We start from the raw sequence: 57,671 nt of genomic DNA, 5'->3' as shown, positions 1-57,671 counted from the left end.
GCTGAAGTCGCCGGGCGTGGGAGCCGCGGATTATCGAGCTCGCGCGGTCGGCCCCCACGCCCGACGACGGATTCACAGGATGTAGAGCATCTCTTGGTAGGTAGGCAGCGGCCACAAGTCGTCGGCGACAACGCCTTCCAGCGTGTCGGCGGCGGTGCGCACCGCTTCCATCGCCGGCAGCAGCGCTTCTTGGGCGTGCGTGGCCTCGTCGAGGGCCGACTGCGCCGAGTGGTCCGACAGGGCTGCCTTCAACGTCGTCAGCGCCGCGGACAGATCGGCCAGCGGGGCCGAGACCGCTTCCAACGCCGCCGTGCTGGGCTGCACACCGGCTTTCTTCATCGTCGCGACGTTCTGCGCGAGTTCGGTCTGGTACCGAATTGCGGCGGGCAGGATGACGGTCGTCCCGATCTCCAGCGCCAACTTCGCCTCGACCCCGATCGTCAACGCGTACTGCTCCAGGCGGACCTCGTAGCGGCTGTGCAGCTCGCGTTCGTTGAACACCCCGTACTTCGCGAACAGTTCGACCGCATCGGGTTTGATCAGCTCCGGGATGGCGTCCAGGGTGGTCTTCAGGTTCGGCAGGCCCCGCTCGGCCGCCTCGATCTGCCAGTTCTCCGAGTAACCGTCCCCGTTGAACACCACCGCCCCGTGCTCGGTGATGATCTCCGTGAGCAGCTTCTGCACCGACTGATCGAAGTCTTCGCCGTCCGCGACAGCCTGCTCCAGGATCGTGGCGATGTAGTCGAAGGAGTCGGCCATGATCGTGTTGAGCACGATCATCGGAACCGCCACCGTCTGACCGGAACCGGGTGCGCGGAACTCGAACCGGTTGCCGGTGAAGGCGAACGGGCTGGTCCGGTTGCGGTCACCGGCGTCAGTCGGCAAGTGGGGCAACGTGTCCACACCAATGATCATGGTGCCCTTGCCCTTTGACGACGTTGCCGCGCCCTTGGCGATCTGCTCGAACACGTCGGCGAGCTGTTCGCCCAGGAAGATCGAGATGATCGCGGGCGGCGCCTCGTTGGCGCCCAGCCGGTGGTCGTTGGTGGCCGACGCGACCGAGACCCGCAGCAGCCCGGCGAACTTGTGCACGGCGCGGATCACCGCCGCGCAGAACACCAGGAATTGGGCGTTCTCGTGCGGGGTGTCGCCCGGGACCAGCAACGACCCGAGCTCGGCGTTACCCACCGAGAAGTTCACGTGCTTGCCGGACCCGTTGACGCCGGCGAACGGCTTCTCGTGGAACAAGCATTCCATGCCGTGCTTCTTGGCGATCGTCTTGAAAATCGTCATCAGCAGCTGCTGGTGATCGGAGGCGATGTTGGCCCGCTCGAACATCGGCGCCACCTCGAATTGCCCGGGCGCGACCTCGTTGTGGCGGGTCTTGGCCGGGATACCGAGCTTGAACAGCTCCCGCTCGGTGTCCATCATGAAGCCCAGCACACGCTCGGGCACCGCGCCGAAGTAGTGGTCGTCGAACTCCTGGCCCTTCGGCGGCTTGGCGCCGAACACCGTGCGACCGGCGTTGATCAGGTCCGGGCGGGCCAAGAAGAAGTGCCGGTCGACCAGGAAGTACTCCTGCTCCGGGCCGCAGAAGGACACCACCTTGTTCAGGTCCTTGTGTCCGAACAAGGTCAGGATCCGCTCGGCGTGGATGCCCATGGCCTGCTGGCTGCGCAGCAGCGGCGTCTTGTAGTCCAGCGCCTCGCCGGTCATCGAAACGAAAACCGTTGGGATGCACAGCGTATTGCCGTTGGGGTTCTCCAGGACGTAGGCCGGGCTGGTCACGTCCCAGCCGGTGTAGCCGCGCGCCTCGAAGGTGCTGCGCAACCCGCCGGAGGGAAAGCTCGAGGCATCGGGCTCGCCCTGGATCAGGGTCTTACCCGCGAACTCGGCGAGTGTCTGCCCGTCGGAGACGGGTTCGAGGAAGCTGTCGTGCTTCTCGGCGGTCAGACCGGTCATCGGGTAGAAGACGTGCGCGTAGTGGGTGGCGCCCTTTTCCAGCGCCCAATCCTTCATGGCCACCGCGACCGTGTCGGCGACCGCCGGGTCGAGTTTGGCGCCCTTCTCGATGGTCGCCACCACGGACTTGTACACCGACTTGGGCAGCCGCGCCTGCATCTCGGCCTTGGTGAAGACGTTGGAGCCGAAGACCTCGCCGGGGGTCTCACCGGCTACGAAACTGACGGCCGGGGGGACGTATGCCTCGACGCTGTTGATCGCCTGCAGGCGCACCGCGTTTCCGCTCAATGGAGTTCCTATCGCTGAGGGGGTCCACGTTCTTCGTCTGCGGAAGGTGGACCGCCCCACCTTAGAAACCTTCGATGCCGAACTTGTTACGCACGCGTCAACGGTGCGCTTCCTCGGTTTCAAACAGGAGTCGGCCGCCTTGGATGATCGTCGCGATCGGCAGCACGAATAGCCGTAGGTGAGATCGCCACGGCTATGGTTGGCGGGCACGCGCCCATCGAGGCACCAGCCATAATGCCGACCATTGCACGATTTCCGGTGCGCCCAAAGACAATCAGAGTTTTAAGTCCGCCGCGCAGGCCGGCGAAACACCGACGGGTTGGATGACACCAGGGCAGCAATGCGGTCTCAGGGCAGCAACTTTTCGGCGCGTTCGTCCACGAATCTCGCCGGCTTACCGTTTAATGCTCCCGAGAGGGCGACCAGTAACCCTTTTCTCAATACCGTTGCGCGCCGCCACCGCGGCTCGAGAAAAGGACGACGATGGCCCGCACCCTGACGACGAACGTCGCCGCGGCCGCCCTGTTATGGGCGACCGGCGCAACATCGGCGTTCACCGGGGCAGCCGCGGCCCACGCCGCCCCGGGCCCTCCGGCGCCGGACGCCGACCACGAGGTGGGCATGTACGGCGACCCGGCTGCCGCCGCGCCCTATTGGCGCCGCCAGCACTCGTCGGACTGCGGAGAGATCGCGGTCGCCGACGTCGTCGGCGAGCTCACCGGCCGCCAGCCCACCGAACGACAGATCACCGCCGTCGCCGAAAACATGCCGGGAGCAACGGGTTCCAAACCGATCTGGACTCCACCCGGCAACACCGACATCAGAGATCTGCCGCTGCTGCTGTGGCACTACTGGGTCAGGGCCGACAACATCCAGACCGATCTCGGTGCCCTACAACAGAATCTGGCCGACAAGCGCAAGGTGATCGCCCTCGTCAACGCCGAGACCATCTGGAACCGCCCCGGCAACCGGGACGCCGGTAACCACTTTGTGGTCGTCACCGGCATCGATACCAAGACCGGTGTGGTGCATCTCAACGACAGCGGCATCGACACCGGCCGTGATGAGCAGATACCCATCGCGGATTTCGAACGGGCGTGGGCGCCCAACCGCAACTCCGCGGTCGTGACGCGGTCGTGACGAGGGGAAGCCAAACCCGTTTCAGGACAGGCTTTTGATCGCGTCGGACGCGACGACCGCAGATCCGCGCCGACGGTTGGCAAGGCTGCACGACTCGGCCAATTCGGGCCCATAGGTGGCCGCGCCGCACTCGCATTCCCAGCAGATATGACGGCCGCAGGAACACGGAATGGTGGCCACGATCATGTGTCCCGGCAAAAGCCAGTGACCACGTGCACACCGTTGTGGTGGTCTGTCCATCCATTGCGTGCGCGCGCCGTGCGCCAGCTCATTGACACGAACACTCACGGGCACCACCCTCCCATCGGCTTTTGCGCCAAGCCAGGGCGGTGTGTGAATCGTTATCGTCTCGTTGACCGTGTCGTTGCTCCCGAATCCGCGCGGACGATCACTTCTCGAGGGTGACCTGGTTGACATCGATTTGACCGGTGCGGAAGGCGTTGGCCCGGCCCGTCAGGTAATGCAGGTATCGCTCGTAGACCTCTTCGGACTGCATCTGGATGGCTTCGTCCCGGCGCGACTCGAGCGCCGCGGCCCACAGATCGAGGGTCCTGACGTAATGCGGCTGCAGCGGCTCGCGCAGCGTCAGGGTGAAACCGGCACCCGCCGCGTGCTGCTCCACCGGATCGATCGACGGCGGACCGGTGATCGTGTGCAAGAACATGACGCCGTCGTCGGGCAGGACGGCATAGGCCATTTGGAAAAGGTCGTCGTAGCGATCGAATCGGCCGTGCTCGAACGCCCCGATGGACACGATCCGGTCGACCGGCTCGGTGAACTCGTCCCAGCCGCCCAGCAACACCCACTTGCTGCGCTCGGTGTCCATCTCGTCGAACATTTTCTGCACGTGGGCGGCTTGACCGCTGGACGTGGTCAGGCCGACGACGTTGACGTCGTACTTCTCGATCGCGCGGCGCATCGTGGTGCCCCAGCCGCAGGCGATGTCGAGCAGTGTCATGCCGGGCCGCAGATCCAGCGCGGCCAGCGCCAAATCGATCTTGGCGATTTGGGCCTCTTCCAGTGTCATGTCGTCGCGCTCGAAGTACGCGCAGCTGTAGGTCTGGGTCCGATCAAGGAACAGGCGGAAAAAATCGTCGGACAAGTCGTAACGCACGTGCGCGTCGTCGACGGTCGGGATCAATCCCTGAGTCATGTTTGCGTCGCCTTTCCGGACCCAGGGTCCCCCCGCGTGACATCTAAAGTTTGCACATAGGTACCCCGGCGCGCGCGTCGCAAACCACATTCATAGCTAGTTCTCAGCTGTGAGCAGCGCTTTTACCAATCCTGGCGCTCGCCGATGAATTCCGGGCGGACCGCCAGTCAGACCTTTGAGTCGGAAAATTCCAGAACAAAGGTATGGATCTAATGTCACCGAACAACACGGCCCTGCCGCCCGTCGTCGATGCCCGAACCTGGCGCGCCGAGCTCGACGAACTACGCAAGCGCGAGAAGGCGGCCACCCGGGAACTGGATGCGATCGCCGCGCAACGGCGCCGCCTGCCGATGGTCGAATTACCCGACTACACACTGATCGGCGCCGAGGGGGCGGTCCGGCTGGTCGACGTGTTCGGTGGCCGGTCGCAGCTCATCACCTACCACCACATGTGGTCGGACGGCGCCGAGTGGCAGTGCGGCGGCTGCACGGGTTTCACCTCGCAGTTCACCCGACTCGAATTCCTCGACAACTACGACGCCCGTTTCGTCATCGTCACCAACGGCCCGATCGAGGAGGCACTCGCTTACCGGGAAAAGGTCGGCAATCGGATGCAGTGGTACTCGTCGTCGCAGAGCCCGTTCGGTGCGGACGTGGACGCGCCCCCGGGCGGCGGCTTCGCGGTCAACGTGTTTCTTCGCGACGGCGACACCGTGTATCGCACCTGGCACACCAACGGGCGCGGCACCGAACAACTCAGCCACTCGTTCGCGCTGATCGACCTGTTGCCGTGGGGCCGTCAGGAGGAATGGCTCGATTCGCCGGAAGGCTGGCCGTCGCGGCCCACCTACTCCGGTTGGCTGGACTCCCCCGACATCGCCCGCGCTTACGGAAGCGCGGGCTGACCGCGAGACTGTAACTGCCGACGCCACCTCGGAAAACGGGTCGCTAGTTGCAGTTTCGCGAGACGCGCGGCTAACGTCCGCCGTCGACGACCTTCACCTGCTTGTGCGGATAGCGGCGTTCCGCGTACTCCTTGGCCTTGGAATTCGGCAACACGTAAAGGGTTTCCTTCTTGTCCTGCAACGGCTTTAGCACCAGATCCATAAAGCTCTTGCGGTTGTCCAGGTAGGGCTCGATCACGTCCTCGCCGGCCGGGCACACCGCCAGGCAATAGGCGGCCTTGTAGTTGGGCTTGAACGACAGGCTCTGCCACATCGACGCGTTCTCCGAATCGGTTACCCGCGAACGGAAATCGGTCGCGTCCGTACTGTCGGCAACGGTCTGCACCCAATCCGTGAAGCCGCCCATGAACTCTCGGTAGTTGTGCGTAGAACACGCCAGCCAATCGAAGCTGCCATCCTTGCCGATCGCGCCGACCGGGCAAGCCGCCACGCACAGCTTGCATTCCAGGCACGGGCTGTAGTCCAGCGGCTCGCCGTAGCTGCTGATCGGGGTGTCCACCAAGATCGTGCCCAGCAGGATGAAGTTGCCGAACTTGGGGTGAATCACGTTGCGGTGGATGCCCATGACGCCGAGGCCCGCCGCGACGGCGACGGGTTTGTGCGCCACAACCCAGATCCGGCCGGGGTAGTTGTCCATCTCCATCGGAAAGGTCGCCGAGGGGTTGAGCACCCGGTGACCGGCGTCCTGCAGCCGGCGCACGATGCGGTAGGCCGCTTCGTTGAGTAGCTCGCCGCTGCGGTGAAACTCCTGGTTGGCGACGCTGCGCGCGGTCGAGCGGATGTTGTCGCGGTTCATCTTGACCACCAGCGAGATGTAGCTCCTGGTGCCGGGCAGCGCGGCCTCGACATGCTCGACCTCCGAAGCCAGATCGGGATTGTCGACGCTGGCGAACGCCACGTCATCGACGCCGGCGTCCAGGCACAGCTCGCGCAGCCAATCCGCGTCGAGCACTTCGGCTTTACGCGCCCGGCGCGACCGCACCTTTCGCACGGTGGGGTGTTCCGCCAGCCGAGCCGGAAGTTTCTCGCTCATGCTAGGTATAGTACACAATACCTAGCTGGTGGTGGTGTCGAGCCTGCAGGCACAGGACGCGGTGATCGGAACGTCGGCGTGGGCGCGCGCCAGCGTCAGCTGCTGGGAGATAATCGTCGCCTCCGCGGTGCGGCCCAGCCGCCGCAAACACTCGTGGTAGCCGTGCAGGCTCCACACATTGCCCGGATGCTGGCAGCACCGGCGGACCGACGGGTCCAAACCGAGATCGGCCGCGTACACGTTCGCCGCTTCTTCGACATGGCCCTGCTCGAGCAGCAGCGCGCCATAGGCGTGGCGGGTAGGCTGCATCCAGCCCCATGGTTCGTCGTAGGGCAGGGCGTCGTCGAGTTCTACCGCGCGGCGAAGGTGCGCGAACGCCGTGTCGAATTGCCCTTGGCGGTAAGCGATCTCACCGTCGAGCATGGCGGCGGCAACCGCGAGGATGTCACGACTGGTGTTGTTGAACAGATACCGTGACGCGGGAATGCGGGCATAGGCCGCGGTGAACGCTTCCCGCGCGGCTTCTGCTTGCGACAGCTGTCCGGTTGCCGCGTGGGCGACGCCGCGACCGTAGTGCACCGTCGCCGCCGTGGTGCAGTACAAATCCTGGTCGGCGGGCAGCGGCTCGGCGATGAGTTCGTCCCAGCGGCCGAAGCGGATCAGCACGTGCACCCGAAGCGGCACGAAAGCCTCCAGCCAGTCGGCCATCGGCGGTGACTGGATCGAGAGCACCTCCGTGGTGAGCTGCTGGGCGACCTCGTCGGCGGCCTGCAGCGCGACCGCCGACTGCCCGGAGAACATCGCCGCGTACACGACGAAGTGGAGGTCGTGCGCGCGGTAGGCCGAGTAAAAGTTCAGTGCGCCTTCGCGTTCGAGGAATTTGCGATCCGCACGCACGGCCGCCAAGTTCGACACCACCGCGTTGCGGTAGTCGCCGCACAGCACATCGATGTGGGTGGGCATGTGTTCGAGATGACCGGCGTCGGGTGCCAGCCCACGCAGCAGATCGGCTGCGGGCAGCGCCTCCTCGGGATGGGCGGACAGCTCCATCGTGTGCAGATACAGGTGCAGGATGCCCGGATGGGCACGACCGGCGGAGGTCGTCAGCGCGGTCTGAAGGATCTGTTTGGCCTCCAGCACCCGCGACCCCGGCGCCGGCTCGCCGGTGCGGGTGTCCCACAGTGCCCAGGCCGTCACATTGACCAGCGCATCCGCCGCCAAGGCCGCGACGTCCATGTCGTGCGGGTAGGCCGACGCCAACCTCGACATCGCCTCCGCGTACGCCGCGTTTCCGTCGGCCAGCGCCGCGGTGTCGGCGATGTCGAGGGTGGGAAAGCGGGCGGCCAGGGCGTCGATCAGGCCGCGTTCGGTGGCCGTGGCACGGCCGCCGGCAGCCAGCTGGAGCTCCTCGCGAGCCCGGGCCAGCGACGCCGCCAGATCGACGGGATCGAATGCGTCCCAGGCCTTGTTGTAGTTCGGCCCGACCGAGTACGCGATGCCCCATCGCGCGATTGCAAGGTCGGGGTCTCGGACGAGCGCGCGCTCGAAGCACCGCACCGCCTCTTCATGGTTGAACGCATAAGCCCACACCATGCCGCGGTTGAACCACATTTGGGCCTGAGCCGACGCCGTATCGACGGACCGATGGTAGGAGCCGAGGTCGTAGTAGGGCTCGACTTCTACTTCCGGGTCGCGCGGGACCTGCACGTCGCCGACGATAGCCCGGGGGCGGCCGGTCCGCTGCTATTCGTTCGTCGCGTCGGCCACGGTCAGCGGCAGCGCCAGGTCCTCGAGGGCGCGTTGCTCCGCCGCGATGCCCAGCCACAGCTCGACCAGGCCCGCGACGGCCATCACGATCGCCCCGATCAGGAACGACCACAGCACCTGACCGCGATCGCCCGAATTGATCAGCTCGCCGAACAACACGGGGCCGGTGATGCCGCCGATCGCGGTGCCCACCGCATAGAAGAACGCGATCGCCAACGCCCGGGTCTCCATCGGGAAGATCTCGCTGACCGTCAAGTAGGCCGCGCTCGCACCGGCCGAGGCGAGGAAAAACGCCGCCGCGAGCACGACGATGAAGGTCCAGACACCGCCGGTCTGATCCAGGAACAGCACGCCGAGCACGACCGCGATCACAGCCGAAAACCGAAGGTAAGGTTGCAGGTGAATCATCGGTTTTTGCGGCCGAAACGGTGTTCGAAAACAAAGCCGCCCCGAAGAAAATCAAAACGGGCCCAAGGAAAAAATTTGCTCAATTCGCCAACAAAGAATTGAAAAGAAAAGAATTCGGCAACCTTTTTTCCGGAACGGGAAAATGCCGTAAAAAAAAAAAGCCGCTCAAGCAAGCGTGCCCAGGTTTGAAACGTTCAACGCCGTTGTACAGGAAATGCCTGACCGATGAAAACAAAACGCGAAGCCCGAGGACCGCGCGTTTGGGGTACAGCATGAAACGCCACCCGGGCGATCTCGACAAACGAAATCGCTTGGCGCTGACGAATTCTCAGCGGCTCGCCCTGCGGCTCGGGCAGCGGTTGTCCGGTTTCTCGCTGCACGTCTTGCTCGATCTCGCCGACGATCTGCTCGGCTTCCTCGTCGCGCCCGTGAATGAACAGCCAGCGTGGGCTTTCCGGAACGTTGCGCCGGACCACCAGGACGAAGATCCCGAAAACGGCCCCGATGCCGAAGGCGAGTCGCCAACCGATGTTCGCCGGGAAGTTCGAGGTGTCCAGCAGGACCAGTGCCCCGGCGGCGCCGACGGCCGAACCCAGCCAGTAGGTGCCGTTGATGATCAAATCCACCCGGCCGCGCACTCGCGCCGGAATCAACTCGTCGATCGCCGAATTGATGGCCGCGTATTCGCCGCCTATGCCGGCGCCGGTGAAAAAGCGAGTGATGAAGAAATACCAAGGCGCGAAGGCGAATGCGGTCGCAACGGTGGCGACGAGGTAGACCGCCAGGGTCAGGATGAACAGGTTGCGGCGTCCGAACCGGTCGGTCAGGTGACCGAAGAACAACGCGCCCAGGCATGCCCCGGTGATGTAGATCGCCGCCGCGTAGCCGATCTGCGCGGGGTTGAGCTCGATCCCGCTGCCCTTCTCGGTGAGCCGGGCCGAGACGTTGCCGACCATCGTGACCTCGAGTCCGTCGAGGATCCACACCCCGCCGAGCCCCACCACGACGCGCCAGTGAAACCGCGACCACGGCAGCCGGTCCAACCGCGCCGGAACCTGCGTCGTGATCGTTTTCGTCTGCGCGCCTGAGCTCATGCGGTCTCCGTTCTGAGTGGATACAGAACTACCCCCCGCCAGCACGTCGCATGCCGCGGAAAAGCAAGTTTTGCGGGCCGGTCGCGTGCGAAATGCCGATCGTCGGACCCTCGAGGTTTGCCTGGCATCCTGGCGGACCCTACCAGCCGGTTCAGTTCACACCGATCGCTCCGGCTCGGCGTATGCGCCCCTGGCGCGGGGCGGTCCGGCTCTCAGGCCGACGGGTGAGCGTGGGCGACCACCGGAGGAAATTCGGGCCGCAGCGAGGTGTTCGGATCGTCATGCTCGATGCGTGCCCACTGGTGGGACGAGAAGTACCACGTCCACTTGCCCGTGGAAGGACCGATCTTGAGCACCGCGCCGTCGGTGTCGAAATGAAGTTCGTCCCCGTACGTGATTTCGGTGCCATCTGCCCAGGTCACTGTGAAAGCCATGCGGGCACGCTACCCGGCAGACCTATCCAGTATCTGTACAAAGGCCGACAATTTATTTCTTCCCGCAGCGGCCGCGCGCGTGGTTGCGGATTTGGCTGCAGCATCGCGATTGACGGCGTCTAAATCGGGCCCCGGCAGCCGCCCCCAAAGCGATAGGGTTCGCGCGGCGGCGTGACATTGGGCGACGGGCGGTGAACTTTCCTTGGCCGCCAGCCGGATTGGGTTTGTTAGCCCGCGCCTTTACCGTTGTCGACCCGATATACGGCGCCATGGATGGCCGCCGCGGCGTCGCTGGCCAGGAACGCGACCATATTCGCGACGTCCAGCGGCTGCATCATGCCTCGCGGTGAGGCTGACCGCAGGATCAGGTCGTAGTTGGGATCCTCTGGCGCGGTGAACTGTTCGATCTGCGGGGTGAGCATGCCGCCGGGACACACCGCGTTGACGCGCAGCCGATCCGCGGTGTACTCCACCGCCAACGCCCGGGTCAGCCCGATGAGCCCATGCTTGGCAGCGCAGTACCCGGCCGAGTAGGCCTGCCCCTCGACACCGGCGATCGAGGCGACGTTGACGATATTTCCGCCGCGCTGCAGCAGCTGCGGCAGGGCGGCGCGGCACAGGTAGAACGGACCGTTCAGGTTCACGGCCAGATCTTGTGTCCAGTCATCGTCGGTCATCGACTCGGTTCGGCGCATCTGGTGCTTCCCGGCGATGTTGACCAGCACGTCGATGCCGCCGAACTGCCGGACGCACTGCTCGACCGCGTCTTTGCAGGCCTGCGGCGAGCCGACGTCCACCGATGCGTAGGAACCATGCTCTACGTCGCCGAACACCTCGGCCAGGCGCGCGGTGTCCCGGGCAATGCCGAAAACCGTTGCGCCCTGGCGGGAAAACAGCTTGGCGGTTTCAGCGCCCAGGCCCGACGAGGCACCGGTCACCAACGCGACCTTGTCTTGCAGTGCTGTCATACCAGTCCTCTCAAACCGCGATCGCACACGCGCCGCGCTGCGCGGGGCGTGCGACTAGCAAATCAACTCTCACGCCAGCACATCCACCAGGGGCCGCGGCCGACGTCACACCAGGCTGGTGCGTCTCAAGACGGCGGCAATGCCGCTACGCAGGAAATCAAGCGGCTCAACGGATCTCAGGCCGGACGCGCAAATCGTAGCGCGGGTCAGGCGGCGCGCCAGGACGGTTCGCCGGATCCGTCGCACCGCCAATACCGTGACGAAGCTCATCGCGAGCCGGCCTATCGCGACGCGACTGGTGCGCATTCTCCAGGGCGACGGCGTCGAGCCCGCGCGCCGGCCGACGTAATAACCGACACAAGTCGCCGTCGCGAGCGCGCAGACCAGCACCAGAACTGTCATGTGACGAGCGTCCATTGCCGCCGTCGCGCAGAGGTCACGCGCGAGCTACACCTCGGTCAACAACCGGGAGCCATGGGTTGCGGCGTGCGTCAATCTTGCGCTGCGGGCGGCGCGGCTTCGACGGTGGCCAGTTCGGCCAGACCGCTGACGGTGAGGCTGCGCATCAGCAGCGGGTGGGCAATGACGTGTATTTGGTCGGCACGCGCGAAGAGGGCGTTGATGGCGGCGCTGTCGAGATATTCCACCTGGCTGAGGTCGACGATGAGCGCCGCGCCGCTGCCCGCAACCTCGGCCGTGGCCGTGGCGAGGGCCTGGTCGAATACGTCGATGTTGCTCAGGTCGATTTCACCCGTTGCGATCAGCGCGAGTTTGCCATCACCGGAGCGCACGGTCTCGACGGTGAGCGACGTGGCCATCAGGTGATCCTTACCGATAGCTGGACTGTTGTTCCGCCGATGTCAGGATTGATCGTGACGTCGTGCATGAGGCCTCGCATCAGGGCGATGCCGCGACCACGATGTGGATTGGCCTCCGGTTGCGGAGGTTTCCAGGAGCCGGTGTCGGTGATGGTCAACTGCACCTCGTCGACGAGTGCGGTCGCGTCCAGAACGATCGTGCCCCCACGCCGGTGGGGGTGACCGTGCTCGATGGCGTTGGCGACCGCCTCGCCGGCGGCAATGAGCAGGCTCATGCTCTGCTCCGGATCCACTCGCGCTCTGGTCAACCAGTTACGCAGAGCCGTGCGGGCCGGGCCGAGGTGGCTGGCGTCGGCGGGAAACTCCAGCTCCAGCGGAGCGGGATGGCGGTACAGCAAAAGCGCGACGTCGTCCTGATAGCCGCCGGTTGGCGCGAGGCGGGACATCACCTGGTCCGCCAAGTCCTCCAGCGACGAACCAACCCCGTCCGCAACGAGGGCCGCGGCCCGGGCTATGCCCTCATCCAATGGCCTGCGTCGGCGTTCGACCAAACCATCGGTGTAGAGCAGCAGAGTCGAGCGCGCCGGGATGGTGACGCGGGCTTCGGGGCGATCGCGATGGGGGCGCACTCCTAAGACAATGGTGTGGCCATCCTCGAGCAGCTCGATCGTGCCGTCGGCGTGGACGACGATGGGCGGCGGGTGTCCGGCACTGGAATAAACCAGCTCGCCGGTGTCGGGGTTGAGCACGGCGCAGACCGCGGTGGTGCACAGGGCCCCGGGCAACCGTGCGGCGAAGCGGTCCAGCCCCTTGAGGGCGGCCGCCGGGCTGGGATTGTCGAACAATAATGCCCGGCAGGCGCTGCGCACCTGCCCCATCACGGTGGCGGCGGCAAGGCCGTGACCGACACAGTCGCCGACCAGCAACGCGATGCGCCCGTCATCCAGGTCGGCGACGTCGTACCAGTCACCGCCAACTTGCAGCGGACGGGCGGCCGCCTGATAGCGCACCGCGAAACCATGCGGCAGGTCAGACGGGCCGAGGATGGCGTGTTGCAGGGCTAATGCCGTCTCCCGCTGCTGGTCGACCTGATGCACCCGTTGCAGGCCCTGGCCGAGCCGGCCCGCCAACACGGTGAGCAGGGTTTGGTCCTCGAGGGTGAAGGGCCGTTGTTCGGACAGATCGATCCAAACGACGAGCACGCCCTCGGGATGCTGCAGGGCGATGGCCGCCGTTCCCGGCCTGATCGTGTTGGGGGTGAGCAGGTCGCCGTCGCGTAGCGACTCGAGCAGTTCTCGGGTCTCGGGTGAAAGGTCGGCCCACCGCGCGGACTCGCCGACCGAGACCAGTTCCGGTGTGCCGGAGGTGGTTTCGACGGCGGAACGCTCAGTGGGGAACGTGACGGCCACGACGCGGCGGGCCCGCCAGAGTCGACGCAGTTCCTCGGCGGCGGCCAGCACGGCCTCATCCACGCTGTCGGCCTGGGCGAGTTGCTGGTTGAGCGCGTGTTCGCGGCCTGCCGTCAGCGCCAAGGCGATTGCGGCTTGCCCCGCGAAATCACTGACCAAGTCCAGGTAATTGACGTCGAAGGCCGGCAGCTGCGGATCGCGTGCAACGGCGATCACGCCGAGCACCGCCTCGTCGGCGATCAGCGGGATGACAATGGCGGTGCGTTCACCCACGTCGGTGAAGCCCTCGATCGGATATTGGAAGGAGTCGGTGATCAGCGGCAGGCCGCGTCGCGCCACACCGCCCGTGGTGGAGCCGTCCATCGGAACTTGTCGACCGATCACCTGCGAGGCGTACCGGCCCGCGGTCGCCGCCACGACCAGCGTGTCGGCCTTGCCGTGCGGCCGATCGGGCTCGCGGGGCACCAGCAAAATGGCCTGCTCCGCTCCGGCCAACTCCAGTGCCCGATTCACGATGAGCTGCAGCGGTCCCGTCTGTGGGTCACCGGACAACAGCGCGGTGGTGATCTCGCGACTGGCCTTCGTCCACCGCGCCGACTCACGTTCCCGCTCGAAGAGCCGCGCATTGTCGATGGCGGCAGCCGCCGCCGTGGCCAACGCGCGCACCGCACCCTCGTGGCCGTCGGTGAACACTCGCCCGGGCCGATCGTCGGCGAGGTAAAGGCTGCCGAAGTCGGCCGCCCGAACCGTGATCGGTATCGCGAGCAACGCCCGGATGGGCGGGCCGTCCGCGGAGATCGCGACGGCTTCCGGGTGGGCGGTCAAATCGTCGACTCGGATTCCGTCCCCCACCGGCAGATCGCCGAGCTGCCGCGCGGTGGCGTTGTCGACTCCCCCGTTCACGAACGATGCCAAGGCGCCGTCTGAGCCACGAATACCCAGCGCCCCATACCGGGCGCCGGTCAATTCCATCGCCGCACTGACAATTCGATGCAGCGTCACATCCAGGTCCAGGTCGGAACCGATCTCGACGATGACCCGTACCAGCTGTGCCATCTGATCGCGAGCGGCCAGCAGCTCGTCAAGTTGCTCGCGCACCCGGCTCATCGGCTCGTGCCCCGCGGAATCGGGTTCACCCATAGACACCAAGCTAATGGGTCACGGTCGGGCCTCTTGCCGTTTGGGTACCGGAAGCGTCATTGTCTCCCAGCGCGGCGGCTGACCGATTCGGCGGCCGGGATCTGCTTCAGAGGCTGTGGTGGTCGCGCAGAATCTGGCCGGCACGCTCGCCGATGATGACGCACGGGGCCATCGTGTTGCCGGTGGTGACACGCGGCATGATCGATCCGTCGGCGACCCGAAGATTTTGTACCCCGTAGACTTTCAACGCACTGTCGACCACCGACATACTGTCGGTCCCCATCTTGGCGGTGCCCGTTTGGTGGTGGTACGTGGTGACCTCGTTGCGGATAAACGACTCGAGCGCAACGGCATTGATATTGCCCGGCATCACTTCTCGCCTACTGAAACGGCGCAGCGGAGCAGAATTTCCGATCTCGCGACACAGCCGCATGCAGGCTATTGCGGATTTCATGTCGTCGGGGTGGGACATCAGGTTGGCCTGGATCTGCAGCGGGTCGAGCGGATCGGGTCCCGTCAGGCAAATACGTCCACGGCTCTTGGGGCGCACCACGGCGCCGAACATCGCCCAACCTGACTCCGGCAGACCATATTTCGCGGCATGCTCCCGGCTCGAGTAGGGAAACTCAAGTTGGTAGGCCTGAAGGTCGGGGGTGTCCAAGCCCGGATCGCTTTTGGCGAACACGGTCACCTCACCGCCGCTGTTGCGCCACGGCAGCCGTTCTCGAGATTCCCACACGCACGCAAACCCGGGGTGGTCCTGCAGGTTTCGCCCGACTCCCTGCAGATGCTGCACGACGTTAATCCGATGTCGCCGCAGTTCGGTCCCGTCGCCGATGCCCGATTGCATCAGCACCTTGGGCGTGTGGATCGCCCCCAACGACAGCACCACTTCGGATCCCGCCCCGACGCGGTGCAGGGTGCCGTTGTGGACGAATTCCACGCCGGTGGCGGTCGGCGTGCCGGCGTGGGTATCGAAGGTCACTCGCGTCACCAGCGCGCCGCTGCGGACGGTCACATTGGGCCGATCCATCAGCGGGAAAAGGTAAGAGCGAAAGACTGATTGACGGGTCCCGCCGCGGATGCGCAGATCTACGATCGATGCGCCGCCGTCGCCTTCCATCAAACTGCCGTTTTGGTTGTCGAAGGTCGGGATACCGAGCAGATCGGCGGCCGCAAGGCCGGCCTTCGCGAGTGGGCTTGGGTCCATTGCGGATTCGACATGCACGGCTCCCCCGGTGCCGCGATGTTCGGGATCTGGGGCGCCATGCCAGTCCTCGATGGCCCGGTAGATCGCGAGCACCGACTCGTAGTTCCACCGCTGGTCTTTGGCTTCGGAGGCGAAATAGTCCCAGTCGTTCTTGTGTCCGCGCGCCCACACCATGACGTTGATGCTCGATCCCCCGCCCAGGACCTTGCCCATCGAGTACGGGATCGCTCGCCCGTTGAGGTGGCAGCTGGGTTCTGCGGTGAAGTTCCAGTCGCGCTCGCTGCCCAGGTTGGCCAGCCACATGTCCGGCCTTGTCGTTTCGGGCGCCTCGTCGGAGCCACCGGCTTCGAGCACCAGCACGCTCACCTCCGGATTTTCGGCCAGACGACGTGCCACCACTGATCCCGAAGAGCCGGACCCGCATACGATGAAGTCGTATTGCGCCTTGATCTCCGCGCCAAGGGCTTGCTGGTTACGCCGGACTCGCTCGGCGAATTCCGCTGCGGAAAAGCCTGTCTCGAAGGACGGTGAACTCATATGTCATGGCTACCGCCCCGGTGCCGTGCCACGCGACAATCGGACCGGCATAACGCGTTAGCTGGACAGAAAGTTTCGCTAACCGGATAGCTGCCCGTCGCCATGATCAATTCACTCCGTGCTAGGAGGATCAGCCTCCCACCCGGGTAGCCGCCTCGGTAGCATCCGAGGCGATGACTTCCCAAGACGCCGAGAAGCCGGCTCAGACCAGCCGGCCGCTCTCCGTCGCCATGAAGGAAGGCTCGGCCGAAGAACACGCCCGCGCAGAGCAGTCACCGTTCGTGACGGAGTTGCTCGCGGGACGGGTCAACAATCGCGGGTATGCCGACTACCTACTTCGGCTGCGTGTCATCTATGCCGCTCTGGAGAACGCCGTTCGGTCTCGTCGCGACGATCCCATGGTGGCCGCGGTGTACGACCCGCTGCTGGAGCGGCTACCTGCCATCGAAGCCGACCTCAAGCATTGGAACCCTCACGGCGGCAACGAGATACAGTCACCCGCCGCGGACGCTTACCGTGAACGCATCGCGGCGGCCTCGTGGGGCGGCGCGCTGGTCGCCCACCACTACACCCGCTATCTCGGCGACCTCTCCGGTGGGCAAGCCATCGGCAAGGTCCTCAACCGCACGTTTTCGCTCGGCGGCGCCGGGCTGGCGATGTACCGATTCCCGCTACGCGCCAAGCCTTTCAAAGACCGCTATCGGGCTCGTCTCGATGCGTTGGGTCTGGGCCCCGACGCGGTTCGCCGCGCAGTTGACGAGGTCAAAGTCGCGTTCGGCCTCAATCAGGCCGTGTTCGACGAGCTCTCGGGCAACCTCCCGGCATATCGGCAGTAGCCCGCGCGACAGGGTCAGGGCCGCCAGAGCGCGATGATCGTGAAGTCGTCGTCGACATTGCCCGAGTCCATCGCTCGCTCGGGGTGTACGTCACGCCACGGATGCCGATCGGCGGCGAAAGCTCCACCGGCGCGGAAAGGGCCGTCGGATTCGTCAGGTACGGGATCAGATGGCCGGCACACGCCGCCTCCACCAGCCCCGAGCCGAGGTCGACCCGCACGGCGATGACCGTGGCGAACGCGCCGGGCAGCATGTGCACACAGAAATTGCTTCGCGTACCCGCTGTTCAACGCCTACGCCGCTGCCGGTCTTCCCCGTGCCAGCGCCCGCGGCTACTCCGCGTCACCGATGGCAGCAAGGCGCGCGGTCACCCGGGCCAGCGCCTCGTCGAAGATCTCCACCTTTTCACCGCGCTTTTCGTTGGCCGGCTGGACGGAGCCGCGGGCACCTGCGCCCTCCACCCGCGCCGCACCCTGACGACGCAACAGGCTGAAATTCTTTTCCCGCGCTTGCCGAAGGCGGCTCTGCAATTCCTTCAGCGACTTCTCGTCCATGCGCTTGAGAGCCTCGGGATGACTCTCACCGATCAACGAGCTTTCCTGCTGGGTCAGGTTCACCTGGTGGTTGCTCACCGTAGATTCATAGCCTGCACCGGACGCGCGGGCGCGCCGAATCGCGGGGCGTAACGCCGAACCGTCACACCCGGGACACTCCACGTTCATGTCGCCGAGCGCCCACCAGATCGTCGAGGACATGGAGTAGTGAACTACTCGTGCTCGCCCGCGGGAGCTGGCGTGACAATCCTTTCGCAGTCAAGAAGCTCTGCAACTGGAGGTGGGGCGATGCTAGGTATTGGAAATCACAACCGCACCGGCGTGAGCGACGCGGTGTTGGTGGCCAAGATAACGGGAGTCTTCGGGGTCGGTGCGGCGATCATCACCGCGGTCCCCAATCTGCTCAGCCACCACGCGCCGCCACCAGTGACGACCGCGGCGTCGGCGCCAACGACCACCAGTTTGGCGAAAGTGCCGGATAGCGGGCTCACCTTCAGCCCGCTCAAGAACGGGAAACTCACCGTGTCGGGCTCCGCCCAAAAAGACGTCCGCGGCATGTATGTGGCGATAGGACCAAAGCCGTTGGGCGAGTACGACACCGGTTGCGGGAATGTCGCCCACGGACGGTGGCAAGCTGTGGTCCCCACCGATGAGTCGTGGCCAAACTATCCGCTAACCACCGTCCCCACTTACGGTTCATGTCCCAGTGCCGGCGGGGCGGCCAGCCTCGATTTCACTTTCAAGAAGACCGGAACGACGACGACGTCACCGCCACCGCCGGGTCAGGTATTGGATTGCACGCGGCAAAACGGCCCCAGCTGCCTTACCGGTCCGGGTTACGGACCGCCGACGGTCTACCAGCCGAATCAATGATTGGAAGTGCTATTCGGTTGCGCTAATTGTGGATTCCGCCCAGTTCGTGTGCCACCGCGTCGAACGCGTGCAGCGTGTCCCACAGCATTTGCGGATCCCCCGCGTCCGGCTGGGTGGATAACTTGGCCGCGACCAGCTCGGCCGTCCGGTTGACGTAGATCATCTGGCCGCACATGCCTTGGCACAACACGACGTTGTTGCCCGGGTAGGGAAACCACACCTGGTTGCGGTACATGCCGCCGGGCATCTGGGTGTCGTCGGGGCTGGCGGCAAATGCCTCGCGGGAGTCCGGACCGCCGTCGAGCGTGTCGGCGATCCAGGCGGCCGGGACCACGTGTTGTCCGGTCAGCGAAACACCGTCATGTAGGTACAGCGATCCGAACCGGATCATGTCGCCCAGGCAGGCGTTGATCCCGCCGTCGAAAAATCCGGTGCCGGCCGTGTCGACGGCGATGGTGGCGTCACATTGGGCACCGATGCGGCTCCACAACAGTTCCGACATCAGCTCGGGCATCCGTCGACCACCGGCCACCTCGCAGATCCAGCCGAGCACGTCGGTTTCACACGAGCGGTATTCGAAGGGGCCGCCGTGCGCCGACTTCTGCTGCAGGGTCAGCAGAAAGTCACGCAGGGTGGCGGGGACGTCCGGGCTGCTCGTGGGTGCCCATCCCATCGCCTGGTCGAGGACGTGGATCTCCGCGGTCGGGTGAAGGTAGTTGTCCGAGAACGCAATACCCGAGCGCATGTCCAGCAGGTGGCGCACCGTCGCACCGGCATAGCCACAATTCCCCAGGGCCGGAACATATTTCGTCACCGGCGCATCAAGCTCGATCGCACCTCCCTCGTGCAGCGCGCCCACCACGGCGCCCACCAGCGACTTGCTCACCGAGAACAGCAGGTGCCGGGTCTGAGGACCCATGCCGTCGAGGTACTCCTCGGCCACCAGCGAGCCGCGGTGGGCGACGGCCCACCCGTCGGTAGCGGTGCCGGCCATCACCGCGCCGACGGTGGTGGCGATCCCCTCTGTGCTGGTCAGCCCGATGCCGGCGATCGGGGCGCGGGCTGTGGGCAGCGCCGCGACCGGTCCGTTCCCGCGCGAGATCACCGCGGTCGGCACGAAGTCTTCGATGTGCTGGAACGACCAATGTGCATACGGCGGCGACAGCCAGTTGTCCAGCGAGATACCGGCCGGGCTGCTCACGCTCGTGCGACGAGCCGCGAGACGATCGGCGCGGCGGGCGTCAGGGGCGTCGAGGTGAACTTCGCCTTCATCCCCTTGACCCAACGTTGGCAGCGCTCGCTGAGCTTATAGTCGTCCGTCTGCAGGTGTGAACGGGTGACGAGCACGCCGAGTTGGGCGCCTTCGGAACGCAGGTCGCCGGGCGCCGCGACACGCATGTAGAAGGCCTCGGAGCCGTCGAGCAGCGTCGCCCAGTCGTTGGCGGTCCGGGAGAAGGAGACCCGGCCGTCGTCGTCGATGCGCCATACCCCGGTGCGCGGCGTCGCGGTGAAAATCTCGATGTCCGGCGAGGTTTCGGTGAGTATCACCTGGCCCCAGACCTCGTCTTCGCCGTAGCCCTGCTCCCAGCGCGAGTTGATCTCATCGATGTCGAGCTCGTAGTCCACGTCCATGTACTCGAGCAGGTGAAAGAGAAACAGCGGCATGTCGGCGTAGGCCTCGGTGGTCAAGTTCGTCATCGGGCTGGCGCCGGACAGGCGCGGATTGACCTCACCGAGGTAAAGCTCGTCGGAGTCGAGGTCGTGCAGCAGGTCCACCTCGAAGTAGCCGAGGTACCCCTCGCGGCGCATGACGTCGCCCAGCTTTGTCACCATTTCCCGCGCGGCGTGCGTCTGGGCGGGCGGCAGCACCTCGTGCCAGATGTCGTTGCCGCACCAGCTGCCCCGGCTCGGCGTCAGCTCGGAATAACCGACGAGGCTCGTCATCGCCGGGCCGACCACGGTGCCGTGGCGGGTGACGGCACCCTCGAGGCACACCTCGACATTGCGGATCCGCTTCATCACTTTGAGGTCTTGGCCGACCAGATCACCGGCGTGCTGGTCCCAGTCGCGCTGACCGCGCACGAAGAACGTCCCGCTGCCGGCGTTGCCATACGCGATCGAGATGACGAGGTCATCTCCCAAGCCGGCGCCTTGTGCGAGCGCCAGCAATTCGTCGTAGCAGCCGGCCCGCCCGATCGTATTGGGCACACTGGGCACCCCCGCCTCGTCGGCCAGGCGCGTCATGACGATCTTCGAGCCCAGACGATTGCGCAACTCGATCGGCGGATGCATCACCTCCAGACCCGCCGAACGGGCGAGGGCCTGGATTTCCTCGTTCATCATCACAAAGCAGCACTTGCCGCCGGGGCCTTTGCCCGCGATGAACTCGAGCGTCTCGGGATCGGACAACAGGTGGCTGCACACCTCGTCCATCGAGTCGAAATCACGGCGGTCGCGCCGCCGCGGCACGAACACGCGCGAGTGGGTGCCCTCGAAAGAGTCAAAGTAGGTCAGATAGAAGAAGTTTCGTATCCAGCGGTCGACGCCCAGCAGGTTGAACGGGGTCGGCGAGATGAAGTACAGCGGCACCTTGTTCGTGTGGAAGAACGCGCGCACGTCCGAGATTCCGTTCAGCATGCGACGTGGCTCTGGCGGCATGCCCACAAGTGTGCCCCTGCCCAGGGCTGTGCGCAGGATTTCCTGCTTCGTCGTCAATCTCAGGGCGAAAGCTGAACATGGCCGCCCGGTGGCCGCGGCGGCGGGGGCGAAGGCGCCGGTGGGGGCGGCGGTTGTGGCGCGGGTTCCTGCGGTTGCGGTCCGGGCCCCTGCGGTTGCGGTGCGGGCCCCTGCTGTTGCGGCGGCGGGGTCACCGGCCGTTGCGCGCGGGGTGGGGGTGACGCAACAGGGGGCTCGAGCGGCTTGACCGTCGGCGCCGGGATGTCCGGCGGCGGATCGGGTGTGATGTCGCCCAACGGGGTCGGGCCGATCAACGCGGCGAGCATCGGGCCGCCCTCGCTGGCTACCGCTGCGGCAGCGACGACGCTCGAGCTGCCAAGCAAAGCGATGATCGCCGCACACCACGCAGGTACCCGTCGCGTGCGCCCCCTAGTCTGCGGGTTCGCGCGAAAGTCGAGTGGTGAGTCACGATTCCGGCCAGTTACGATTTCCATCATTGCAGGCGCTGGTTGCCTCCATTGTTACCGCTTGGTGTCGATCAAATTAGGCGCCGAGCCGGTGACACCGACGAAGCGAGAATCTTGCCGTGCGCACCCACCTCACCGGGCTTGCAGGCGCTCTGGTTGGCGCCTCGGCGCTGCTCGCCACCGCCGTGATGTGCGCCGGTGCCGCCAGGGCCGACGCGCAGGAGGACCAGTTTGTGGCGTTGCTGGCCCAATTACAGATCCCCGTCATCGACAATGTGCCGGGGCTGGTCTACCGCGCCCACGAAATCTGCGGCGAACTCGACCGCGGCGCCTCGTTCCAGTCCGTCGTCGACGAAGAGACGAACACGACATATTCGGGCAGTCCGCAGTTGCGCCTGGTTCCCGATCGCGTTACTCGCACGGCGGTCAAGTTCATCACCGCATCGGTGACCGTGTACTGCCCAAGCCATCAAGGCCTGATTCCGTAGCGTTTGCGTTGCGCACCAACATGATTCACCACCTCAGCGGTACGCAGGTCGGAACCCACCCGTCGAACACCGAGCCCGACAACGGGCCGAAGGGCTTGGGTTGCCACGCCTTGGGGACATCGCCGCCTTTCCAGTCGAACCAGAAGAACGGGACCTCGGCAATCCACACCTCGAAGAAGGCGAACAGCAGCTCCCGGGCCAGGTGCGACGCCGGACACCGATGTGGTCCTCCCCCGAAGCTCCAATGCCGATGCGGACCATCCAGTTTCATGTGGTGGCCCGACATGGCGTCGGCCTCGTCGCGGTGAACCATGCCGACGCACAACTCGACCGGGGACCCGGCCGGGAGCGTAGTCCCGCCGACCGTCACATCGCGAGTGGTGCGCCGTGAAGCGGTCTTTGCCCCGCCATCCAACCGCAGCAGCTCTTCGATGAAATCACCTAGCAGGCCTGGATTTTCGCGTAGCTCCTGCTGAAGCATCGGCCTGCGCGCCAACAGCGCCAGTCCGGCCTTGATGGGGTACGACGCAAACACGAAGCCGCGGACCACCGACCCCATCAGTCCCATGACCTCTTCGTTGGTCAGCGGTTCGTCGGCGAGACGGCTGATCACGTCCGGTCCGCCAAGCGGGGCCCGGCGGATCATCCCGACCAGCTCAGCGTTGACCGCATCGATCGGAACGTAGGGCGGCAGGCCGCACACCGGCCCGGATGCGGTGAAACAGAGAATGTCGGCAACACGTGCACCATCGCAGCGATCCAGTTTCGCTACGGCGCCGACGCCTTCTTGGATGAGCCCCCGGATGGACTTCAACATTTCCCGCGAGCTGCCCGGGTTGAACAGCTCGACCAAGAGAGCGTGGTACGGGCCGAAATGCGGGTTGCCGGGCATCATTTCGCCCTGACGGCTGGCGAAAAGTTCGCCGTCACGGAGCCCGGCGAGCACATCGTCGCGGTGCCACAGCGTGTACACGCCGTTGGGCCCGGGCAGCGCTCGTTGACCGGCTCGCTCGGCGGCCGCGTGCCACTCCCGAAAAGCCGCGGCTGCATCCTCGTCGGACCGCATGACTTCCCGCGCGGTCGCGCCCCCGGACCCGGTCACCGCGCACCACCGACTTTCCCGATCGGCGGCCGCCGCGAAACCCGCACCAACCGCACCACCTGCAACTTTCCGCCACTCTATCCGCAGGATCGGCCGCACGGCACGCCGCGCGCGCCCGTCTCGTCGATCTCTCGGGTGGGTGCCGCCAAGGATTTCTAGAGGATCTCGCAAGTGACTCAGCCCATGGTGAGTTCGTCCACGCAAACAACTCACGAGGTTTGGCCATGACCAGCTACCGCATACCTGCCCTGATCGCCTCGGGCGTCGCCCTCTTTGCCGCCGCGGCCGCGATGCCCGCCACTGCGCAGGCAGCAGCACCGGACCGCTACACCGTCATCGCCTATTCCCCGGTGACCGGCTGGACAGGCTGGGAGAACAACGGCACCACGATGGAGGAGGCAACCCACATAGCGCTGGGCAACTGCCAGGTACACGGCGCCGGCTGTACGGTCGCGGCATGGGCCCGAAACGCTTGCATCGCTTTAGCACTCGGCGGCGGCCGATGGGGCGCCCACTGGGGGTTGACGCCGGCGGCAGCCCAGAACGCCGCCCTGGCCATGGTCCCCAACGGCCGCATCGTCGAGCTCCACTGCACCGGGTAATTCTCGGCTAGGGTTCGAAGGCCGGGAGAATGGATCCCGAATCGCGAATCTCCCAGATGCTTTTCTTGCTCACACCATCGAAGTTGATCTTGTTCAATGTTTCTCGCGAATACGTGAGGTCGATCGCGACTTGCGTCGAGGTGTTGCCGTACGGGTCGGTCATCGGGAACGTGCCCTGAACGTTCACCGCGGCGGCGTCAGGATAGGTCGCTCTTGCGTACCTGAGAATGTCGATGGTGTCGTGCCGTGCACCGTCTTTGATCATCGTCTCGGTGTAGTTGTCTCGGATCGCAAATCGGGCGTTGATTACTTCACCATTCGGACCCGGAACAGACGCGAAGCTCACTCCGTCGGGCTTTTTGGGGCCGCTCGCTGAAGGTGGCGCATTCGGTGCCGACGGTCCGGTCGCGGTCACAGTGCTCGGTGCGGATTGGTTGTCTGCTGTCTTGTCGAAAACCCAGCTTCTGCCCACGACGATGACGAGGACAAGCGCGGTGAGTGCCGCCAAGGCCAGGGCGGTCGCATTTCCGCGGAGATCGTTCTTCGGCCGCTCTAGCTGCGGCGGCCCCGACTTCGGCCGGTCGGTGGAGTCCGCCCGCTCCGCAGCGAAAGCCCACTCGCTGGTCCAATTGCTGCCGTCGAAGTACCGCTGCAACCCGTGACCGACCCCCGCGGGGTCTGGGTACCATCCCGGCGCCGATTGCGGCGGCGGTGGGGGCGGATGTTCAGATAGCATCCCTGCACCTTCGTCGAGCCGCTGCCTTTCGGGCTACCCGCCACGGTGGCCTCTCAAGCGAACCCGCCTTCACCTGGTCGGTGTAGGCGCGTTCCGGAAGTACTGGCGGGGTGAACGGCACCTGAAGTTCAACGTCTGAGCCGAGACAAGATTCCGTCGACAGCGAAATTGGTTCCGAAGATAACCTCAGCCCGCCCGGATTCGCCGGATGCGGGAACTGCCGGTGAGCTCACCGACGGTGCGGACAATCAACAACCCGCGCCGCGACCGACTGTCATCTCCGTCAAATGCCCACACCGCATCCCCGTATCCAACCAAACCGAGAATCCCTGCCGCGTCGCCTCATGACAGAAATAGATGTCCTGACCAGGCACCTGCGCCGACGGACACCACATCGGCACGTCCGGATCCCACCGCTGGATCACCCTGCGCCGGATCGCGGTGAACCCCATCGCCACCGCATCCACCTCGAACAACCTGCGGTCATCCGTTTCCAACCATCCCCGCAATACATCCGGTTTCACATTCCGGTACATCGGCTCCGCGCGCGTATTGCCCAGGGTGTAGGCATTCACATAGTGCGGCGGCTCATGCATGAAATTCATTGAGCCGACGATATCGACATCCTCGTCGTAGCCGGTGACCCGCAGAAACGCGTCCAAGGGCGGGATGATGTCGTCCTCGAACACCACCAGCCAATCCCACTCACCGAACGCCGACACCGCCGTGTTCGTGATGCCGTCCATCGCGCTCGGCAGCGGCACACCCTCGGTAGACACCACCCCCACGCACGGGCTTTTATCCATCAACATCCAGTTGTAAAACCACGCCACCGAGACGTGTCGGTACATCGGCATCCCGACCACGATCTTCGGGCCAGAACTAGCGCACTGCAGCGGCAACAAGATGCGCTTCACGAAACGCCCTGACTCATAATTCCGGCACCCTACACGGACCGGACGGTCGGGTGAATGAATGAAAAATGACGAAAGTTACAACCCTCCAAACGATCTCCATGGCTTTGTATCCGGCACCGGCTACGAGTGTGCGACTGGCGCCGAGCAAATCGTCACGCCCGTCCGTCAAGGAGAAGGGCTGGGTCGCTGCGCTCACGACAACGTCGGAGCAACCGGCCGCATCGCCGAAGTTGCGGTGCGACCCGCCCGTCGACGGTGACCGCGGGCGCGGTTGCTGCCTGGCGTCAAGTCGAAGCTTCTACGTCGAATCGAAGTTGCTCAAATCTATTCTCCCGCTTTGGATTCATGATTTCGTTCGGCTCCAGCCGTTTCCCTATCCTTTACCGCAGGCCCGCACACGTATTCACGCATAGCCGAACTCGCCGCAGAGCCCGTCGAAAAACTCAGCAGCAGAACCATTTTCATACAAATGCACCGTGGACCTTAAGCGTGCGGTCGCTCGGCGTTTACGCGTGCGGCGTTAGATCCTCCTGTCCTGCTGAGGAATCGGCGCGTTTGACTGGGAAATGAGTAATACCATGGATTTTGGTTTGCTTCCGCCGGAAGTCAATTCCATTCGGATGTATACGGGACCGGGCGCGGCGCCGATGCTGGCGGCGGCGGCGAGCTGGGACGCGGTGGCCGCCGAGCTGGAGTCGACCGCCGGTAGCTACTCGTCGGTCATCTCGTGGCTGACCGACGCGATGTGGTGGGGCCCGTCTTCGACGAGCATGTCGGCGGCGGTGATGCCCTACGTCGGGTGGCTGCACCTCGGCGCCAAAGCCGCCGAGCAAACCGCGACACAGGCCTACGCGGCGGTGGCAGCCTATGAAGCCGCATTTTCAATGACGGTGCCGCCGCCGGTGATCGCGCAGAACCGGGCGTTGCTGATGGTGTTGATTGCCACCAACTTCTTCGGGCAGAACGGCCCGGCGATCGCGGCGGCCGAGGCGCACTACGCCGAGATGTGGGCCCAAGACGCGGCCGCCATGTACGGCTACGCGGGGTCCGCTGAGTCGGCGAGCACGCTCGCCCCGTTCAGCGAGCCACAGCAGTCCACGAACCCGGATGGGCCGAATGAGCAGGCCCGCGCGGTGGCCCAAGCTGCCGGCAACGCCACCAGCGCCCGCACCCAATCGCTAACGCAGCTCGGCTCGCAGGCCGGTTCCCAGCAACTCGGCTCGACCGCCGCGGATCAGCTGGTCCCGACCGCAGGTAGCGACCCCATCCTCGGCCAGGGCACCAGCATCATCAGCACCGGGGCTGAAGGCTCCGCGACGATCCACCCTGTCTCCGGCTCCACCGTCATCGTCACTGTGCAAAGCGGCACCGCCTCCGTAACCCTCCCCAACACCAGCTCCGCCATGCTCCTCACCGCGACCAGTGGTCCCTTCACCATCCCGCAAGGCAGCACTGTCTTTGTCAGCGAGGGCAGCACCGTGTCCGTTGACGTCGTGACCGGCACCGCGAACGTCATCGGAGACGGCGACGTCATCATCACCACTCTCACCACTCCCCTCACCTCCACCCCGGCCACGGGTGCGCCCGCGGTAGCCGCGAGCAGCACACCGGGCCTGGCCGGCACCGCGGGAATCCAACCTCAATTGAACGTCGACGCGATGTTGGGGACCGCGGTGTGCACGCCGGCCCGCGGGGAATTGTTGGAGGCGAGCGCCGTGGCCGCCCCGGCGGCCGCGTTGGCTGGATGACCGTGTAGCGCGTAGTGGATCCGGTGGTCGACCGCGGTGCGGCCGATGCCGCTTGCCAATCACTTCGGCGGGTAGGCCGGCGGCGGGTACTGGCCTCGCAGGATCCACGCAAACCAGTCGAGGCCGTATTCAAGCTCGTCCGACGCGTCGTAGTCGGGGTTGGGATCGAGTGGCACATTGTCGGAGCGATCGCCCAGCGCGGGCGGTCGGGAGTCGGGCCGGGAGGGCCGCGGCGGATTTTGTGGCTGCCCATAGACAGCGACCACGACCGTACGGTCCGGGCTGTTTTCTGACCACACCCCGATTTGGCTGTTGGCGCAATTGGCCATGACGGCGCGGTCGGCGGGGTCGTTGTACCACCGGTTGATCAATTCGATGCCGCTGATTGCCATCGCGGGGTTGATTGCCACGGTTTCTTGCACGTGTCCGTTGTATCCGGACGCGTTGGCACGATCTTGTGGCGACGACCCATCCGAACCGATATCGCCGTCGAGGGCACGGTTGTTGAGCACATCGCGGGCGTGCCACTCCGCGGCCAGCTGCAGCTGTGGGCTGATCCTGACATCGTTGGTGCAGCCGGCTTGTTGCTGCACGGTGTACACGTTGGCGACTACACCGTCGTTGAGCCGTTTGTTGTCGGCGTGTGCTGCCGAAGCCAGCGCGATGGTTGCGGTAGTCAGCAGTACCGGCGCGCCCAGCAAACCTACCGGCAGCACCGCCGTTTCCGCTCTTGGCCTGGTCATGTTATCTCCCAACCTGATTGGATCAGCGCGACGACTCGGACATACTGCTTGCACACCAACGCTTTCAGTGCCCGTCCGATGCGAATCATTTGGGATCGAATCCCGAGATGAGCCATTTGCCATCAGTTTTGGTGAGTGATACCTCGACCACCGAAGTTGTGTTCGTTGGCGCGTCGGTGCCGACCGTGATCGTTTGATCGACGAAAACCAGTACGGCAGCTGAATTCTCAGTCGCCCACTCCGACGCGGCGGCCGGTACCGTCGCGGTGGTAGCGATCTGCTTCTGCTTGGCCCCCGGAATGACGACCTTCTTGACCAGGTCTTCATACGAGTTGCGGAAGGATCCGGTTAGCAGATTGGCGGCAGCCGTCAGTTTGGCGTCGGCGGTTTCGGGCGTATACGAAAGCATCGCGACGGTGGCATTGTTCGCGGCCTGAACCGATGCGAGGCGAGCGTCAGCGACCGCGCGGATGGTTGCATCCTCATATTTCATCCAGGCTGCCCCCACGCCGGCGAGCATCGCGAGCACCGGTAGCACAAAGGACACGAGGACGCGAATTATGCGGCGTCGACGCCCGGGCTGCTCGGCGGTGTTGTCCAGATCGGGGTGATCGTCGCCGGCGGGGCTGAGCAGACCGAGCGCCTCGGCTTCGTCGTCGTTCGCCATTGCTAGCTTGGGCGTGGTCATTCGACGAACTCCACCCGCGAGACCTTTACATCCCCGGCAACTCGCTGCAAAGAAATTCGCATGCGCCAGGCGTGTGGCTCGACGCTGGGCTGCCCATCGGTGGTGGTCTTGACCCCGACCGCGACCAGCACCTGCGCTTCGTTGCCGGCCGCCGATTCCACGCCTGCCGCGGTGATCGTTCCGACGGATTTCGACTTTGCCTGCTTGACCGCTTCGACAAAGGGTCCGGATCGATCCGCGAAATCGTCGTGAAACCGGCCGGTCGCCGCATCCACGATTCGTTGCACGTCGGAATCAGCGTGCTGCCAGTCGATCGTCGTAAGATTCAATGCTTCCTGCCGAGCGATTTGCAGAAACTGATCGCGTTGGTGGGCGGCTTGTTGTGCGTGCTGAACGCGCAGCGCCATCCAGCCGGCGATCGAACCCATCGCGAGAAAGACCACCACCATGATCGCGATGCCTGACCGGGCAGGAGTCAGCAGCCGCATGGGTCGCGAATCATCCTGGACTTCACCACCTTCGACCGGCGGCGCCGTAACCACGACGGAATTCGTCTGAACGTCATCGTCGTCGGCGATCTCCGCGGAGGGTGGCTCCGTGCCGTGCGGGCGCTGCAGGTTTTTCACCCGTCTCGATAAGCCCACGTTCTAAACCTCCTTACCCGCTCTGCTCGAAGTGCCGGCCTCGGTGCGCCTGTAGCGGCATCACTCCTGCTCGGGGCGGCCCCCCGCCACCACGTGCGCGGTGGCGGGGCGCCCGCCTGTCATGACGCGGCAAACGCGTTACGCGGAAACGGAATCCGTCGCGGTTACCCTGGGCATGACCTCGGTGCCGAACAGCTCGATCGAACGCATGACCTTGTCGTGAGGTATCCCGCCGATCGCGTGACTGGTAATGATCTGATCGAGGTCGAGGGCTGCGAAAGAGTTGACGGTCTTCAGGCACTCGTCAGGAGTGCCGACACTGATCACACCCAGGTCGATCAGGGCGTCGATCATGTTGCCGTACTTGGCTACGAGCCGCTCGATGTCGGCGGCGTCTTCCGGCAACATCTTCGCGTAGATCTCGTAGCCGGGCTTGCCCGATACGGTCGAGAAGAGCTGGAATACGTTGGCGCTGTACCACTCGACCGCGGGTCCGCCCACCGCGCGTGCCTCCTCGCGTGATTCGGCGCAGTGAGTCAGCACATAAGCCGCAACTTGATCGTTGATCTCTTCCGGCGGCTTCGGGCATTGCTTGATCGCATCGCGATAAACCTCGATCAGCGGCGCGAGTTTCTCGGCGTGACCGATGATGAACGCGAGGACGCCCAGACCGTTGCGACCCGCGATCTCAAAGCTTTCCGGGCTGCTCGCCGCCATCCACATGGGCGGACCGGGACGTTGCACCGGCTTCGGCCAGATCTCGCGCGACGGCAATTTCATGAAGGTGCCGTCGACACCCGGGTATGGCTCGTCTCGCCACATCTTCGGGATTTCCCGCAGGGCCTCCAACCACATTCCGCGGGCGTCGGCAGGGTCGATTCCGTACGCCTCCAGTTCGCTTGCGGTAGCGGCGCGTCCAGTTCCGAACTCGACACGGCCTTTGGACAGGATGTCCAGCGCGGCGATCCGTTCGGCGACGTGGTAAGGCGGGTTGAACTTGGGCGGCAACAGAACGACTCCATGACCGATACGGATCCGCTCGGTGTGCTGAGCGAGCGCCGCAAGCCAGACCTCCGGAGACGAGCCGTGCGAGTACTCGGTCAGGAAATGGTGTTCGACATGCCAGGCATAGTCGAAGCCAACACTTTCTGCGAGCTTGGCTTGTTCGATCGCATCCCAGTAGTGGTTGTACTCAGCCCTGTCCGGCCATGGCCGCGGCCCGAGTTGCATCTCCCACAAAATCCCGTACTTCATCTGTTGCCGACTCTCCTTCGTTGCTTGGTAATAAGAAGAACACCACGAGTCGGGCTGGGGGTCATGCGTAATGGCTACGCTACGTAGCCGTGGTCGGATCCACGCTTGATCCGTCCCGGCCCTGAGCCGAGTTGCAGAGCGTAGTCGATACGCTTCGCCTGGCGAGCTCCCTGGCGTTAACTGTTGCGGGTGAGCACCAAGCGCAGAATATGCACGTGGCCCGGCGGGCAAGGGAATCACGAATGCATGTGACCGATCACCTGAGAACGGCAGCCCGTTGCTGGCCCACGCGATGCGCGTTCGGCGGGGACGGTGGAGACATCTCTTTTTCGGCCGCGTTCGCCAATGTCAACAAGATAGCCCGAGCGCTGGCTGACGACGGGTTCACCGCGGGGACTCCGTTCTCTCTGATCAGCCCGAACGACTCGCGAACCATAGTCGCGATGCTCGCCGGCCTGCGGGCCGGCGGCGCGTGGTGCAACGTCAATCTGGGCGCTCCGATCGAGGTCACCGCCGAGGTGCTGCGCCGCGGCGGCTGCCAGACGTTGTTCTTTCACTCTTCAGTCGCCGACAAAGTCGCGTTCCTGGCCGATCACGTGCCGAGTTTGACCCGCATATTGTGCGTCGATTCAGCCGACACCGAGCACCCGTCGGTCGAGCAATGGGCACAAGGCTATTCGGCGGACCCGTTGGAATTACCCATCCCGGGAGGGACACTGGGTTGCCAGGGAGTCACCGGGGGAACCACCGGTGAACCGAAAATCACCCAGGCTTCTCATGACTTCTTGCTCATGTCGACCCTTGCCTGGGCGACCTGTTGGCACTTCGACGATCCACCAGTCAATTTGGCTGTAGCACCGATCACCCACGCAGGCGGCATGATCGCCTTGGCGCAGATGCAGTTCGGCGGCACGACGATCTGTATTTCCGCACCCGATGTGGCAGAACTCATCCGTCGGGTGGAAGAAGATCGGGTCACCACTATCTTCCTGCCGCCGACGTTGCTTTACCGCGTGCTGGCCCACCCGACGCTGCCGCAGTCGGATCTGTCCTCCCTGCGCTACGTGATCGTTGGAGGTGCTCCGATCGCTCCCGACCGAATACGCGACGCGGTGCACACCTTGGGGCCGGTGATCGGACAGGCCTACGGGCAGACAGAAGCCGGATTCCCGCTGACATGGATGTCACCGCCAGAAGTCGCACGTGCGGTCGCCTCGGGTGACATGAAGCATCTATTATCCTGTGGCAGGCCGACATTCATCAGCACTCAGCTGGAGGCAATGGCGGCAGACGGCACCATCCTGCCCCCGGGCGAAACGGGTGAGATTGTGCTGCGCGGGCCGACCACGATGATGCGCTACCTGGACGATCCCGCAGCGACTGCCGAGGTGCAACGTCACGGCTGGCATCACACGGGTGACATCGGCTACCGCGACGAAGACGGCTATGTCTACATCACCGATCGGGTCCGCGACGTCATTATCTCGGGCGGGTTCAACGTTTTTCCGTTCGAGGTCGAACAGGCGATCCTCGAACTCAGCGAAGTAGCCGACTGCGCCGTCATCGGCATCCCGAGCGAGCAATGGGGAGAATCCGTGCACGCCTGCATAGAGCTCAACGCCGGCGCCCAGATCGACGAGGCGGCGTTGATCGATCACTGCAAGCGTCGGGTGGGTTCGGTCAAAGCACCGAAGACGGTCGAATTCGTCGCCACCCTACCCCGAAGCCCGGTGGGCAAGGTCCTCAAACGCGAACTCCGTAGCCCCTTCTGGGCCAACCGGGCGCGATCCATCGTCTGATCTCCAGATGGGAGAACACATGTCGGAATCCGATACCGCCGCAGCGGCAATCAATGCCGTTCGCCGCGGCAAGATCGTGATCGTGACCGACGACGAAAGCCGGGAAAACGAAGGCGACCTGGTGATGGCCGCCGATGCGGCCACCGAGGCCAACATCGCGTTCTTCCTGCAACATACGTCGGGACTGCTGTGCATCGGGCTGGATCCCCGACGCTGCGACCGGCTAGGCCTTGACCAAATGGTGCCCGACAATGCCGATCCTAAACGCACGGCATTCACCGTGTCAGTCGACTCCAAAGCCGGTGTCACAAACGGGATCTCGGCCGGTGATCGCGCCCACACGTTACGCTGCCTGGTCGACCCGACCGCCGAGGCAACAGACTTTCACACGCCCCGGCCATATCTTTCCCCTGCGAGCCCGGCAAGGCGGTGTGTTGGCGCGGCCCGGCCATACCGAAGCCGCCGTGGACTTGACGCGCCTTGCCGGACGGGCCACCGGTGGGGTCCTTTGCGAGGTGGTCAGCCCCGACAAGAGAACCATGGCGCGGCGGCGTGATCTGCAGCGGCTCGCCCAAGAGTTCGGGCTTCCCATCGTGTCTATCGCCCAACTCATCGAATATCGCCGAAGTGCCGAGAAGCACATCACGCCAACACATTCGGCGCTGCTCCCGACCCGGCACGGCACGTTCGAGTGTCGTGCGTGGACATCCCAGCCCGACGGGGTCGAGCATGTCGCCATGATCATGGGCAAGTTGGATGGCGACGAACCCGTGCTGGTGCGGCTGCACAGCGAATGCCTGACTGGCGATGTCATGGGCTCGCAACGCTGTGACTGCGGCCAGCAGCTCGACGACGCGCTGGCGCAGGTCGCCCACCGAAAGCGCGGTGTTGTGGTGTATTTGCGTGGTCACGAGGGGCGCGGCATCGGGATCGGCCACAAACTCGCCGCATACGCTTTGCAAGACCTTGGCCGCGACACCGTCGACGCCAATATCGAGTTGGGTCTGCCGGTTGATTGCCGGGACTACCGCGTCGGCGTTGACATCCTGCGCGAACTCGGGATCCGTCGCGTGCAGCTGATGACGAACAGCCCGGCCAAGTGCAGTGCGCTGGCCGGCTTCGGGCTCGAGATCACCGAGTGTGTTCCCTTGAAACCTAATGTGACAGTCCACAACCTGAAGTATCTGATCACCAAGCGGGACCGCTTCGGCCACCGCATCGACGTCGACCTAGGCGTGGCATCAGAGGCCCCTGTCGAAGATAGGGACGCCCGCGCTACAGGCCCAGCGATTTGCTGATGATCGTCTTCATGACTTCGCTTGTGCCTCCGTAGATCCGGGTGACTCGCGCATCCGCGTAGAGTCGGGCGATCGGGTATTCCATCATGTAGCCGTACCCGCCGAACAGTTGCAGACAACGGTCGACCGTGCGTCCCTGGACTTCGGTGCAAAACAGCTTGACCTTGGCGGCGTCGACCGGGTCGAGTGTCTTCTGGTCATGCGCCACCGCGGCGGCGTCGAACATCGCCTGTCCGGCTGCGACGTCGGTGGCCAGCGCGGCCAATTCGAATTTGGTGTTTTGGAAGTCGCTCAACGGCTTTCCGAAGACACGACGATTCCTGACATAGTCGACCGTGACATCGAGGGCGGCTTGCGCCGACGAGATCGCGTTGACCGCGACGCCAAGCCGTTCTCCGGCAAGGTTGTGTGTCAGGTACCGGAAGGCCTGTCCTTCCTCTCCCAGCAGATTCGCGGCCGGCACCTGCACCTGGTCGAACGCCAACTCCGCGGTGTCCTGGACCGGCAGTCCGAGCTTGTTGAGGTTGGCGCCCTTGGTGAACCCTGGCATCCCATCCTCGACGACAAGCAACGACAGCCCGGCGCGACGGTCATCGGTCTTCGACGTCCTGGCCACCACGATGACGGCATCGGCGTGCAGTCCGCCGGTGATGAATGTCTTTGCGCCGGTGAGGATGTAATGATCGCCCTCGCGTACCGCGGCAGTCTTGATCCCCGCCAGGTCCGACCCCGTGTTGGGTTCGGTCATCGCGATCGCGGTCAGCATGTCCCCGGTCGCGCATTTCGGCAGCCACCGCCGGCGTTGTTCGTCGTTGCAGTACGCGAGGAAATACGGCATCACCACGTCGAGGTGACAGCGCAGCGGGCCAAGCTGAACGAGCGCCCGGGAGGTCTCTTCGTGCAGAACGACGCTGTAAAGGTAACCGGCAGCGCCTGATCCGCCGTATTCGACGGGGATGTTCATCCCGAGCACCCCGAGCTTTGCCAGGCTTCGAAAGAACTCGCGCGGGACCAGCTTGGCCTCGAGCCACTCGGGGAATACCGGAACGACCTCGCGTTGCAGGAAGGCCCGGATGACGCCCCGAAATTCCTCGTGCTCTGCCGTGAACAGCGTGCGCTTCACGGTTATGCCGCGCCCTTCTCCAGGATGTGAATTCCGCAGGCCGACCCCAACCCGATGACGTGGGCAAGGCCGACGTTGGCGCCACCCACCTGCCGATCACCTGCTTCGCCGCGCAGCTGCGTTGCGATCTCGTACAGGCCGGCGACGCCGGTGGCCCCGATCGGGTGTCCCTTCGACAATAGCCCGCCGGACACATTGACCGGGGTGCGGCCGTCGGCGTCGGCGGCACCGGAGGAAATGAAATCACCCGCTCCGCCCGGCGGGCAGAGCCCGAGGTTGTCGTAGTGCAACAACTCGGCGGTCGCAAAGCAATCGTGCAGTTCGACGAGACTCAGGTCGCCGGGGCCGAGTCCGGCCGCCTCGTAGGCGAGTGCGGCCGCGTTGCGGGTGAGGGTGTTGATATCGGGCTGCACCTGGGCCGAGTCGGTCCAGGGGTCGGTGGTGATCACCGAAGCGGAGATCTTGACCGCCCGGCGCCGCACATCGGGATCGAGCTGGGCCAATCGTCGATCCGACACCACCAGGACCGCAGCGGCGCCGTCGCCCGTCGGACAGCACATCGGCAGTGTGTTGGGATACGCGATGACTTCGGCGCCGAGGACCTCGTCGAGGGAGAACTCTTTGCGATACTGCGCGTAGGGGTTTCGGACCGAATTGCGGTGATTCTTCACCGCAATCATCGCGAACTGTTCGCGGGTCACCCCGTGCTGCAGGGCGTACTCCATGCCGGCCTGGGCGAACACTCCCGGCATCAGTTGAGTGCCCAGGATCCCCTCGGTCGGCAGTACGCCACCGTAGCGGCCCTTGGGTACGAACGACTTGCGGTCGCCGCGTTTGCCCTTGTTGCCGAGCAGCCCCATCTTGCCCATCTGCTCCGCGCCGACCGCGAGCGCGACATCGCACTCCTCGGCCTTGATCGCCAGGATCGCCAGACGCACCGCGGAGGCGCCGGTGGCGCAGGCATTGAAGACGTTGTAGGCCGGTATGCCCATTTGACCGACCTGCTTCTGCAGGCGTTGGGCGACTCCGGAGTTCGACTCATAGGCGTTGCCGCACGCGAGGAATTGGACCTGCGACATCTCGATCGATGCGTCGCGCAAAGCGCCGAGAACGGCGTCGCTCGCAAGGTCGATGACATCCTTGTCGGGATAGCGGCCGATCTTGGTCATCGCCGCCCCGACGACCCAGACATCTCCCGAACTCATCAGTTGTCCCCAATCTGCTTGAAGCCGAATGCAACTGCTTGCTGATCGTCGTCGTCGGTGTCGATGACCCACGTTGTGAGCTCGACATCGCGAACCGCCTCGATATCGGCCGGATCGGCGGCCACGTCGACCAGGTTGGCCTTGACCGTTCCCCCGTCGTTCAGGTCGACGATGGCCGAGACGTACGGCGTCTTGACCGACGGCGACGCGCGATGAACGATCGTGTACGCCCGCACGCGTCCCGTGGTCGACAGGCTGCGCCAGGTGAACGACGTCGCCCCGCACGAGGCGCAGGCGTTACGACGGTCGAAATACAGCGCCTTGCAGGTCGTGCAGCAGTGGGCGCGCAGATGAGGTTGGTCGCCCAGCACCAGATAGTCGACCAAAGGTATTTCCGTGGCCATCAGGGTCCTTTCTCTTGCCGATGAATCTTCGGTCAGCCGAGTTCGCACGACCCACCGGTGATGACGTCGGTATCCTCGACACGGGTTCGAAAAGCCAAGTGCCCCTCGTCCAGCTGCCATATGTCCACGGTCAGCGGATCGCCGGGGAAGACCGGCGAGGCAAATGAACCGCCTATCGATCGCACACGCGCGCCGTCACCGTCGGCGACGGCTTCGACAATGACACGAGTCGACACGCCAAAGGTGCACAGCCCGTGCAGGATCGGTCGATCAAAGCCCGCCGCCCGCGCGAACGCCGGATCGGAGTGCAGCGGATTCCGATCGCCGGAGAGCCGATAGAGCAACGCCTGGTCTCGTCCGGTGGGCTCGGTGACCGATAAATCCGGTTGACGCTGCGGCAGTTCGGCTCGAAGCGACGGCCCTTTGTCGCCGCCCCACCCGCCCGCCCCACGAATGTAGAGCTGCATTGTCGAGGTCCACAGCTTCTCGTCGGTTTGAGCGTCGCGGCCGACCGTCTCCGTCACGACAATGGCCGCCTTGCCTTTGTCGTAGATGCCGGTCACGGTGGCCACGTTGTTGGCCGATCCCTTGGGCGGCAGCGGCCGGTGCAGTGATACGCGCTGTGCTGCGTGCACGAGCTTGGTCCAGTCGATATCGCCGATCATGGTCAAGATGGGTGTGCGCGCCAGCACGACGGGCATCGACGGCAGTGTCTGCAGCTCGATGCCTTTCGAATTTTCCGTGGTGAACTGTAGGTCATCGACGCCGCAACCGACGCCGAGCGCGTAGAGGATGGAATCCTTGCTCGTCCACGCTACTTCGACTGCGTCAGTGGTGATTCCGACGGCTTCGTGGTTCAGTGGCACCGATCTCTCCCGTGATGTGTTATGCGGATGTCCGTGAGCCGGTTCATTGCTTGGGCAGCCGCGCATACCCGCGCGGGCCTTCGTAGACGTCGGGGCCCAGGTTCTTGAACAGTTCATCGCGCCGCCCGGCCAATTCGTCGACCGTCCATTTCCCTTCCTTGAACAGGACGTCGCTGACCTGTGGAAGCTTCACGTGCGCAACGGCGCCGCCGCAGACGATGAAGGTCTGCGCGGTGATGTCGGAAGCAGCATCCGTCGCCAAGAACGTGACGAACGGTGCGATGTTGTCGGGATCCATCGCGTCGAATCGGTTTTCTGCGGTGGCGAATTCGGCTGCGCGGTTTGAGTTCTCGAATGTCGTCGTGGTCAGACGCGTGCGAGCGCGCGGGGCGATGGCGTTGACCGTGACACCGTATTTGGCTGTTTCGCGGGCCGCGGCGATGGTGAATGAGACGATCCCCATCTTGGCGGCATCGTAGTTCGATTGCCCGGCGTTGCCGAACAACCCGGATTCGCTGGTGGTGTTGATGATCGCGCGGTGGCTGGTATTGCCGGCCTTGCTCTCGGCCCGCCAGTGCCGTGACACGGCACGCGTGGGCAGGAAGTGACCCATCAGGTGCATGTTGATCACCTCGGCCCAGTCTTTCGGCTCGATGCTGAAAAGCATGCCGTCACGCAGGATTCCCGCATTGTTGACCAGGACGTCGACCCGCCCGAAGGTCTCGAGTGCCTGGCTCACCAAGCGCTCGGCGCCATCCGGATCGGTGACGTCGTCGAAGTTGGCCGTGGCCGCCCCGCCGAGCCTGGCGATCTCTTCGGCGACGGCCGAAGCCGGCCGTCGGTCGGCGCCCTCGCCGTCCCACGCCCCGCCCAGGTCGTTGACGACGACCCGGGCTCCCTCCCCGGCCAGCGCGAGTGCTTCACCGCGGCCGATGCCGCGGCCCGCGCCGGTGACGATGGCTACTTTTCCGTCCAGGTGCCCCATGGCGACCTACCTTCCGACTAGCGTGTGTGTGTCGATCCATCGATCTACGATTTCGCGCTTTGCGACTTTCCCAGTGCTGTTCAGCGGCAGGGGTTCGGTGCTGATCCACCACCGCGACGGAACTTCAAAGTGCGCGAGGGTCGCTGCGGCGAAGTCGCGTATGTCACGGACATCGATTGCGACGTCCGGCCTGAACACCACGGCGGCGCCCACCTCTTCACCCAGCGACGGGTGCGGCAGGCCAACGACCGCGACGTCGCGCACGCCCGGATATTGCAACAGCCTGTCCTCGACATGCCCGGGCGCGATGTTCTCGCCACCGCGAATGATGATGTCGCGCAGGCGGCCCACGATGTAGACATAGCCGTCGGCGTCCACGCGTCCTAAATCACCCGTGTGCAGCCAGCCTTCGGCGTCAATCGGGTTGGCCGCCTGATCTTCGTCCAAAAATCCAGACATCAAAGTCGGAGCCTTGGCCAGCACCTCCCCCACCCCGTCGCCGTCGGGATTCGCGATCCGTATCTCGGTGGTGGGTAGCGGCCTTCCCACACATCCTGGCCTTTCCAGCAGCTCGGTACCGCCGGCGGCGGTGAGCGAACCACCAGACTCGGTTTGGCCGTAGATACTGCTGATGCTCCGACGGGCGGACGGCAAACCACGCGTGATCTTTTCGGCGAGCTCAGGAACGACCAGTGATCCTCCCATGGCGACCGACACGACACTCGACGTGTCGTACTGGTCGAGTCGTGGGCAGTCCAGGACCCGAGCGATCATGGTCGGAACCGCGCCGAAGAAGGTGGCCCTTTCGCGCTGGATTAGGCTCAGCACTTTTTCGGCATCAAAATGGCCGTCCAGGAACAACACCCGTCCGCCGGACAGTTGCGCGGAAATCAGCGTTTGAAATCCACCCACGTGGAACAGCGGTAGACACATGAGGCTGACGGTGGCCCGGTGATCGTCTGGGAGCTGGTCTGGCAACCGGCGCGTCCGCACCAAGACGTTCTGGATGTTGGCCACCACGGCTCCCTGGCTCAGCACCACACCTTTGGGCATGCCTTCGGTACCGGAGGTGAAAAAGATCGCGGCCGGGTCCGATTCGGCCGGCAGGTAAGGGGGCTCTGGTGGTCCGCTCGGTTGCGCATCGACGAGGACCCGCACCGTCGATATCGTCAGCAGCGGCCAGCGTTGCAGTGCAGGTCGGTCCGCGTAGTCGTCATCGACGACAACCAGCGCGGGCTGAACTCTGTCCAACGTGTCGGCGAGATCGGTGTCGCTCCACCACATGTTGGCGAAGACGGCGGTGGCACCGATTTTCGCGATAGCCCACAAGGCCGTCACCCATTCCGGGGAGTTGCTCGCCAAGATCACGATTCGCTTCCCGGGGCCAAGTCCGCGTCGTCTGAGTTCGCCTGCGACTTCATCGATATCGGCCAGGTGATCGGCGAAGGTGATCCGCCGCTCGCCGGCGACGAGCACTACCCGGTCACCCCAGCGAGCAAGATCGATCGTCAAGTCGGCGACGCAGCGAGGACGATGGACGTAGCGCCGGCCGTCGCTGGTCTGGGTGACCTCGCTACCCCACCGACGTGCGCCCCGGACCGCCGGCATCATTGCGAGCGACGAACGGGCAAGCGAACCAACGCGGTTCCCTTGGCAGAAAGCTCACCGTCTTGCTGCCGGGCGGCTTGCTCGACCGTGACCAGACCAGCATCGGGATCCACGGCGGTCACGGTCCCGCTGATCTGGATGACGTCGCCGGTGGGATTGTGCCTGCGGACCTGCGAGCTGTGTTCCACCAGGAAACCGTCATCGCCCATCCAGTCGGTGATGTGGTGGGTCAGCCACGACACGCGTTCCGGCCCATAGTCATAGGCGCGTGGAGTCCCGACACGCCGGGCAAGCTCATCATCCCAGTGCACCCGTTCGGGCACATCGGGGATGCCGAACCGGTCGGGAATTCCCAGGTTCGGATGCCGCTGTAATTGATTGTGCGCCAGCCGGTTCGCTCTGATGTACAGTCCGCCCCACCCCTGGGCGAAGGCGATGAACCCCGTCACCGTCATCGGCCCCTTTGTCATCACCGGCAGGGTGTCGCCCACACTCACCTCGTCGACGTATAGCGGGGTGGCACCACGTCGTTTCTCATTTCGATATCTCTCCGCGACCGCCGCGAGATCGTCGTAGCTGTATCTCGGCTCGACCTCGCGGGCGGCCTGGTACTTGCCACGCTCGCGTGCGGTGTCACGTTCGGTGCGAAAGCACCAGGAGTCCGCTTCCGCGACCAGCTCTCCGGCTACATGGAAGTCGACGTGGTAGGTCTGCTGAATGGCGCGCCCAGCGAATTCCGTCTGGTGCTCCACCAGATCTTTGAGGTAGGCCTCCGTCTGGACCTCATCGCCACGGCGTAGCGGGCGGTGCCATTTCGTCGCAGCGCCCGACCACATCGCGTGCACTCCCGGCAAGCCACCAACGTAGCCCGAGTAGACACGACTGAGCGCAAACAAAAATGACGGCGGCGCCAAAAGCGTTTGGTGCGGGGACTTTTCGGCGTAGTCCGGCTCGCACCACAACGGGTTGTCATCACCGATGCCGTGTGCGTAGTGACGAATGTTGTCGCGCGTCACCTCGTAGCACCAAGGTTCCACGCTATCGGTGATCTTCACGCCGATCATCGCCCTGAGGGCATCCAAGGCGTGTTCGGTGATCAACGAGAACCGCTGGCCCTCGACTGCAACGTCTGTGTCGTGACTCACCGGGACGGGTCCTCCTCGTATAGGGCAAAACAACCGCTTCGATATTTGTTTAGTACTAGCTATAATAGTTGGTACCATATGACGGAATCCAAGCGCAAGAAATGTGGGCTGCTCCACACCCGACGAGTCGACCAGGGCCGCCAAAGACGAATCTGTGCACCGCCGCACGGCCGGCCCGGCGCGACATCGCCGCCATACTCGGTACGCAACAACGAATGTGACGGTTTGACACCAGAACACGCGGCGCAAATCTGGTCGCCGCAACGGAGATCAGCGTGCCCGCATGTTGCCGGCGCGGAGTCGGCATATCATCGTCAGACACATCGACGGCTAGGTCGGACCGACCTCCTCGAGAAGACACCGAGGGGATAGGAGATTGCAGTGGCGGCTAGTACCCCCCGAAAGCGCCGCCGCATGGCCCCGGAACACCGTCGTGCGCAGATCATCGCGGCAGCAAGATCGGTGTTCCTCGAATATGGTTTTGCCGGCACCCGGGTGCGGGATATCGCCGAACGGGCAGGGATCACCGAGAATCTCGTGTACGTCCGATTTGCCAACAAGAACGAGATCTATCAGGCTGCCGTGACCGATCCGCTCGATGATCTGGTCGACCGATTGACCACCGCAGTCACCGAGACGACACAGGCCGGCCAGCCGCGCTCGGCCCTGTTCGAACGTTTCCACGCGGTGCTCTACGCAAGCATGACGGAGATAGCACCGTTGCTGGCGGCCGCCTTGTTCTCCGTGCCGGAAGCCGGCCGCGGTTACTTCTCCGATGTCGTGTTGCCCAAATTCACGCAGGCCATCAGCTCTGTGATCACCGACGTCACCGGCTTCGACGTCGATTCGCTGGAACTCGATGTGCTCGTCGAGGGCGTATTCGGGTTGCATTTCGGGTTGGCGCTCGACTCGATCTTCGCCAAGCAGCCCGTGCCGGCCGAAGTGGTCGCTCGCACGCTCGCGGTCATGTTCGGTGAGGGCATCCCGACCAAGCACAAACAGCGTCTGCAACCGCGGAAACGTCCGTCGCGAGTGCGCTCCGTGGCCTCGGCGACCGAAGCGGCCGGGCCCGACCCGGGCACCAGACTGTCAGCGGCCGAGCGTAAGGCCCAAATCTCCACCGCCGCGCAAGAAGTCTTCGTCGAGAGTGGCCTCGCGATGGCACGCACCAAGGAGATCGCCGACCGGGCCGGCATCACCGAGGCGTTCATGTTCCGGCTGTTCGACAGCAAGGAGGAGCTCTACCAGACCGCCATCGAGGACCCCGCCGCAGAGCTGGTGAGGTCGTGGGCCGATGAGATCCGTCGGTGCGTTGATCACGGCGACGCGGCGGTGGACACCCTGCTGGCAATCAATGAAAAAGGGATAGCCATCCTGAGCGACCTCGCTCCCCTGTTCGTGATCGCGGTGTTTTCACAAATGGAACGCGGAAAGCGGTTCTACCGCCAGATCGTCGAACCCGCGTTGAGCCAACCGCTGCTCTCGACGCCGGTGGCGTCCTGGGACTCAGAAAAGGTGAACACCGAGGTGATGTGGCGCGCGCTGTTCGGTGTCCAACTGGGCATCGTCATCCGCCACCAAATGACCAATATTCCGATCGACACGCCAGAAGTCGCCCGCCAATTGACGCACATGATCGTCACGGGCATCCGGCGGCCCGCAGGCGGCGGGGCTCCTCGGAAGGCTCGCGCCGTTAATTCATAGCCGTAGCGCTCGCCTAACCCCGGCGTAGCACGGTAGCCGTGGCCAGCCCGCCACCGCAGCACATCGTGACGAGACCGTATATGCCATCAGAGCGCACGAGTTCGTGTACCGCCTTGGCGATGAGGCCGCAGCCGGTGGCACCCAGTGGATGCCCCAATGCGATTGCGCCCCCATGCGGATTGACTCGATTTTCGTCGGGGCTGAATTCACGAAGCCAGGCCAGAACGACCGACGCAAAGGCCTCGTTGATCTCGACGACGCTGAAATCGTTGACGCGAAGATGATCGCGACGAAGGAGTTGTGCGGTCGCATCGATCGGACCCGTCAATTTGAGCACCGGATCGCTGCCGATCAAGCATGCGTCGACGATTGTGGCCAGCGGCTGGAAGCCGAAATCCGCCGCGGTCCGCCTATCCATCAGCAGCACGGCCGACGCACCGTCAGAGACCTGCGAGGACGAACCCGCGGTATGAATTCCCCCCGGATTGACCGGCTTCAAGCCCGCCAACCCGTCCAGGGTCGTAGGCCTGGGACATTCGTCGCGAACCTCCGTTCGCGTCGCCGCGCCCCCGGCCACGGCCGGATTGGCGTCGCGGATTTCGATGCCGACGATCTGAGAATCGAAAACGTCGTTCCTCAGTGCCTGGGCCGCACGCGCTTGCGACCGCGCGGCGAATGCGTCGCACTCGCCTCGGGACAGGCCCCACTTTGCGGCAATGCGATCCGCACTGTCGAATTGGGTCGTGTATTCATACCTGTCCGTGTATGCGTCGGTGACGGGGCGGCCCAGCGAGCCGTCAGCGGGCACTGGTGAGCCCATCGGCACTCCGGTCATCGACTCGACTCCGCAGCACACGACGATGCGTGCCTGACCCGAAGCGATCAACGCCTGCCCCAACATGACCGAGTGCTGAGAAGACCCACACTGGGCGTCCAGAGTGAACGCGCCCACCTGCTGGGGCAGACCGGCGGTCAGCCATGCCCAGCGCGTGACATTAGAAGTCTGCATCCCTGCCTGGCTTACGCAGCCGCCGACAACCTGGTCGACCTCATCGCCGCGGAGCCCATTGCGATGGAGCAGACCCGTGATCACCTGGCCGAGTAGATCGACCGAATGAACGGTTGCCAGCGCTCCGCCCCGCTTGCCGAATGGCGAGCGGACCGCATCGACAATGACGATATCGTTCATGTCAATCCTCGTGGCATGTCCCGACGTGGTGGCATCTCCCGCTAGCCCCGCGGTCCGCCCGCGACGTAAATCACTTGTCCCGAGACAAATCCGGCTCCTTCACTGGCAAGGAAAGACACCGTATGCGCCACGTCGTCTGGGATGCCGACGCGCCGCACCGGGATCGTCTCGGCCGCTTTGGCTTTGAATTCGTCAAAAGACAACCCCAACTTGTGCGCGGTCGCCTCGGTCATGCGGGTGGCGATGAATCCGGGCGCCACCGAGTTGGCGGTAACTCCGAACCTTCCCAGTTCGACCGCGAGCGTCTTGGTGAAACCTTGCAGACCCGCCTTCGCAGACGAATAGTTCGACTGGCCGTTGTTGCCCAGCGCCGACGCGCTCGAGATGTTGACGATTCGACCCCACCGGGCGTTGACCATATGCTCTCGCACGGCCTTCGTCAGGAGGAAGGCCCCCCGCAAGTGCACTCGGATCACCTCGTCCCACTCGCTGGCAAGCATCTTGTGCAAAAGGGCATCTCGGGTGATGCCGGCATTGTTGACCAGCACCGTCGGCGGGCCGATCGACTCGATCACCCGGGTGACCGCGGCATCCACGGCCGCCTCGTCGGCCACGTCCGCCTCCAGTGCCACGGCGGTGCCACCGGCGGCAGTGATGTCGGCCACGACATCGGTTGCGTGGTGTAACTCCAGGTCCAGCACGCCTACGGAAATCCCGTCGGCAGCAAGTCTTTTGGCGATGGCCGCACCGATACCGCGACCACCCCCTGAGACAACGGCCACTCTGTTGGCGGTCTGGACCATCTGGGTGTCGCCTCCACTTCGGACGGGATCGGCCTGAGTAAACTGGGTGTTATTATAGTTAGCAGTGACCCAAATATACCAAATCGGCCGCGCCCCGGAAGGAGTTGTCCTTATGCGACGGCTGCCAGCCGCCATCGCTTCGCGGCTCAGAATTCCCGCGATCGTAGCGCCGATGCTCACCGTTTCTGGCCCCGAGCTGGTGGCCGCGGCGTGCAACGCGGGGTTGATCGGCGCGTTCCCGACGGCCAATGCCAAATCCGTTGCGCATCTTGATGAGTGGCTGTCTGCCGTGGAAAGGCGCACCGAGTCTGGCCCTAGCGCACCGTGGGCGGCCAACTTGATCATGCGCTCGCCGAGATTGCAGGGCGACATCGAAGTGTTGGTCCGCCACCGCGCCCCGATCGTTATCACCAGCGTCGGGTCTCCCGCGCCCGTCATTGCCGAACTTCATGCCGCCGGGACCGTGGTGCTTGCCGACGTCGCGACCGTCGAACATGCGCACCGCGCGGTGGCCGCGGGTGCGGATGGACTGGTGCTGTTGTCGGCAGGAGCGGGCGGGCAGACCGGGCACGCCAATGCGTTGGCCTTTCCTCGCGCCATCCGCGAGTTCTTCGATGGCCCTATGGTTTTGGCCGGCGGAGTGTGCGACGGCTACGCATTGCGTGCGGCGGTTGTCCTCGGATGCGACCTGGGTTACATCGGCACGCCGTTCATCGCCACCAACGAATCGATGGCCTCGCCCGCCTACAAGCAGATGCTCGTGGACTGTTCGCTCGACGACGTCGTACTGACCCGCGCGTTCACCGGCCTGCCGACCAATATGCTGACTCCCTCGATCGTGGCCGCCGGCCTGGACCCCACCCAACTCGACAACCTGGTATCACCCGCGGAAGCCAAGGAACTGTACGGGGGGCCGGGTGCTCAGCCCCGCAGGTGGGCGGATCTGCACAGCGCGGGCCATTCGGTCAGCGCGGTGCATGCTGTGCGATCCGTCGCGGAGTTGGTCTCAGAGCTGGAACGCGAATACCGTGCCGCACTCAACCTACGGTGATGATTGGACTCACTCACGCGTGTTTTCTGCAGAATTGGCCGATTTTCTCTATCGCGGAACGGCTTTGGGCCAGCACCGGCGTCATGATGTGCCAGCAGTGGTACATCTCGTCGAACACCTCCAACGTGACCTCGACGCCGGCCTGCGCGGCCTTTGCGGCGAACCGGGTGGAGTCATCGGTAAGCGAGTCCCACGTCCCGGTCATCACGAGCAACGGCGGCAGGCCCGCCAGATCGGCGTGCAATGGCGAGGCCAGCGGCGAATCGGGCTGTGCCCCTTGCAGGTATGCCGCTGCCATGCCCTGCAACATCTCCGAGGACATGATGGGATCCACGGAAGCCTTTTCGGCGATGGACTGCGCCGAAAGCGTCAGATCGAACCATGCGGAGATACACACCCCCGCCGCGGGGAGGGTTTCGCCGCGGTCCCGCAGATTGATCAGCAACGAGGCCACCAGGCCGCCGCCTGCCGAATCACCGGCGACCACAATCGTGGACGGATCCTGGCGTGACGTCAGCCATTGATACGCCGCCAGCGCGTCGTCGACCGCGGCAGGGAACGGATTCTCCGGTGCGAGGCGGTAATCGACCAGCAAAACGTCGGCGTCTGCCGCCAGAGCCAAATCCGCTCCGGTGCTCGCGTAACCCGTTGCGGACCCGATCATGTACCCGCCTCCGTGGAAGTAGAGAACGGTGCGTGTGCACTGCTTGCCGTCGATCTTCGCCCACAACCCGGAGACTCCGGCCGCATCATCCGGCGCCTCGAGCACCAGGTCGGCCGGTGGCGGGAAGTGCTTATGCGCCCACTCGTTGTAGGCGCACCGCAACTGATCGGGGGTTGCTGGTAGCGCCGGATCGGTTGGTGCCATTGCCGCAGCCATCTCTTGCCACAACGCGAGTGCCTGCAATTTTTCGTCTGTCACCGTGCGCCCGCTCCCTTGTCCCCGATTCTTTGACCTCATCAGGTTGGCAACACCGTCCCGGTAAGGCATGCGTAATTTCTACGGTCCGTCGATTGCGAGTTTTTTGTGATGGTGCTCACTATAATTATGTCCGATGCGCACCAGTCGGTAACTGAAGTGAGGTGCAGTTGAGCGGTTACGTCCGGTGGGATCCTGATCAGCAGTGGCCATTCGTGGGACGCGGCCCAGTCCTTGAGCAGTTGAGAACGCTGCTGTTCGACGAGCGCAGGCCCGTTCTACTGGCCGGCCCGGCCGGGGTCGGCAAGACGCGCCTTGCCGTTGAACTACTGGCCTGCGCTCGTCAGCAGGGACTCCCCACGGTCCACATCACTGCCACCCGCGCCGCCGGGGAGATTCCATTCGGCGCCCTGGCCGGCCCGCTCTTCGACGACGACGAACCGTTGCCGATGCCGCCGTCGGCACGAGCAGAATGGATGCGCCGCGCGGTTCGGCGTTTGAAGGCCACCGACTCCGAACTACCCAAAGTGGTTTTGATCGACGACATCCAACTGCTCGACGCCGTCTCGGCGACGCTGATCCACCACGCCGTCACGGCCAGCGCGTGTTTGCTACTGGCGACCATGCGCTCCGGCGATCCGGTCCCGGACCCGATCCTCTCCCTGTACAAAGATGGCTACGCCAGCCGGGTCGACGTCAGCGTGCTCGATGCGGACGAAGTCGAGGCCGTGCTGCGCGCTGTGCTCGGTGGTGTGATCGAGAGTTCGGCCGTTCAGCAATTCGCGACCCGCAGCGGTGGCAATATTCTCTACCTGCGTGAGCTCGTTCGGGGCGCGCTGCGGTCGAGGACCCTGGTGTTCGACGAGAACGTTTGGTGTCTCAAGGGCCGCGCGCCGTTGTCGGCTGGGTTGATCGAGTTGGTCAATGCGCGCTTCGAGGAATTGACTCCAGATGAGCGCAGCGTCCTCGACGTCCTCGCCTACGGCGAGCCCCTCGAGTTGAAGCACCTGGAAGCCTTTACGTCCCGGGGCGCCGAGCTGGCGGAAAGCCTTGAGACACGCGGACTTGTGGTAAGCCGCCAGGAGGGTCGCGGCCCGATGATCGGCGTGGCCCATCCCGTCTACACCGATGCGCTGCTGCACCAACTCAGTGCCGTGCGTCGCAGTCGCCTGGCCAGGACGCTGGCTGACATCACCGACAGCATCGGCGACGTGCGACCCGACAGTCTCATCCGTACCGCCAGATGGTGTCTGGAAGGCGGTCTACAGCGGCCAGAGCTGATGCTACGCGCCGCGTTTCACGCACGATGGACCTACGACTTCGGGATAGCGGCGCGGCTGGCCCGCGCTGCCGCCGAGGACGGTGCGGGATTTGAGGCACAACTGCTCTGCCACCAACTCGCCTACCTTCAGGGTCGAGCGGGTGACGCCGACAAGGCCCTGGCAGAGCTGGCACGAACTGCAACAACCGACGACCACCGCACGCGAATTGCATTGGCACGGCTTGAGTGTGCGATGTTCAGCGGACGAATCGACTACGGCATCCAGATCGCCGAGTCCGCCGAGGCCGTCACGGGTGAGCGACAGTTCCGCGATCAGATCACGGCCCGCCGGACCGGGTTGATTCTGGCAGCGACCGGACCAGAAGCTGCGGTACGAGTCGCGGCGCCGTTGACGAAGACATCGCAGGGCCCTGCGCTGGTGTGGGCGTGCTTGGTCATGTCGGCGGGGTGCGGGCGCCTCGGGCGGCTTGACGATGCCATGGATGCCACCGACGTGGGTTATGCGGCACAGGAGACGCTGGCGGCACCAGTGGACAACTACCCATGGCTGCACACCTTCTTTCGTGGCGAAGCGCGACTGTACGCCGGTCAGTTCGAGGGCGCCCTCGCCACGGCGCACCAACACTACAGCGAAGCGGTCGCCCGAGGCTCTATCGAGGCGCAAGCCTATTTCGCCTGGCAACTGGCCAAACCCATTGGCGAACAAGGAGATGTGGAAGCAGCGCTTCGCTACGCCCGGGAGGCGGCCCTGTTATTCCGCGATCTCGGCCGACCGGCGCTGCGCGAACAGAGCCTGGTGGAACTCGTACTGGCGCTCGCGATCGGCGGCGACGGGCCGGCGGCCGTCGAGGCCCTCGCCGAGCTGGACGGGCTGCGCCTGCCCCGAAGCTATTACGCCGTCGAGATCTTGCGCGCGCGAGCCTGGACGTGTATCGCGAACGGCGAATTGTCGGCTGCGCGACAACATCTCGCACAGGGAGCCGACCTCGGTGAGCGCATCGGTGACCGAGTCGGTGCCCTCGACTGTCTACACACCTTGGCCCGGCTGGGACACGGCGAGCGACTCTACCCCCGCGCCGCCGCCGTTACCGAACAGATGCAAGGCCAACTGGCCCAAGCCAGACTGGCCAACATCGGGGCATTGGAAACCAAAGACTGGCGAGCACTACAGGCTGTCGCCCAGTCGTTCACCGAGATGGGTGCGCATCTGCTGGCCGCCGAAGCCGCCACCGAAGCGCTCGTATTGGCCCGCAAGAAGAACGCCTCAACCCAACAGGTGGCGGTACTGCGGCGGTTGGCAGCCCGGTTTCGCGAACACTGCCCGAAGGCAACGACACCGGCGCTGCGTACCGCGCAGTTGCGTGTGGCGTTGACCGGGGCCGAGGCGGAGGCGGCGACCCTGGCCGCAAGTGGCATGTCGAACAAGCGCATCGCCGAGAAGCTTTTCTTGTCCAGGCGCACGGTCGAGGGACAACTGCAGCGAGCCTACGAAAAACTCTGCATCGGAGGGCGCGCCGAACTCGCCGAGGCGCTGGACCGGTATGCCTTGTGACTTATGGGGTCAGGCGGCCGGGGCCACACGCTTAGTCGAATAGCTCCGGCACGTCTCGCGATGCCGACATCGTGAACGACGCGGGCCGCCGGTCGAGGAAAGCTTGCACACCCTCGCGGGCATCCGTCGAGGAGCCGATTCTGGCCAACGCCTTTGATTCGAGTTGATGCGCATCCGCGGGATCGGCCGCCCCGTACATCCGCCACAGCAGTTGACGAGTCAAGGCGATCGACACCGGGGCCGACTGCCCGACCAGCTCGTCGGCAATCGCGTAGGCGGCCGTCAACAACTCGGGACCGGGATGCACATCCCGAACCAACCCGGCGTGTCGCAGCTCGTCCGCCGAGTAAAGGCGTCCGGAGAACATCCATTCTGCTGCCCTGCTGATCCCGACGATGCGTGGCAAGAACCAAGTTGACGTTCCGTCTGGGGTGATGCCTCTTCGCACGAACGCGAACCCCACCCGAGCGTCGGCCGATGCCAGACGGATATCCATGGGAAGGGTCAGGCTTGCCCCGAACCCGACGGCAGGCCCATTGATAGCGGCGATCAGTGGCTTGCGACACCGCAGCATCCGCAGTGCGATCGTCCCGGCGCGATCCGGCGGCGGCCAGTCGTCCGCGGATTCGTCGACCGCACGCGCGAACGTTTCCGCGCCCAGACTCAAGTCGGCCCCGGCGCAGAAACCTCGACCATGACCGGTGACGACCACGGCGCGGACATCGTCTTCAGCGTCGACGCGGTCGAGTGCTTCCAGGAATTGATCGACCATCTCGGAAGTGAAGGCATTCAACGCTTTCGGATTGTTGAGCCACACCGTGGCAACGCCGTTGTCTTCGCGGAGATCGATGCGGCCCGCTTCGGATGCCGGAGGTGGTTCGCCGCACCCCGCGCTGTTGCCCTCCGAGGCGGGCAACCCCGCGCCATCGCCGCTGTGGTGTGCCATCGCCGGCCTCTCTGGTAGGTATAGTGCGATATATAATACAACGGTCGCGGTCACGGTCCGCGCCAAGGCCGGAAAGGTATGCAGTGATCGCCGAACTGACTGCCGATCAACAATCCCTGCGTGAGCTTGTTGCGAGCTTTCTGAGCCAAAAGGCCGGCACGCCGGCGGTCCGGGCCGCGATGGACACCGCGGCGGGCTTTGACGAATCCCTCTGGCGGGAGTTCGCGGACCTTGGGGTGTGCGGGCTCGGTGTGCCGTCGCGTTACGGTGGCGCCGACTGCGGACCGATCGAAATCGCAATCGTGATGCGCGAACTCGGACGCCGGCTGGCGCCGTTGCCGTACTTGTCGGCCGTTGCTCTGGCGCAGACTGTTGTCCTAGAAAGCGGCGATCGTGGTGCATACGAACGGTTACTGCCCGATCTGGCCACCGGCAAGCGTCGCGCGGCGATGGCGCTGGTCGAGCCTTCCTGGAAATGGGATCCGACAGCGGTTCAGGCCACCGCGGCGCAGCACGGGGGCCAGTGGCGCGTATCGGGCACAAAGATGTTCGTCGTCGACGGCGCTTCGGCCGACCTGATCCTGCTCGCCGCACGCGATTCCAACGACATCACCCTGTTCGAAGTCGATACCGACGCGCCGGGGCTGACCCGAACGGCGTTGACTGGTATCGACCAGACCCGCCGCCTCGCCGGCATCGAGTTCCGGGATACCCCGGCGCGTCAGGTGGGCGACACGGGCGCAGCGATCGACATCATCAGTCGCGCCTTGACGCTGGCGAACGTCTACCTGGCCGCCGAATCCGTAGGCGCGACAGAGCATGTGCTCGCCAGTGCCGTCGAGTATGCGCGGACCCGCCGCCAGTTTGGCCGGCCTATCGGGTCGTTCCAAGCGATCAAGCACAAGTGCGCCGACATGCATGTCGACTGTGAGACGTCGCGTTCGACCATGGAGCATGCGGTGTTGTCGGTCGCCGGCGGTGCTGCCGAAGAGGCTAGGACGGCGTCCACGATCGCGGCTGCCGTGTGCCACGAGGTGTTCTGGCGATGCGCAGCGGAGAATATCCAGGTGCACGGTGGCATCGGGTTCACTTGGGAACACAATGCACACTTGTATTACAAACGCGCCCAGGCGAATCGGCTCTTGCTGGGTGATGACGTGTATCACCGTCAGTCGCTGGCCGCCTCGCTGGGCTTCGACGTGACCCGGCCCAGCTTAACGGCCAGCACTTTGTAGCAGCATGTCCTGCCAGGTGCGGGGCGCGCCGTCAGCGCCCAGATCGGACTGGGTGTAGCGCCTGCCGTCCGGCCCGATGTACGAGCCGGTCGCTGGATCGTATTGGGCCGCACCAATCGGGGGCGGCGGCGCCTGGCCGGGCGGTACGGATCCCGGCGGTGCAGGTGTTCCCGGCGGCAGCTGAGGGACCGACTGGCCCGATAACGTGGCGTTGGGATCACCCTTCCAGTTCAAACCGTCATTGAGCGGAACGTAATTCTCGTCGCTCTCACACATTTTCACGGTGGGCGCTCGCTTCCCGGGGCGGGTGATGCACGGCAGGTTACGCGCGCCGCGGACAGCGAACATCGAGTCTTGCGGAATGCGGCAGTACAGGTCGCCCGGCGGCCGGTCCGGGGCATCGGTGAAGTTGGGCGTTCGTGCTTGGGTGGCCGGCAGAAACCCGGTCGTGCACGCCGGTGGCAGGTTGATATTGAGGTTGAAGTCAAGATTGATGCCGTTGTAGGCCTGCTTGGTGTTTCGATTGGCCACCCCAGCGCCCTGCAGATCGCCGATACCGATTGGCAGCAGTACCAGCAATTGCTCGATACTGGCCTGATAGGTCACCGCGACCTGGCCGACGCTCACCAGATTCGCCAGAAGAATGGGCAGGGTGGGACGGAGCTTGTCCAGCAGCTGCTGCGCCTCGTCGATGGCGGCAGGCCCGGTCTGGAGCAATCCATGCAACGCTTGATCTTGCCGGCGAAGTTGCGCAGTGATGGTGGATAAGTTTGCCGCCCAGGCCCGTACTGCCTCGGCGCTGTCGGTTTGCGAGTCCAAGACGGGCTTCGACTGGTCGATCAATCCGGTCACGGAGTCCAGGTTGGCGCGCGCATCTATTGCGAGGGTGGTGGAGCCGTTGACGATGCGCGAGAGCTCGGGCCCCAAGCCGCCGACCGCAACCGCGGCCTCGTCGACAACTGTCTTCAGATTGTCGCCGGGTATCGCGTTGAGGCCTTTGTTCAAGTCATCCAAGAGCCTATCGACAGCCGGAGGAACCGAGGTTCGGTCGGCGGGTATGACATCTCCCGATTTGAGGTAGGGCGGCCCGCCGGCTTGCGGCAGCAATGCAACATACTGTTCGCCGATAGCCGATTGGCTGTGAACCTCGGCACGCAGGTCGGCGGGAATCTTGATGTCGGATCGCAGCGACAGCTCGGCTGATACGCCGCTGCGGGTCAGGTTGACCGCGGTGACTCGCCCGACCTCCGTCCCGCGGTAGGTGACGTTGCCGCTCGCGTAAAGGCCGCCCGAGGTGGGCAACTGCAGAGTCACCAGGTAATGCCCGACTCCAAAGAGCATGTTCGGCAGCCGGATATAGCCGATCGCCATCACCACCGCGGCAATGGCTGAAATGACGCCGAAGGCTACCAGCTGTATGAGTGTTCGCCGGGCAAGTCTCATCAGGGTCCCTGATTCCAATGGTAAGGAATGACAAGGGGATTGCCGGCCGTATAGGGGCTCGGCAATTGGCCGATGGTTCGGCCCCACCTCATCTCGACGCCGGTAAGTGACCCCTCGAACCGGGTTCCGGTGAGCAACGCGGCATCGACGCGACTGAGCGTCAGATCGATGATGAAGGTGTCGTTGGCATAATCGCCGCGCTGCCAGGTTTCGATTGTTTCGCGTGGCCAAGGGTAGGTCGCCAGGACGCTCAGCGACCGGGTCAGCGCGGGCCCGGTACTCGCCAGCTGCCCGAGGATGGGGCCAATATCGTTGAACTCCTTGATCAGTGATTCCCGGGTTCGGTCGACGGCCGTCGCCGCCAGAGCGGAGTACTGGCCGAGCTTTTGAAACGCCTCGGCGAGATGGTCGCGTTGATCCCGCAGGACCGCCAGTGCGTCGGGGATTGCCTTCGCAGCGGCATCGATGACGGGCTTTTGATCGGCGAACTTGCCGGCGAGCTTGTTGAGGCTTTCGGTTGCGGCGATGATGTCATTTGTTTGTTCGTTGATGTAACCGACGTAACGGTCCAACTGCTCGACCAGACTGCGAATATCCTTCTCGCGGCCACTGAAGGCGGTGCTGAAGGCCTTTGTGATTTCCTGTATTTGGCCGATTCCCCCACCATTGAGGAGCAATGAGACCGCGGACAGCGTTTGCTCGGTGCTCGGGTACGAGGCTCCGGCGGACAGCGGAATAAGTGACCCGTTGTGCAGCTGGCCTTGCGATTCGATGCCGACCGGTGGTGCAAGCTCGACGTGAAGAGACCCGAGCAGGCTGGTCTGACCGATCGTCGCGGTCGCGTTCGCGGGCAACTTCACATTGCCGTTGATGCGCAATGTCAGTAACGCGTGCCAGCCCTGGCGTTGAATCTTGGTTACCGTGCCGACATTGACGTCGCCGACCCGCACGCGCGAGTTCTGTTGAATCGTGCCCACATCCGGCAACTGCGCCTGGATCGTATAGGCCCCCGGTCCCCCGCCTTGGGTTCCCGGAAGAGACATCGAATTGAGTCCGTGCCACCCACAGGCGGGTGTGGTGGCAATCGCCAAAACCAGCGCAGCGCGCACGGCCAGGGTTGATCGCACTACCGTCATCCGCCCGCTCCCGGGGGCATCATCATCCCCCGCAGACCGGCGGCCGCGTCCGTCGGCGTCGGCTGATCTGCCGGCGGCGGCGCGGCGGGCTGGTCCTGCTGCGGCACCGACGAAGTAGCGATCGCGCCCGGGACACCGGAAGCTTCGCCCGGCGCCATATGCTCGTCCGGCGCGGGTGCCGCGGGTGCCGGGATGTGGTCGGGTCTCATCCAATCTTCGCTATACGTCAGCTCGTTGGGCCGCGCCGACGCCCCGACGAACGGATTGAGCCCCACCGGCAAGAAGTTGTATTGCCTGTTTTTGATGATGGGAGCCAAATACTGGACGCACAGTTTCGCGGATTGCTCGGCTCCGAGCCTGGAGGCCGCTTCGATCGCGCCGCACAGAAAGCTGATGGGGTTGGCGAAGTTGTTGATCGCGATGGCGCCCGACAACGACCCCTGGGCCGGCTGGTAGATGTTCAAGAAGTTCGCGAAGGCCGTCGGTGTGACGTGCAGCGTCTGTTTGATGTCATCCAGACTGTCCTTCACCGCGCTCGTCACCGACGCAAGCTTCTCCGACGTCGCCGAGATCGAGGCGTTGTTTTCGGTCAGAAAGCCCTGAACGTCTTGGACCGCGCCGTTGAGATCCGACACCGCATTCGCGACCTCGTTAGGATCATCGGCGAGCAACTGAGTCACGGCCGCAAGGTTGTTGTTGAGCATCCGCATCCCGTCGGTGCTGTCTTGCAGTGCCGAAACCAACGTGGCGAGGTTGCGTATTGTCGCGAAGATGTCGCCGCTGTGATCACCCAGGGCCGAAAATGTCTGCGAAAGTTTGATAACCGTGTCACGCAGGTTGCTGCCCTGCCCGCGTAAATTGTCCGCGGCGGTGTCGATATATTCTCCCAGGGTGCTGACGCCGCCGGGTTGTGCGGGCTGCAACGTGGCAACCAGTTTGGCAAGTTGGTCGCGTAGGTCGTCCCACTCGACGGGAACCGCCGTGCGCTCCTGGGGAATGATCGCCCCGTCCCGCATCGCCGGGCCCGATTTGTAGGCGGGAGTCAACTGGATCGCGCGCGCAGTGACGAGCGACGGGGCAAGAATTGCGGCGTCGGCGGTGGCCGGCACCCGATATTTTCCGTCGTACCAGAACGTAATCTTCGCTCGGTGCGGCTGGGGCTCGATGGCGTCGATTTTGCCGACGGGGACGCCGAGTATGCGCACCTGGTCACCGACGAAGATCCCGTTGCTGTTGGCAAAGTACGCGACCACATGGATGTGGTGCGCACCGGCACCGGGGCTCAGGACGAAACCCGTGCCGGCAACCAGGATGCACCCGAGCAGGCCGCCCAACACAACGCGGGAACGTCGCCCTTTGCCAACCGGGACACGTTGCGGAAGCCTGTTTTTCACCATCGAAACGATTTTCGACACACGGGATTTCACGATTGACCACCCTCTCGCGGCGGCACGCTGCTGGGCTGCGGAGTTGGCGCGAGGGCAGGCGGTCCCGGTGGTGGCCCGCCTGGTGGCGGCGCGGGAGGCGGCTCGCGGTAGGGGTACCGCGGGTCACCGGGGTTGCCGGTGATCGCGTCGGGAAGAGTCAATCTGGGGTCGCCGCCCTGTCCGGTGCGCGGGTATGGAAGCGGCAGGGGCGGTGTCCCCGGCTGACCGGTCTGCGGATCGGTCCGCTGCGACGGCAGCAGGGTGTGGGGATCAAGGCCAAGGTCCGAGAAGGCGGCGTCGACGTAGGGCTGAATGAACTGCCCGGGTAGGAGATTCGCGACGTACGCCTTGAAGAACGGCCCGGAAGCCACCGATTCGCCGAGCGACATCGCGTAGGCGTTGAGATACCTGATCGCCTGCTGAACGCGTTCCTTGCGTTTGTCCAGGATGGCGAGGACCCCGTTGAGTTTGTCGAGGGCCGGCTTGAAATCGTGTCGATTGTCGGCGATGAACCCTCGGAGCTGTTGACTCAACGCGGATATATTCGCCGAAATATGGTCCAGCGCCGCGCTCTGAGCGCGCACTTGCACCAGCAGCAGGTTCGCATCCGCGACGAGTCGAACCACCGCGTCGCTGCGCTGCGCGAGCACGGACGTCACTTTGCTCGCGTTGCGCAAAAGATTGCGTAGTTGTTCGTCGCGCGAATTCAGCGTCTGCGCAAGCCGAGCCACACCATCCACCGCATGCCGCAAATCCGGCGGCGTCGCCCTGAAGGTTTCCGCCAGTGTGCTCAGCGATTTCGATAGTTCCTGGGTGTCCAGACCACTGATGGTCGCGGACAGGTCGCCTAATGCGTCGGGCAGTTGGTACGGAGATGTGGTGCGATCAACCGGGATCGCCGACGTGAGGGTGCCGGTTCCCCGGGATGTCAGCTCCAGGATTTTGTCGCCCAGCAGAGCGCGCGCCTTGATCGCTGCTTCCGTGCGATCGCCGAGCCGGACGTCGTCACGAACGGAGAACTTGACCAGCACACGTTCGCCGTCGAGTGCAATGCTGTTGACCTGGCCGACGCGCAACCCGGAGTATTGCACGGCGTCGCCGGCGGCAAGACCGCCCGAATCGGCAAAGTAGGCACCATAGACGCGGTCGGTGTTGATGAAGGGAAGTTTGTCGTATTGCAACGCTCCGACGACGACCGTTGCTACCAGGGCGACCCCGATCAGCCCGACGATCGTGGGATTGCGCTCTTCGAAGAATTTCATTTCGGTGCGCATCTCCCGGTGCTTTGGCCTGCCACTTTGATGTAAACGGGTTGGCCGCCTTTGCCGTTGACCTTCAAGACGATGTCGCACAGATAGAAACTGAAGTAGTCGCCGTACATGCCCTGGCGAGACAACACCCGGTAGGCGTCGGGCAATCCGTTGAGCAGGTCGTCGAAATAGTCGTGATCGGCCATCACCAGACCCCCGACTTTGTCTGTGCCGACGACGGTCTCGCGCAGGCCCGGCCGCGCCGACTGCAACAGGTCGGCGATCGACCGCGATGCCCTATCCGTGTAGGCAATGCCGTTCGCCACATCGTCTTTGTGTTCGGCCAAACCGTGCACAAGTTGCGTGAGCGCGTCGACGGCCTTGGCGAATTGGTCGCTTTGATCTCCGAGTGCTCCGAGTAGCGTGTCGAGGTTGGTGATGACTTCACCGATCAACCGGTCACGATCCGCCAGCGTGTTCGTCAGTGCCGCCGTTTGGGACAGGAACGAACCGATGGTTGCACCTTGACCCTGAAACACGCTGACCAGTTGGCTTGACAAGGCATTGACCTGGTTCGGGTCCAGCGCTCGAAAGAGCGGGCGGAAGCCGCCGATCAGCGCGTCCAGATCCAGTGCGGGTACCGTGTT

General features: G+C 64.4%; 50 protein-coding genes and 2 pseudogenes (1 of these 52 cut by a window edge). 12 read left to right on the top strand and 40 right to left on the bottom strand.

The genetic code is table 11. The features are described from left to right. Positions 1 to 72: 72 nt before the first annotated feature. On the bottom strand, positions 73 to 2,250 hold the full coding sequence (locus BN973_RS14610; RefSeq protein ID WP_036468963.1) for a glutamine synthetase III family protein: 2,178 nt from the start codon (positions 2,248 to 2,250) through the stop codon (positions 73 to 75). A gap of 483 nt (positions 2,251 to 2,733) precedes the next feature. On the opposite strand from BN973_RS14610, the gene BN973_RS14605 reads away from it, so the two are divergent. Further along, positions 2,734 to 3,390: a cysteine peptidase family C39 domain-containing protein gene (locus tag BN973_RS14605; RefSeq protein ID WP_036468962.1), complete on the top strand. Its 657-nt coding sequence runs from the start codon at positions 2,734 to 2,736 to the stop codon at positions 3,388 to 3,390. A 388-nt stretch (positions 3,391 to 3,778) separates the two neighbouring features. Here BN973_RS14605 and BN973_RS14600 read toward each other — a convergent pair whose 3' ends face one another. Beyond that, positions 3,779 to 4,543 carry a class I SAM-dependent methyltransferase gene (locus tag BN973_RS14600; protein WP_036468961.1) on the bottom strand — a complete coding sequence of 255 codons (765 nt, stop codon included), beginning with the start codon at positions 4,541 to 4,543 and terminating at the stop codon, positions 3,779 to 3,781. Between the two features lie 212 nt (positions 4,544 to 4,755). On the opposite strand from BN973_RS14600, the gene BN973_RS14595 reads away from it, so the two are divergent. Beyond that, positions 4,756 to 5,448: a DUF899 domain-containing protein gene (locus tag BN973_RS14595; protein WP_036468960.1), complete on the top strand. Its 693-nt coding sequence runs from the start codon at positions 4,756 to 4,758 to the stop codon at positions 5,446 to 5,448. A 70-nt stretch (positions 5,449 to 5,518) separates the two neighbouring features. On the opposite strand, the gene BN973_RS14590 is transcribed toward BN973_RS14595, so the two are convergent. From BN973_RS14590 to BN973_RS14550, 9 genes and pseudogenes are all read right to left on the bottom strand, one after another. Further along, positions 5,519 to 6,541 carry an epoxyqueuosine reductase gene (locus BN973_RS14590; RefSeq protein ID WP_036468959.1) on the bottom strand — a complete coding sequence of 341 codons (1,023 nt, stop codon included), beginning with the start codon at positions 6,539 to 6,541 and terminating at the stop codon, positions 5,519 to 5,521. Positions 6,542 to 6,562: 21 nt separating this feature from the next. After that, complete coding sequence (locus BN973_RS14585; RefSeq protein WP_036468958.1) at positions 6,563 to 8,248, bottom strand: tetratricopeptide repeat protein; 1,686 nt, start codon at positions 8,246 to 8,248, stop codon at positions 6,563 to 6,565. A gap of 36 nt (positions 8,249 to 8,284) precedes the next feature. Beyond that, positions 8,285 to 9,810, bottom strand: a pseudogene (locus BN973_RS14580) (MFS transporter). Positions 9,811 to 10,022: 212 nt separating this feature from the next. Further along, positions 10,023 to 10,244: a hypothetical protein gene (locus BN973_RS14575; protein WP_036468957.1), complete on the bottom strand. Its 222-nt coding sequence runs from the start codon at positions 10,242 to 10,244 to the stop codon at positions 10,023 to 10,025. A gap of 227 nt (positions 10,245 to 10,471) precedes the next feature. Then, positions 10,472 to 11,212 (bottom strand): SDR family NAD(P)-dependent oxidoreductase, encoded by a 741-nt coding sequence (locus tag BN973_RS14570; protein WP_036468956.1) that lies wholly within the window; start codon positions 11,210 to 11,212, stop codon positions 10,472 to 10,474. 105 nt (positions 11,213 to 11,317) lie between these two features. Beyond that, positions 11,318 to 11,614 (bottom strand): hypothetical protein, encoded by a 297-nt coding sequence (locus tag BN973_RS14565; protein ID WP_036468955.1) that lies wholly within the window; start codon positions 11,612 to 11,614, stop codon positions 11,318 to 11,320. Between the two features lie 89 nt (positions 11,615 to 11,703). Continuing rightward, the gene (locus BN973_RS14560) at positions 11,704 to 12,030 is read right to left on the bottom strand and encodes an STAS domain-containing protein (protein WP_036468954.1); all 327 of its coding nucleotides are present in this window, start codon (positions 12,028 to 12,030) and stop codon (positions 11,704 to 11,706) included. Then, positions 12,030 to 14,579 (bottom strand): SpoIIE family protein phosphatase, encoded by a 2,550-nt coding sequence (locus tag BN973_RS14555; protein ID WP_036468953.1) that lies wholly within the window; start codon positions 14,577 to 14,579, stop codon positions 12,030 to 12,032. The genes BN973_RS14560 and BN973_RS14555 overlap by 1 nt, the downstream gene beginning before the upstream one ends. A 106-nt stretch (positions 14,580 to 14,685) precedes the next feature. Further along, entirely contained in the window at positions 14,686 to 16,326 is a 1,641-nt protein-coding gene (locus BN973_RS14550; RefSeq protein ID WP_084163405.1) for a GMC family oxidoreductase, read from the bottom strand. Between the two features lie 173 nt (positions 16,327 to 16,499). On the opposite strand from BN973_RS14550, the gene BN973_RS14545 reads away from it, so the two are divergent. Next, positions 16,500 to 17,162 (top strand): biliverdin-producing heme oxygenase, encoded by a 663-nt coding sequence (locus BN973_RS14545; protein ID WP_036468952.1) that lies wholly within the window; start codon positions 16,500 to 16,502, stop codon positions 17,160 to 17,162. On the opposite strand, the gene BN973_RS31060 is transcribed toward BN973_RS14545, so the two are convergent. The 6 genes from BN973_RS31060 to BN973_RS30520 all read right to left on the bottom strand — a co-directional run bounded on the left by BN973_RS31060 (position 17,107) and on the right by BN973_RS30520 (position 21,591). Beyond that, the gene (locus BN973_RS31060) at positions 17,107 to 17,415 is read right to left on the bottom strand and encodes a SpoIIE family protein phosphatase (RefSeq protein ID WP_139830033.1); all 309 of its coding nucleotides are present in this window, start codon (positions 17,413 to 17,415) and stop codon (positions 17,107 to 17,109) included. The two genes, BN973_RS14545 and BN973_RS31060, sit on opposite strands and share 56 nt — an antisense overlap. 79 nt (positions 17,416 to 17,494) lie before the next feature. Beyond that, entirely contained in the window at positions 17,495 to 17,917 is a 423-nt protein-coding gene (locus BN973_RS14540) for a hypothetical protein (RefSeq protein ID WP_232232087.1), read from the bottom strand. A 104-nt stretch (positions 17,918 to 18,021) separates the two neighbouring features. Further along, entirely contained in the window at positions 18,022 to 18,237 is a 216-nt protein-coding gene (locus BN973_RS31705; protein ID WP_232232086.1) for a hypothetical protein, read from the bottom strand. 374 nt (positions 18,238 to 18,611) lie between these two features. After that, entirely contained in the window at positions 18,612 to 19,790 is a 1,179-nt protein-coding gene (locus BN973_RS14530; RefSeq protein WP_036468949.1) for a serine hydrolase domain-containing protein, read from the bottom strand. Next, complete coding sequence (locus tag BN973_RS14525; protein WP_036468948.1) at positions 19,787 to 21,247, bottom strand: biotin carboxylase; 1,461 nt, start codon at positions 21,245 to 21,247, stop codon at positions 19,787 to 19,789. Before BN973_RS14525 ends, BN973_RS14530 begins: the two co-directional genes overlap by 4 nt. 59 nt (positions 21,248 to 21,306) lie before the next feature. Further along, entirely contained in the window at positions 21,307 to 21,591 is a 285-nt protein-coding gene (locus BN973_RS30520) for a hypothetical protein (RefSeq protein ID WP_084163404.1), read from the bottom strand. Between the two features lie 260 nt (positions 21,592 to 21,851). On the opposite strand from BN973_RS30520, the gene BN973_RS14520 reads away from it, so the two are divergent. Continuing rightward, a complete protein-coding gene (locus tag BN973_RS14520; RefSeq protein ID WP_051641265.1) occupies positions 21,852 to 22,220 on the top strand; it encodes a DUF732 domain-containing protein in 369 nt (122 codons plus the stop codon). A 25-nt stretch (positions 22,221 to 22,245) separates the two neighbouring features. On the opposite strand, the gene BN973_RS14515 is transcribed toward BN973_RS14520, so the two are convergent. Further along, positions 22,246 to 23,322, bottom strand: a complete 1,077-nt coding sequence (locus BN973_RS14515; RefSeq protein WP_139830031.1) for a cytochrome P450 — start codon at positions 23,320 to 23,322, stop codon at positions 22,246 to 22,248. 224 nt (positions 23,323 to 23,546) lie between these two features. Here BN973_RS14515 and BN973_RS29940 point away from each other — a divergent pair, with 224 nt between their 5' ends. Then, a complete protein-coding gene (locus tag BN973_RS29940) occupies positions 23,547 to 23,924 on the top strand; it encodes a DUF4189 domain-containing protein (RefSeq protein ID WP_051641264.1) in 378 nt (125 codons plus the stop codon). Positions 23,925 to 23,931: 7 nt separating this feature from the next. Here BN973_RS29940 and BN973_RS14500 read toward each other — a convergent pair whose 3' ends face one another. Then, complete coding sequence (locus BN973_RS14500; protein ID WP_036468945.1) at positions 23,932 to 24,660, bottom strand: DUF2510 domain-containing protein; 729 nt, start codon at positions 24,658 to 24,660, stop codon at positions 23,932 to 23,934. A gap of 248 nt (positions 24,661 to 24,908) precedes the next feature. Next, positions 24,909 to 25,493 (bottom strand): hypothetical protein, encoded by a 585-nt coding sequence (locus BN973_RS14495; RefSeq protein ID WP_139830030.1) that lies wholly within the window; start codon positions 25,491 to 25,493, stop codon positions 24,909 to 24,911. Between the two features lie 662 nt (positions 25,494 to 26,155). On the opposite strand from BN973_RS14495, the gene BN973_RS32005 reads away from it, so the two are divergent. Beyond that, complete coding sequence (locus BN973_RS32005; RefSeq protein WP_051641263.1) at positions 26,156 to 27,325, top strand: PPE family protein; 1,170 nt, start codon at positions 26,156 to 26,158, stop codon at positions 27,323 to 27,325. 59 nt (positions 27,326 to 27,384) lie between these two features. On the opposite strand, the gene BN973_RS14485 is transcribed toward BN973_RS32005, so the two are convergent. The 4 genes from BN973_RS14485 to BN973_RS29935 form a co-directional block, all read right to left on the bottom strand. Next, the gene (locus BN973_RS14485; RefSeq protein ID WP_139830029.1) at positions 27,385 to 28,068 is read right to left on the bottom strand and encodes a CAP domain-containing protein; all 684 of its coding nucleotides are present in this window, start codon (positions 28,066 to 28,068) and stop codon (positions 27,385 to 27,387) included. Between the two features lie 85 nt (positions 28,069 to 28,153). Beyond that, positions 28,154 to 28,756 carry a hypothetical protein gene (locus BN973_RS14480; protein ID WP_232232085.1) on the bottom strand — a complete coding sequence of 201 codons (603 nt, stop codon included), beginning with the start codon at positions 28,754 to 28,756 and terminating at the stop codon, positions 28,154 to 28,156. Beyond that, positions 28,753 to 29,400, bottom strand: a complete 648-nt coding sequence (locus BN973_RS14475) for a hypothetical protein (RefSeq protein ID WP_139830028.1) — start codon at positions 29,398 to 29,400, stop codon at positions 28,753 to 28,755. Before BN973_RS14475 ends, BN973_RS14480 begins: the two co-directional genes overlap by 4 nt. 138 nt (positions 29,401 to 29,538) lie before the next feature. After that, a complete protein-coding gene (locus tag BN973_RS29935) occupies positions 29,539 to 30,654 on the bottom strand; it encodes an LLM class flavin-dependent oxidoreductase (protein ID WP_051641261.1) in 1,116 nt (371 codons plus the stop codon). 209 nt (positions 30,655 to 30,863) lie between these two features. Here BN973_RS29935 and BN973_RS14465 point away from each other — a divergent pair, with 209 nt between their 5' ends. Continuing rightward, positions 30,864 to 32,453 (top strand): class I adenylate-forming enzyme family protein, encoded by a 1,590-nt coding sequence (locus BN973_RS14465; RefSeq protein ID WP_084163403.1) that lies wholly within the window; start codon positions 30,864 to 30,866, stop codon positions 32,451 to 32,453. Positions 32,454 to 32,472: 19 nt separating this feature from the next. Then, positions 32,473 to 33,751: pseudogene (locus BN973_RS14460) on the top strand (bifunctional 3,4-dihydroxy-2-butanone-4-phosphate synthase/GTP cyclohydrolase II). On the opposite strand, the gene BN973_RS14455 reads toward BN973_RS14460, so the two are convergent. Genes BN973_RS14455 through BN973_RS14425 form a run of 7 tightly spaced genes read right to left on the bottom strand, consistent with a single transcriptional unit; the run spans position 33,729 to position 41,087 of the window. Further along, entirely contained in the window at positions 33,729 to 34,874 is a 1,146-nt protein-coding gene (locus BN973_RS14455) for an acyl-CoA dehydrogenase family protein (protein ID WP_036468943.1), read from the bottom strand. The pseudogene BN973_RS14460 and the gene BN973_RS14455 sit on opposite strands and share 23 nt — an antisense overlap. A 2-nt stretch (positions 34,875 to 34,876) precedes the next feature. Further along, positions 34,877 to 36,079: a thiolase family protein gene (locus BN973_RS14450; RefSeq protein WP_036468942.1), complete on the bottom strand. Its 1,203-nt coding sequence runs from the start codon at positions 36,077 to 36,079 to the stop codon at positions 34,877 to 34,879. Then, on the bottom strand, positions 36,079 to 36,483 hold the full coding sequence (locus tag BN973_RS14445; RefSeq protein ID WP_036468941.1) for a Zn-ribbon domain-containing OB-fold protein: 405 nt from the start codon (positions 36,481 to 36,483) through the stop codon (positions 36,079 to 36,081). The genes BN973_RS14450 and BN973_RS14445 overlap by 1 nt, the downstream gene beginning before the upstream one ends. Before the next feature lie 32 nt (positions 36,484 to 36,515). After that, positions 36,516 to 37,349 (bottom strand): MaoC/PaaZ C-terminal domain-containing protein, encoded by an 834-nt coding sequence (locus BN973_RS14440; RefSeq protein ID WP_036468940.1) that lies wholly within the window; start codon positions 37,347 to 37,349, stop codon positions 36,516 to 36,518. 43 nt (positions 37,350 to 37,392) lie between these two features. After that, positions 37,393 to 38,334, bottom strand: a complete 942-nt coding sequence (locus tag BN973_RS14435) for an SDR family NAD(P)-dependent oxidoreductase (protein ID WP_084163402.1) — start codon at positions 38,332 to 38,334, stop codon at positions 37,393 to 37,395. 6 nt (positions 38,335 to 38,340) lie between these two features. After that, a complete protein-coding gene (locus BN973_RS14430) occupies positions 38,341 to 39,942 on the bottom strand; it encodes a class I adenylate-forming enzyme family protein (protein ID WP_036472430.1) in 1,602 nt (533 codons plus the stop codon). After that, positions 39,942 to 41,087, bottom strand: a complete 1,146-nt coding sequence (locus BN973_RS14425) for an FAS1-like dehydratase domain-containing protein (RefSeq protein WP_036468939.1) — start codon at positions 41,085 to 41,087, stop codon at positions 39,942 to 39,944. The genes BN973_RS14430 and BN973_RS14425 overlap by 1 nt, the downstream gene beginning before the upstream one ends. A 381-nt stretch (positions 41,088 to 41,468) precedes the next feature. Here BN973_RS14425 and BN973_RS29930 point away from each other — a divergent pair, with 381 nt between their 5' ends. Further along, complete coding sequence (locus BN973_RS29930) at positions 41,469 to 42,791, top strand: TetR/AcrR family transcriptional regulator (RefSeq protein WP_139830346.1); 1,323 nt, start codon at positions 41,469 to 41,471, stop codon at positions 42,789 to 42,791. A 13-nt stretch (positions 42,792 to 42,804) separates the two neighbouring features. Here the strand turns inward: BN973_RS29930 and BN973_RS14415 are convergent, their stop codons facing one another. Next, positions 42,805 to 43,980, bottom strand: a complete 1,176-nt coding sequence (locus BN973_RS14415) for a thiolase family protein (protein ID WP_036468938.1) — start codon at positions 43,978 to 43,980, stop codon at positions 42,805 to 42,807. Between the two features lie 41 nt (positions 43,981 to 44,021). Next, a complete protein-coding gene (gene fabG / locus BN973_RS14410; RefSeq protein WP_036468937.1) occupies positions 44,022 to 44,783 on the bottom strand; it encodes a 3-oxoacyl-ACP reductase FabG in 762 nt (253 codons plus the stop codon). A gap of 172 nt (positions 44,784 to 44,955) precedes the next feature. Here fabG and BN973_RS14405 point away from each other — a divergent pair, with 172 nt between their 5' ends. Next, positions 44,956 to 45,834 (top strand): NAD(P)H-dependent flavin oxidoreductase, encoded by an 879-nt coding sequence (locus BN973_RS14405; RefSeq protein ID WP_232232084.1) that lies wholly within the window; start codon positions 44,956 to 44,958, stop codon positions 45,832 to 45,834. Positions 45,835 to 45,847: 13 nt separating this feature from the next. Here the strand turns inward: BN973_RS14405 and BN973_RS14400 are convergent, their stop codons facing one another. Next, positions 45,848 to 46,756: an alpha/beta hydrolase gene (locus BN973_RS14400; protein ID WP_051641257.1), complete on the bottom strand. Its 909-nt coding sequence runs from the start codon at positions 46,754 to 46,756 to the stop codon at positions 45,848 to 45,850. Positions 46,757 to 46,923: 167 nt separating this feature from the next. Between BN973_RS14400 and BN973_RS14395 the strand changes: the two genes are divergently transcribed. Next, positions 46,924 to 49,587 (top strand): helix-turn-helix transcriptional regulator, encoded by a 2,664-nt coding sequence (locus BN973_RS14395; RefSeq protein ID WP_036472426.1) that lies wholly within the window; start codon positions 46,924 to 46,926, stop codon positions 49,585 to 49,587. Between the two features lie 31 nt (positions 49,588 to 49,618). Here the strand turns inward: BN973_RS14395 and BN973_RS14390 are convergent, their stop codons facing one another. Beyond that, entirely contained in the window at positions 49,619 to 50,533 is a 915-nt protein-coding gene (locus tag BN973_RS14390; RefSeq protein ID WP_084163399.1) for an enoyl-CoA hydratase-related protein, read from the bottom strand. On the opposite strand from BN973_RS14390, the gene BN973_RS31050 reads away from it, so the two are divergent. Further along, positions 50,527 to 51,768 carry an acyl-CoA dehydrogenase family protein gene (locus BN973_RS31050; protein WP_169718262.1) on the top strand — a complete coding sequence of 414 codons (1,242 nt, stop codon included), beginning with the start codon at positions 50,527 to 50,529 and terminating at the stop codon, positions 51,766 to 51,768. The two genes, BN973_RS14390 and BN973_RS31050, sit on opposite strands and share 7 nt — an antisense overlap. Here the strand turns inward: BN973_RS31050 and BN973_RS14380 are convergent. The 5 genes in view from BN973_RS14380 to BN973_RS14360 are tightly spaced (at most 26 nt apart) and all read right to left on the bottom strand, a layout consistent with a single transcriptional unit that may run on beyond the window. Then, positions 51,748 to 53,211, bottom strand: coding sequence for an MCE family protein (locus tag BN973_RS14380; RefSeq protein ID WP_036468934.1), 1,464 nt, complete (start codon positions 53,209 to 53,211; stop codon positions 51,748 to 51,750). The two genes, BN973_RS31050 and BN973_RS14380, sit on opposite strands and share 21 nt — an antisense overlap. Beyond that, positions 53,211 to 54,347: an MCE family protein gene (locus BN973_RS14375; RefSeq protein WP_036468933.1), complete on the bottom strand. Its 1,137-nt coding sequence runs from the start codon at positions 54,345 to 54,347 to the stop codon at positions 53,211 to 53,213. Before BN973_RS14375 ends, BN973_RS14380 begins: the two co-directional genes overlap by 1 nt. After that, entirely contained in the window at positions 54,344 to 55,744 is a 1,401-nt protein-coding gene (locus BN973_RS14370; RefSeq protein WP_051641590.1) for a virulence factor Mce family protein, read from the bottom strand. The genes BN973_RS14375 and BN973_RS14370 overlap by 4 nt, the downstream gene beginning before the upstream one ends. 26 nt (positions 55,745 to 55,770) lie before the next feature. Further along, positions 55,771 to 57,048: an MCE family protein gene (locus tag BN973_RS14365; protein WP_232232083.1), complete on the bottom strand. Its 1,278-nt coding sequence runs from the start codon at positions 57,046 to 57,048 to the stop codon at positions 55,771 to 55,773. Continuing rightward, positions 57,033 to 57,671 carry the 3' portion of an MCE family protein gene (locus tag BN973_RS14360; RefSeq protein WP_407067603.1) on the bottom strand. It continues 390 nt past the right edge of the window, so only the last 639 of its 1,029 coding nucleotides appear in the window; the start codon falls outside the window, past its right edge — the gene reads right to left on this strand; it ends in the stop codon at positions 57,033 to 57,035. The genes BN973_RS14365 and BN973_RS14360 overlap by 16 nt, the downstream gene beginning before the upstream one ends.

Origin of the sequence: Mycobacterium triplex (genome assembly GCF_000689255.1) — a bacterium.
GTDB classification, from domain to species: Bacteria; Actinomycetota; Actinomycetes; order Mycobacteriales; family Mycobacteriaceae; genus Mycobacterium; species Mycobacterium triplex.
Note: the sequence above shows the minus strand (reverse complement) of the source record. Positions and strands in the feature narration are given on the sequence as shown.

Excerpts from the sequence above, each read along its gene's own strand:
- BN973_RS14465 (WP_084163403.1), top strand. The coding sequence starts at position 30,864 with ATGCACGTGGCCCGGCGGGCAAGGGAATCACGAATGCATGTGACCGAT.
- BN973_RS14565 (WP_036468955.1), bottom strand. The coding sequence starts at position 11,614 with ATGACAGTTCTGGTGCTGGTCTGCGCGCTCGCGACGGCGACTTGTGTC.
- BN973_RS29940 (WP_051641264.1), top strand. The coding sequence starts at position 23,547 with ATGACCAGCTACCGCATACCTGCCCTGATCGCCTCGGGCGTCGCCCTC.
- BN973_RS29935 (WP_051641261.1), bottom strand. The coding sequence starts at position 30,654 with ATGAAGTACGGGATTTTGTGGGAGATGCAACTCGGGCCGCGGCCATGG.
- BN973_RS14480 (WP_232232085.1), bottom strand. The coding sequence starts at position 28,756 with ATGACCACGCCCAAGCTAGCAATGGCGAACGACGACGAAGCCGAGGCG.
- BN973_RS14450 (WP_036468942.1), bottom strand. The coding sequence starts at position 36,079 with ATGAGTTCGGGAGATGTCTGGGTCGTCGGGGCGGCGATGACCAAGATC.
- BN973_RS14485 (WP_139830029.1), bottom strand. The coding sequence starts at position 28,068 with ATGACCAGGCCAAGAGCGGAAACGGCGGTGCTGCCGGTAGGTTTGCTG.
- BN973_RS30520 (WP_084163404.1), bottom strand. The coding sequence starts at position 21,591 with ATGCTCGCCGCGTTGATCGGCCCGACCCCGTTGGGCGACATCACACCC.
- BN973_RS14600 (WP_036468961.1), bottom strand. The coding sequence starts at position 4,543 with ATGACTCAGGGATTGATCCCGACCGTCGACGACGCGCACGTGCGTTAC.
- BN973_RS14570 (WP_036468956.1), bottom strand. The coding sequence starts at position 11,212 with ATGACAGCACTGCAAGACAAGGTCGCGTTGGTGACCGGTGCCTCGTCG.
- BN973_RS14605 (WP_036468962.1), top strand. The coding sequence starts at position 2,734 with ATGGCCCGCACCCTGACGACGAACGTCGCCGCGGCCGCCCTGTTATGG.
- BN973_RS14415 (WP_036468938.1), bottom strand. The coding sequence starts at position 43,980 with ATGAACGATATCGTCATTGTCGATGCGGTCCGCTCGCCATTCGGCAAG.
- BN973_RS14550 (WP_084163405.1), bottom strand. The coding sequence starts at position 16,326 with ATGAGTTCACCGTCCTTCGAGACAGGCTTTTCCGCAGCGGAATTCGCC.
- BN973_RS14435 (WP_084163402.1), bottom strand. The coding sequence starts at position 38,334 with ATGGGGCACCTGGACGGAAAAGTAGCCATCGTCACCGGCGCGGGCCGC.
- BN973_RS14555 (WP_036468953.1), bottom strand. The coding sequence starts at position 14,579 with ATGGGTGAACCCGATTCCGCGGGGCACGAGCCGATGAGCCGGGTGCGC.
- BN973_RS14560 (WP_036468954.1), bottom strand. The coding sequence starts at position 12,030 with ATGGCCACGTCGCTCACCGTCGAGACCGTGCGCTCCGGTGATGGCAAA.
- BN973_RS14525 (WP_036468948.1), bottom strand. The coding sequence starts at position 21,247 with ATGCCGCCAGAGCCACGTCGCATGCTGAACGGAATCTCGGACGTGCGC.
- BN973_RS14375 (WP_036468933.1), bottom strand. The coding sequence starts at position 54,347 with ATGACGGTAGTGCGATCAACCCTGGCCGTGCGCGCTGCGCTGGTTTTG.
- BN973_RS14430 (WP_036472430.1), bottom strand. The coding sequence starts at position 39,942 with ATGCCGGCGGTCCGGGGCGCACGTCGGTGGGGTAGCGAGGTCACCCAG.
- BN973_RS14370 (WP_051641590.1), bottom strand. The coding sequence starts at position 55,744 with ATGGTGAAAAACAGGCTTCCGCAACGTGTCCCGGTTGGCAAAGGGCGA.
- BN973_RS14595 (WP_036468960.1), top strand. The coding sequence starts at position 4,756 with ATGTCACCGAACAACACGGCCCTGCCGCCCGTCGTCGATGCCCGAACC.
- BN973_RS14445 (WP_036468941.1), bottom strand. The coding sequence starts at position 36,483 with ATGGCCACGGAAATACCTTTGGTCGACTATCTGGTGCTGGGCGACCAA.
- fabG (WP_036468937.1), bottom strand. The coding sequence starts at position 44,783 with ATGGTCCAGACCGCCAACAGAGTGGCCGTTGTCTCAGGGGGTGGTCGC.
- BN973_RS14405 (WP_232232084.1), top strand. The coding sequence starts at position 44,956 with ATGCTCACCGTTTCTGGCCCCGAGCTGGTGGCCGCGGCGTGCAACGCG.
- BN973_RS14380 (WP_036468934.1), bottom strand. The coding sequence starts at position 53,211 with ATGAGACTTGCCCGGCGAACACTCATACAGCTGGTAGCCTTCGGCGTC.
- BN973_RS14575 (WP_036468957.1), bottom strand. The coding sequence starts at position 10,244 with ATGGCTTTCACAGTGACCTGGGCAGATGGCACCGAAATCACGTACGGG.
- BN973_RS14545 (WP_036468952.1), top strand. The coding sequence starts at position 16,500 with ATGACTTCCCAAGACGCCGAGAAGCCGGCTCAGACCAGCCGGCCGCTC.
- BN973_RS14365 (WP_232232083.1), bottom strand. The coding sequence starts at position 57,048 with ATGCGCACCGAAATGAAATTCTTCGAAGAGCGCAATCCCACGATCGTC.
- BN973_RS32005 (WP_051641263.1), top strand. The coding sequence starts at position 26,156 with ATGGATTTTGGTTTGCTTCCGCCGGAAGTCAATTCCATTCGGATGTAT.
- BN973_RS14500 (WP_036468945.1), bottom strand. The coding sequence starts at position 24,660 with ATGCTATCTGAACATCCGCCCCCACCGCCGCCGCAATCGGCGCCGGGA.
- BN973_RS14390 (WP_084163399.1), bottom strand. The coding sequence starts at position 50,533 with ATGGCACACCACAGCGGCGATGGCGCGGGGTTGCCCGCCTCGGAGGGC.
- BN973_RS14540 (WP_232232087.1), bottom strand. The coding sequence starts at position 17,917 with ATGTCCTCGACGATCTGGTGGGCGCTCGGCGACATGAACGTGGAGTGT.
- BN973_RS31060 (WP_139830033.1), bottom strand. The coding sequence starts at position 17,415 with ATGCTGCCCGGCGCGTTCGCCACGGTCATCGCCGTGCGGGTCGACCTC.
- BN973_RS14590 (WP_036468959.1), bottom strand. The coding sequence starts at position 6,541 with ATGAGCGAGAAACTTCCGGCTCGGCTGGCGGAACACCCCACCGTGCGA.